This is a genomic window from Desulfatitalea tepidiphila (assembly GCF_001293685.1).
In the GTDB taxonomy this organism is placed as follows: Bacteria; Desulfobacterota; Desulfobacteria; order Desulfobacterales; family Desulfosarcinaceae; genus Desulfatitalea; species Desulfatitalea tepidiphila.
In genome coordinates, this window is sequence record NZ_BCAG01000005.1 from 230,687 (window position 1) to 288,357 (window position 57,671).

The following is a 57,671-nucleotide window of genomic DNA, read 5'->3' on the forward strand; positions in this document are numbered from 1 at the left end:
GGCACTGTGTGGCCGTGACCCACGCCCTGGCCAAACCCAAGCCGGGACTGGCCTTCAGCAGCGGTTTTGAACCGCGCTTCGACGCGGATCGCTGCGTGGCCTGCGAAACGTGTATCGGGCGCTGCCCGGCCGAGGCGCTCCAAATGGGACCCGACGATGTTCCGGTGGTGGACCTGGACCGCTGTTTCGGATGCGCCGTCTGTGCCACCGGATGCCCGTCGGAAGCCATCAGTATGCACAGTCGGGCCGACATTCCCGCGCCGCCCAGGGATGGCAAGGCCCTGAAGGAGGCCATCAAAACCAGTGCACGACTTTAATCGACTCCTGGCAGCATCTGCGGAAGCCCACGGCCATCTGTGCCCCGGCCAGGTGGTGGGGGTGCGCATGGCCCTGCTGGGCTGCCGGCTCATCGGGTTGGATGATCCCCGGTGCCGCGATCAGATCAAGAAGCTGATCGTCTATGTGGAAATGGACCGGTGCACGGCCGACGCCGTGGCCTTTGTCACCGGGGTGAAACTGGGCCGCCGCTCTCTCAAATTCATGGATTACGGCATCATGGCGGCCACCTTCATCAACCTCGATGGGCCCAGGGCCTTTCGGGTCATCTCTACCGAAGAGGCCCGCGACCTGGCGCCGCTCTATGCGCCCGGGGAAACCAACAAGATCCGCCAGCAGATCGAAGCCTACCGCAAGATGCCCGAATGCGTGCTGTTCAGGGTCCAGAAGGTGCATGTGCCGATCAGCCCCTATGATCTTCCCGGCCCCACGCGCAGCAAAGCCACCTGCGCGCGCTGTGGACAGGTGGTGCGCGATGGCAAGGAAATCATCCGGGATGGCGAACCACTTTGCAAACCGTGCGCCCTGGGTGCATACTTCCAAAACCCCCAGGCAACCGGTTGGCCGGAGATGCACCGATCGCCTGACGATGACGCTTAGGCGTTCTCCGAACGAGATACAAACGCGACGGGAACGATAAAAAGGTCCACACCATGCTGAAAAAGGTCCCGCTGGAACAATCCATTGGCACCAACCTGGCCCATGACATCACCGAAGTGCGGCCGGGCGAGTTCAAAGGCCCGGCCTTTCGCAAGGGGCATCGGGTCTGTGAAGAAGATATCTGCCACCTGCAGCGGCTGGGCAAAAACCATCTCTATGTCGTGGATCTGGAAGCCGACGAACTCCATGAGAACGAAGCCGCCGCCCTGCTGGCCGCGGCCATCGCCGGTCCGGGCGTGGTGTGGCGGGACGATCCCAGGGAAGGCAAAATCGAGATGTTTGCCGAAAACGACGGCCTGGTCCGTGTCGATACGGCCGCCCTGGGCGCGTTGAACATGATCGACGAGGTGATGTGCGCCACCGTGCACACCCACACCCGCATCCGCAAAGGAGAACTGGTGGCCGCCACCCGGGCCATTCCGCTGGTCGTGAAACGCGAACCTGTCGAAAGGGCCACGGCCATTGCGCGCAGCCACGGTGCCATCGTGGAAGTCCTTCCATTGCGGCCGGCGCGGGTCGGGTTGATCATCACCGGTGACGAGGTCTATCACGGCCGCATCCGGGACGGGTTCGAACCCATTTTGAGAGGCAAGCTCGCCGACTTGGGCGCAAGGGTCCAAGCCTTGGCCTTTCTGCCCGACGATGCCGAGCGCATCGCCGAAAAAATCGGGGAACACCTGCAGGCCGGCTGCGATCTTTTACTGCTCACCGGCGGCATGAGCGTGGACCCGGACGATGTCACCCGCCACGGCATCCGTCTGGCCGGCGCCGATGACATGCATTACGGCACCGCCGTGCTGCCCGGCGCCATGTTGCTGGTGGCTTATGTCGGCGCCGTTCCCATTATCGGCGTGCCGGCATGCGGCCTGCACCATCCGGCGACCGCCCTGGATCTGGTTCTACCGCGCATTCTGGCCGGGGAGCGCATCGGCAAGGCCCAGCTGGCTTTTCTGGGACACGGAAGCCTCTGCCGGCAGTGTCCGACCTGCAGTTTCCCCCGCTGTGCGTTCGGCATAACCACGTAGGTTATTTCTTCTGCATGAGGAGGCGAAAAATGCACACCGTCAAATGCACGGTCACATCGGTCAAGGGATTCTGTTCGGCCGGCTACAAGGTGGGAGATACTTTTTACGTGAAGGAAGCCTTCATCGTCGAGGCCGATACCCCCAAGGGCATTTGCCTGCATGCCCTCAGCGCGATGGCGCCCTATTTGTCCGCCTATGCCCGACATACCGCCCCGGACGACTGGATCAACCGTAAAAAGGAGTTCCAATGCCCGGACAGCACTAACTCGGTGGTGTTCAGCGTCGAACGCATCGCAAAGGATTAGAAGAAGGCATTCCTTCATGATGTATAGAATCGACAGAATACCTTCACTTTAAACTTTAAACTTAAAACTGCCCCGCGTAGCGGGCCTACACCGTCACCACGATCTTGCCGATCTGCTGGTTGGACTCCAGGTAGCGGTGCGCCTCGACTACCTCGTCCAAGGTGAACGTCCGATCGATGCGCGGCTTGAATTGACCGCTGGCCAGGCCGTCGTAGACGTATTGCCGGGCGCGGGCCATTTTTTCGGCGTCCGCGGTGATCTCGAACAGGGTGTAGCCGCGCACGGTGAGCCCCTTGCGCATGGCATCGAAGAGCGGAAACGGTGTCGGTGCCATGGCCAGGGCACCGTATTCGAAGATGATGGCGCCGGGGGCCGCGGCCTTGGCAAGCTTTTCCAGCAGCGGCCCGGAGACCGGATCGAAGATCAGCCGGGCGCCCTTGCCGCCGGTGATCTCCTTGCACCTCTTGTAAAGATCTTCCTCGTCGGTGACGATGACATGATCGGCGCCCGCATCACGAAGGGCCTGCCGTTTGGCCGCGCCCCGGGTGGTGGCGATGGCCGTGGCGCCGGCCGCCTTCACGATCTGGATCGCGGCCAGTCCCACGCTGCTGCTGGCGGCGGTGATCAGGACCGCATCCTCTTTCTCGAGGCCGCCGAACGCCACCAGCGCGCCATAAGCGGTCATATACTGCATCCAACTGGCCGCGCTTTCGACGGCCGAGAGCCGTTCCGGGTAGGTGGTCACGGCAGCGGCGGGCACCACGGTGCTCTCCCCATAGACGCCGTATTCACGCATGGAAAAGGCGGGAATCGTACTCACCCGGTCACCGACAGCCAGGCCGCTGACCCCCGGCCCCACCGCATCCACGATACCCGCGGCTTCGTAGCCGATGCGGGATGGGGTCTTGGGCCGCTGAAAATACATGCCCTGCCGGAACACGGCTTCGGCGCGGTTGAGACCGAAGGCCTCGACCCTGATGCGAACTTCTCCCGGTCCCGGCGCCTGCAACGGTTCATCGACGAGCTGCAGGACTTCGGGCCCTCCCAGTTGCGTGAATCTGACGATACGCGGCATGGCAACACCTCGCTTGCATGATGAAGATGAGTTTAACGGATTCGAATATCGAATAATTTAAGATAGCAGGCGGACATGTCAACCAACGGCGGGAGCCCCGTAGCGTTGCGCCTCCGGCTCGACGACCAGCTGATAAGCCTGGCGGGCGATCATGCGCTCTTCGTCGGTTGGGATGACCAGGACCTTGACCTTGCTGTTCGGGGCCGAAATGAAACCGGACCGGCCATCCACGGTTTGGTGGTTGGCGTCGGGGTCGAGGATCAGACCCAGGTCCTCCCACCCTTCGAGGACCAATTGGCGCACCTCGCGGGCGTTCTCCCCGATGCCCCCGGTGAAGACCAGGGCCTGGGCCCCGGAGAGGGCGAAGTGATAGGCGCCGATATATTTGCGCAGGGTGTGCACGTACATCTCCACGGCCAGGGCCGCGTCCGGGTTGCCCTCTGCGCGGGCGGCCATGATGGTACGCAGATCGCGGCCGCAACCGCCGATGGCCTTGAGCCCGCTTTCGTTATTGAGCAGTTCCACCAGTTGGGCCAGATCCAGATCCGTGCGGCGCTGCAGGTAGAGCAGTACAGCGGGGTCGAGATACCCGGCCCGGGTTCCCATGATCAGACCCTCCAGGGGAGTGAATCCCATGCTGGTGTCCAGCGCCCGTCCGCGGGAAAAGGCCGTGATGCTGGCCCCGTTGCCCAGGTGGGCGCTGATCAGTTTGAGCTCGCCGATGGGCATCTCGAGCAGATCGGCGGCCGTCTGGGTCACATAGTGGTGGGAAAGGCCGTGAAAACCGAAGCGACGGATGCCATAGCGGCTGTACCACTCCCGCGGCACGGCATAGAGATAGGATTTGGCCGGCATGCTGCAGTAAAACGTGGTGTCGAAACAGGCGACCTGGGGCCGGTCGGCCATGCGGTCCCGGCAGGCGCGCAACACGTCCAGGGCCGGCGGCAGATGCAGGGGGGCCAGCTCCTGGATCGACGCCAGCTGCGCCATGGCCTGGTCGTCGATCCGGGCGGGCCCGGCGAAGATATCGCGGCCGTGCACGATGCGGTGGCCCAAAAGGTCGATGGAAAGCCCTTTTGCCCCGGAAACCTCCCCGGCCCGGTCGATGGCCGCCAGGGCCAGGATCACGGCTTCGGCGTGGCCGGAACAGGCCTGCGTGTGCTCCTGGAGGGCTCCGGCGGGCCCGGCGCAAAAGACCCGGGCCCGGCCCCGGACCTCACCGACCCGCTCGACGATGCCGCGCAACAGCTCCCGCTCGCCGGGCATGCGGATCAGCTTGAATTTGAGTGACGAGCTGCCTGCGTTGAAGACGAGAACATTCATGGCGTCGCTCAGGCGTTGAGGTGCTTGTACTTGTCCAGATACCGCACCGGCATCTTGAGCGCATCCCGCCGGAACGGCTCGGCCAGCACCTCCGCACCGCCCTGGATCATGGCATTGATCACGCAGGGCCGGCCAGAGGCGACGGCCTCCCGGACCACGTCGACCACCTCGCGGTAGTCGGTGACCCGGAACCCCTTGGCCCCCATGTCTTCGGCCAGTTGGGCGTAATCCGGGTTCTCGCGCAGATTGGCGCCCACGAAGCGGCTGCCGTAGTAGTCGATCTGGTTCTTCTTCTCGGCGCCCCACTCCAGGTTGTTGGCCACGATGGCGATGACGGGGATCTTCTCCCGCACAGCGGTCATCACCTCCTGAATGCCGCTGATGCCATAGGCGCCGTCGCCCTGGAAGGCAAAGACCGGTTTGTCCGGCGCCCCCATCTTGGCGCCCATGGCCGCACCATAGGCAAAGCCGCAGTTGCCCCAGCTCAGGGCCGAGATGTGCTGGCGCACGCCGGTGAATTTCAGGTAGGCGTTGCACATGGAAGAGTTGTTGCCGATGTCGGTGGCCACGATCGAACCGGACGGAATTGCGGCGGCCAGCTCGGCCAGGAAACGCCGGGGGTGCATCAAGGCGTTGGTGGATGAGGACCATTGGGCCAACTCGGCGTTCCAGATCCGGTTCTCTTCGGCGATCTCCGCCAGGCGGGCGGCATCCTGCGGTCGGTCGGGAGCGACGGATTTCAGCCGATTCAACAATTCGACACTAAAGGCCTTGACGTCGCCGCACGAGGCCACGTCCACTCGCTTGCTCAATCCGAGCACGGCCACATTCACGTCCACCTGGATGATGCGGGCCTTCTCGGGCCAGTAGGCCATGTCGTACTGGGGCAGGGTACCGAAGGGGCCCAGGCGGCTGCCCAGGGCCAGCACCACGTCGGCCTTGGCAATGGTGCGCATGGCCGCCTTGGAACCGCAGTAGCCGATGGGACCCACTGCCAACGGATGCGCGGCCGGGAAACTGTCGTTGTGCAGATAGGAGTTGACCACCGGCGCGGTGAGATACTCGGCCAGGGCCGTGACCTCTTCGAGGGCATCGGCCTGGGAAACACCGCCGCCGGAGAGAATCACGGGAAACCTGGCCGCGGCCAGCAGTTCGGCGGCCTTTGCCAGGCCGGCCGGATCGCCGGGACCGCGCAGGATCAATGGTGTGGGGTAGATCTCGTCCTGGCACTCGCCGTAGAAGTAATCACGGGGAATGTTGAGCTGGGTAGGGCCGTTGAAATTCTTGGCCATGTAGAAGGCCCTGCGGGAGAGTTCGGCCATGCGCTCGGGGCGATTGACGCGCACCTGGTAGACCGTCTGGCGTTCGAACATGGGCATCTGGTCCAGCTCCTGGAATCCGCCGGTGCCGATGCCCATGGTGCCGGTCTCCGGAGTGATGGCCACCACCGGCGAATGGGCCCAATATGCCGCCGTCATGGCGGAGACGAAGTTGGCGGCCCCCGGTCCGTTCTGGGCGATGCAGGCTTGGGGCCGGCCGGTGACGCGCGCCAGGCCGTCGGCGGCGTGGCAGGCGGCCTGCTCGTGGGCCACGGGCACGAAGCGGATCCCGGCGGCCGGGAAAAGATCCAGGGCGTCCATGTAAGCGCTGCCCACGATCCCGAAGACCGTGTCGACCTGTTCGGCCACCAGCGTCTCGACCAATGCTTCTGAAGGGGTCATTTTCGGCATGATGATTCTCCTGAACCCCGCTATGCGGGAAGTTTGAAGTGTAAAATGAAAAGTCTAAAGTGAAGGAATCCTTTCGATTCCATTTTTTGAGGTCCGCTACCTTTCCAGCTCCGACCGTACCGAGCGTGCCATCAAGAATTCGTACAGCCGCGGCGACAGCGTGTTGACCAGCCGGGTCAACCGGCCGACCGGGGTCAGCACCAGCCGCCGTTTGTTCTTCCGGGCGGCCTGGAAGACCTGTTCGGCCACCTCGTCGGGACGGGCCGGCCGGCCCACCGTGGATTGGGGATGGCGGGTGATCGATCCATCGCCGTCCAGGGCCGATGTGCCGATGTTGGTGGCCGTGAAGCCGGGGCACACGACCAGCACGCCAACGCCGGTGCCCCGCAGCTCGCTGCGCAGGGAATCGAACAGGCCGTGCAGGGCATGCTTGCTGGCCGCATAGGCCGTGCGGCCCAGCAGGGGTGAAAAACCGGCCAGGGAGCTGATGGTGACGATCAGCCCCTTGCGGCGCTTGAGGCTTCCCAGGGCCGCCTTGGTGGCATAGAGGGCGCCGAAGAAATTGATGCCCATCACCCGGTGGAAAACGGCCAGTCGGGTCTGCTCGAATGCGGCCCGGGCGCTGATGCCGGCATTGTTGATCAGCACGTCCACGCCGCCGAAGCGGTCCAGGACACGATCCATGGCCGCCACCACGCTGCCGGGATCGGAAACGTCGCAGGCCAGGGGCAGGACATCGATGCCTTCCAAGGCCAGCTGCCCGGCGGCCGCTTCCACGGCTGCTGCCTGAACATCCAGCATGGCCACCCGCGCCCCGGCCTGTCCAAAGCGCCGGGCGAAGGCCAATCCCATGCCGCCGGCCGCGCCGGTGACCACCACGCACTTGTCGGTAAAATTTCTACGGATCCGCATGGCCTCTGCTCTCAAGGTAGTGGTCGAACACCTGCCGTGTGGTTTTGCGGGGCGTGTAGCCGAACACCTCCTTCAGGCGCCGGTTGGCCAGCACCGGCCGGTAGCGCAAGAAACCCACCTGCTCGGGGCCGTACTGGGTCAGCCCCAGCCGTTTGCCCGCCCACAGGGCCGCCTTGACCAGCCCCACGGGCAGGGCAATGTAAGGTTTGCCGATCAGGCGGGCCATCTCGGACAGGGTCAGGATACCGTCGCCGGCCAGGTTGTAGATGCCGCTGCCGCCATCGAAGATGCCTTTCAGGATGGCCCCGACCACGTCCTGGTCCCAGATGATGACAAAAGGGCTGTCCGCGCCTTTGAGGCCGACGATCCGTTTTTGCTCGAAGAGATTGGTGATCTGGTTGCGCGTGGTGGCCCCCAGGATGAAACCAGGACGAAAAATAAGCTGCACCAGTTCGGGATGGCTTTCACGGTAGCGGGCCAGCATCTCTTCCACCAATCTTTTGTGACAGGCATAGGCGAACTCATCGTTGCCGCGCACCGGGTGATGTTCTTCCAGCCAGGCCGGATTGTCGGCATGGTAGCCGTAGGCCGCCCCGCTGGAGGTGTAGATGATCTTCTTCACGCCGGCGGCCACGCACGCCTTGAGCACGTTTTCGGTGCCCACCACGTCCACCTTGTACTCCAGTTCGCGGTTGGACTTGCGGCCCGGCGTCACCAAGGCGGCCAGGTGGACCACCACGTCGATCTTGTACTTCTTGAAGGCGGCGGCCAACTCTGACGAACAGATGTCCGCGGCCAGGTAGTCGATGCCGGACCGACGTTTTTCCGACGGCGGCGCCTGCAGGTCGCTGGCCACGATGGTGCTCAGATCGCGGCGGTCGGTGGCCAGGGCCGCCACCAACTGGCGGCCGATGTAGCCGCCCGCGCCGGTGATCAGGACCGAACGGTAGGGGGTCGTCTGGGCGTTCATCGGATCGCTTCCTCCTGCACGACCGCCAACGGCCGGCGCGACCAGAAAAAGGCCATGGTCAAACCGGAGATGATGTGCCAGATGCCCCACCATCCGGCGATGATGGCCATGCCGCCCAGACCGGCGAAAAACTGGAAGATCAACACCAGGGCCAGGGCCGAATTCTGAATACCCACTTCGATGGCCACGGCGCGGCGGTCACGCTCGGGCAGACCGAAGAGCCGGGCCGACGTGTATCCCAGGGTCAGTGCCAGGGCATTGTGCAGGAAGACCCCCACGGCCACCAGGCCGATGGCGCGCAAAAAGTTCTGCCAGTTGGCGCCTAATGCCGCCGCGACAAAGAGGCAGAAAATCACCACCGACACCGTTTTGAATGGTTTTCGGATGCGATCGGCCAGGTGCGGATAGAACCGCTAGGTGCCGATGCCCAGCACCAGGGGAATGCCGAGAATCAGGACGATGGTCTGGAAGACATCCATGGGATCGAGAGACACCTTGCGCAGGATGGCCTCGGTGGCCGGGTTGAGGCTGCCCCAGATCGACAGATTGAGGGGCGTCATCACCACGGCCGCGGCAGTGGAGACCGCGGTCATGCTCACAGAAAGGGCCGCGTTGCCGCCGGCCAGGTAGGTCATCAGGTTGGAGAGGTTGCCGCCCGGGCAGGCCGCCACCATCATCATGCCCAGAGCCATGGAGGGGGTGACCGGCAGCACCAGGGTCAACAGGAAGGTGAAGGCGGGCAACAGGACGAACTGGGCGCCCAGCCCGATGGCCGGTCCCTTGGGTGAACGCACCACCCGTTTGAAGTCCTCGAGTTTCATGTCCAGGGCCATGCCGTACATCATCAGGCCAATGACGGCGTTGAGGCCCAACAAACCGCTCTTGCTGAAATTGAGGCTGATCTGGTCCACCATGGCTGCATCCATTCATCATCCTCCCTTGATATGACGGGTCATGATCAACTCTCTATTCTCCTGCCGGTTCCTGATGCATGGCCTTGAAGTGAAGCAGTCCGGGCGCCATCATGTGAGCGTCGGCATTCACCAGGCAGTGAATCACCGCGCAGGTGCCGGCCGCCCGGGCCTGGTCCAGAGCGTCCCGCAACTCGTCGGCACTGGCGGCACGGGCGCCGAAGGCTCCCATGGCTCGGGCCAGCTCGTCCCAGGCGATCTCGCCGAGATCGGTGTTGATCGTACCCTTCTTGTCAGGTCCCAGGGCGGTCTTGAACATCTCCTTGACCGCATCCAGGGCAAACATCTGGTTGATCTTCACCATGCCCCAGGCCTTGTCCACGAAGACGAGAAAGATCACCTTGAAGCCATGGCGCACGGCGGTCTCCACCTCCTGCATGTTGAACCCCATGGCGCCGTCGCCGATCAGACAGTAGACCGGCTGGTTCGGACGGGCCGCGGCCGCACCCAACGCCTGGCCTACACCGGCGCCCAGGTGGCCCATGTGGTGGGTGCCCAACTGACTGTTCGGGCTGCGCAGCTCGGTGTAGAAATTGCCCCAGACGGCCGTATTGCCGCCATCGAAAACCACCACGGCATCATCTTCGAACGCCTCTCGGCAAATCCTGGGCACCTGGCAGGAGATCATGGGTTCGCCCGGCAGGGCCAGCATCTCGTCGAGCTTTTTGCGTTCTTCGTCTTTCAGCGCCGCCAGCTCGGCAACTCTGGCTTTTCGCGCTGCCAGGTCCATATCCGAAGAGCGCCGGTCGAGTGCCGCGGCGAGCATCTCCAGAAAAAGCCCGACATCCCCGACGACGGCCAGATCGTTTGCCCGGTTGCGCGCCAACCGCTCTTCGTCGATATCGACCTGGATGAACTGCTGGTCCGCGGTTTTGGCCCAGTAGGGCGCCTTGCCCCACCAATCGGTTTCACCCATGTCCGACCCCAGACATAGGCAGATGTCGGCGGCGTTGCGCAGAGCGTTGTTGGCCTCGATGTAGACCATGGGCCAGGCCAATGGATGGCGCTCGTCCAGCACCCCGCGACCGGCCCAGGAGGTGGTCACCGGCGCGTTCAATTGTTCCGCCGCACGGCGCAGGGCCTCGAAGGCCCGGGCATGGATGATACCGCTGCCGGCATGGATCATGGGCAATCGGGCCGCGATCAGCCGCTCGGCCGCCTGCTCGACCTGTTCGGCCAGCGGTGCGATGGGTGCGGTGCGGCGATATCGCTCGGGCGCCAGGATGGGGGCGGCGGGACACGGCCCGTTGATCAGATTTTCGGGCACATCCAGGTGTACCACGCCCGGACGCCCCTGGTAGCACTTGCGCAGGGCCGCCCGCAAGAGTTCGGGGATGCGCTCGGCATAGGCACAGGTGGCCGACCACTTGGCCATGTTCTTGATCACGCCCACCTGGTCGAAGCACTGGTAAGCCCCGCCCCTGTCCGGGTAGGCGATGCCGGTGCGGCGGGAACTGGTGATCAACAACACGCGGTTGCCCTCCACGTTCTCCACGGCCACACCAGCCAGCATGTTGGCCACACCGGGGCCGTTGCTGGCGATGCAGACCCCCAGCTTGCCGGACAGCCGCGCGTAGGCGCCGGCCATGTGGGCGGCTACCGCTTCGTGCCGGGGCGTGATCATCTGGATCCCCTCTTCGACGCAGTGGGCGCAAAGCTGCAGATAGGTGCCGTCGACGATGCCGAAGAACTTTTCGACGCCTTCGGATTTCAACATTTTAGCGATGATCTGGCCGCCGGTGGGAGTAGACATGGGCAAGCTCCTTGGGTCCTACGTCGTAGGGTAGTTTAAAGTGTAGAGGAAAAAGTTTAAAGTGAATGAATTCTGTCTATTTATAGGTTTTATCGGCCTTAACTTTCCTACTTTCATACTTTTCTACTGTTTCATCTACACCGGTTTCAACAGATTGTTGATCATGTCCGTGGTGCCCTGAATCAGGGGTTCCAATGTAGCCTCGCTGAAATCGCCGTCGATCTCCAGGTATTCCTGCAGACGGATCTTGAAATGGCTGGAGACGAGCGATGTGATGAAGATGATATAGAGGCTGTTGACCATGAAGGCCGCGAAATTGACATCCACGTCATCGCGCACCAGCCCCCGCTGCATGTCCCTTCTGATCAGGCGTTTGAGGTGATCGGCCGTATACTTTTCAACCTCCAGGGACATCTGTTCGGAGAAGCGCTTCATGCCGGCCGAAGAGATGTTGGCGTACAGGATCAGGTATTCCGGATGGCCCTGGATAAACCGAGCCCCTTGCCTGAAAATATGTTCGATCTGGCGGTAAATGTCCCATTCGGGATCCATATCGCCGTAAATCGCCTCGCGGGAGCGCTGCATGCCGTCCCGGCACACATAGAGATAGAGATCCTCCTTGCTCTCGAAATAGTTGTAGATCGACCCCTTGGCGACCCCCGCGCGGCTGGCCAACTGGGCCACATCGGCCTGGTTGTAGCCCCGCTCGGCGAACAGGCGGGCCGCCTCACGCAAAAGCCGTTCGCGTTTGTGCTCGGCGATTTTGAAGAAAGTTTCTTTTGGCATGGACGTCTCCGATGATGATTGACTGACCGGACAGTCATAGTCATCGCCGTTCATGCCTACGTTTGTCAAGAAAAAAAATCCACTGGATTATTCGTATCCGGGGTGGAGACTGAATTTACACCTATTAATTATTAAAGTTTTGGAAATAACGCCCGATAATAAAATAAAAATGATTCAGTTTGCAGCTCGGCGCCGATACCGGACAATCGAACCTTTATGGATAGGCACGAATTAGATCCACATGGTGACCAAATCATATTCAAAACAGGGGGTACAACCATGTCACTGCTCAAGAAAATCACACTGCCGTCCCTTGCCAGCCTGCTGTTACTGGGTCTCGCCTCCCTCTGGATCTCGTTGGGCGCACTGAAACAGGCGGGTCATGGCGAAGCCGAATCCCTGCGTGCCACGATGATGGCCGAGAAAACCGTCAAACTGAAAAACCTTGTGGAGCTGGCCCACCACGCCATCGTTACCGTGGCCAAGGATCCCGCCATCCCCGAGGCCGAGCGCAAGGAGCGGGCCAAAACGCTGATCAGGTCCCTGCGCTACAATTCCGACGACTATCTCTGGATCAACGACATGACCCCGGTGATGGTCATGCATCCGTTCAAGCCGGCCCTGGAGGGAAAACCTCTCGACGATTTCAAAGATCCCCAGGGCAAACGTCTGTTCGTCGAGTTCGTCGACGTCTGCAAACGTCAGGGGGAAGGCACCGTCGACTATCTCTGGCCGAAACCGGGACTTAAGGAACCCATCCCCAAGCTGTCTTATGTAAAACTCTACCAGCCTTGGGGTTGGGTCATCGGGACCGGTATTTATATCGAGGATGTGGATGCGGCTCTGGCCGCCAAAAAGGAGCAGATTGGAGCGGCCATATCCAGACAGGGCCGACAGCTGGCACTCGCGGTTGTCCTGGTGCTGGGATGTTCGGCCTTGTTGATGATCCTGCTGGTCCGCAGGGTGGTGGGGCATGTGCGCAAAGTCGCCCTGGCCCTCAAGGATATCGCCCAGGGAGAAGGCGACCTGACCGTGCGGCTGCAGGTCAACAGCAGGGACGAAATCGGCGACCTGGCCCGATGGTTCAATGTCTTTATCGAAAAACTCCAGAAGATCGTCAGAGATATCGCCCATGGGGTGGAGACGCTCTCCTCCTCCTCAACGGAGCTGTCGGCCATATCCGAGCAAATGAGCCAGGGCATCCAGGGTGCGTCAGAGAAATCCAATACGGTTTCGGCCGCCGCCGAGGAGATGAGCACCAACATGAACAATGTGGCAGCCGCCATGGAACAGTCAGCCACCAACACCAACCTGGTGGCCAGTGCCTCGGAGGAGATGTCCTCGACCATCGCTGAAATTGCCCAAAACGCCGAAAAAGCCAAGACGGTTTCCGATGAAGCGGCGCAGAAAGCTTCCGGCGCATCGAAAAACATGGACCAGTTGGGCGTGGCCGCCGGCGCCATCGGCCAAGTGGTCGAAACCATCACGGAGATTTCCGAGCAGGTGAACCTGCTGGCTTTGAATGCCACTATCGAGGCGGCCCGCGCCGGCGAAGCAGGCAAGGGTTTTGCCGTGGTCGCCAATGAAATCAAGGAGCTGGCCAAACAGACGGCAGCGGCGACCCAGGACATCAAAGAGAAGGTCGAAAGCATCCAGGGCACGACCCAACTGACGATCGGTCAAATCAGCGAGATCACCGGGGTGATTGCCAACGTCAACGAAGTGGTCGCCAATATCGCGTCGGCCGTGGAGCAGCAGTCGGCCACCACCCGCGAGATCGCCGCCAACGTGGCCCAGGCGTCCCAGGGGATCCAGGAAGTGAACGAGAATGTGAACCAGAGTTCTTCGGTCTCTGTTGAAATTTCCCGGGACATCGCCGGGGTGAGCGGCACCATGAACGACATATCCACCAGCAGTTCCCAGGTCGACATGAGCGCCAGGGAACTGTCGCAACTGGCCGAGCAGCTCAAGCACATGGTGGATCAGTTTAAAATTTGACGGCGCCGTAAGAAGCCCAATATCTGCGTTGCGCTCATCCCGTGGTCCTTGCGGCGTACGACCAGTACGCCTCAGGACACGGGATTTCGCGCGCCTTGATCTTGAGCTTCTTACGGCGCCGTCCGACAATGACTTTTTCCTAATCCATCTCATGAGTTAAGGCAGATCCAGCCCCAGGGTGCCGCCCGGATTCATGATGTGGCGCGGGTCGAAGTGACGTTTCAGGGCGCGCAACACGTCCACTTGTGCACGGCCCAGGTGACCATCCATCCACGGTCCCATGAGTTTGCCCACCCCGTGGTGGTGGCTGAGCGATCCCCCGCATGTCACGATCTGGGTGATGATGTCGGCCTGAAACCTGCGGAAGTCATCGACGCCGGTCATTGGGGTCATGAAGATGAAATAGAGATTGGTGCCCTGGGGGTAGAAATGAGACGCATGACACATGCAGAGTGTCTGCGGCCTTGCCTTGATCCATTCGCGCACACCCGCGTGCACGTGCATGAGGCGATCCCAGGTGACGGCCGTTTCCAGGGTATCGATGAGAACCCCCATGTCATGCAGATCGTCGCGCATGTATGGGTCGAGAAAGCGGCCGTGGGACCAGCGGTCGACAGGATAACCGCTGAGCCACAATGCGCCCAGGCGCCGACAGATGCGGCCGCTCTGCCGTGCGATGTTGCGGGCGAAATGCCGCTCGCCGTCGCTTTGACCGATGAGCAGACAGCGCTTCATCGGCAGTAGCCCCTTCAAACGCAATAACCGCTCCGCGTACTCCCCGACCCGGCCGCCTAGTCCGTAAAGCTGCAGGGCCGCTTCGGTCTCTTCGGGATCGGAGATGCGCAGCACCGAGGGCATGCCGAACTCTCCCTGGGAAATTTCCCTGGCCGCAGCGATTGCCTGCGGCCACCCTGGAAGCAAATAGGCAAAGCGCCGGCGGTTTTCGGGCATGAAGCGGAAGATCTTCAAGGTGGCGGCCGTCAGCACGCCGAAAGCCCCTTCGCTGCCTTTAAAGATGTCGTTGACCTTGGGGCCCGTGGCCGTTGCCGGATAGTCGGCGGTCGAGAAGGTGCCGATGGGCGTGACCACCTCCTGGCCGAGGACCAGGTCGTAGATGTCGCCATAATAGCTGGATTGCTGACCGGCCCCCAGGGTGGCCACCCACCCGCCTACCGTGGAGAATTCGAAGGATTGGGGAAAGTGGCCGCAGGTGTATCGATGTCTGGCTCTGAATCGGGCCGGTGCGTCGTTGAGCAGGGCCTCGTAGGCAGGCCCCATCATACCGGGCTCGGCGGTGGCGGTGCGATTGGCTTCGTTAAAGGCCAGCATTCGCCGCATGTGGGTCTGCATGACCACTGTCACCCCGCCCCGGGCCGGGGTGACGCCGAGGGTCACGGAAGAACCGCCGCCGTAAACGGTCAAGGGAATATGCTGCGCGTGACAGTAGGCCACGATCGCCTGCACGTCCTCCCGGTGGCGGGGGTGCACCACCATGCCCGCGGCGGCTGCGGGCCGCCCATGGCGCAGGGCCAGAATCTCCTCCACGGCCTGACCATGGGCATAGCGGATCCGCGCGTAATCATCGCACTGCACATTCTCTTTTCCGACGATGTCGGTCATTGCCGACACGTGGACAACATCCATTGTCGCCGGCAGATCGTTGCGGACGGCGGCCTCGCCCGTATTCCGGGGCGTCGAAAAGGATTGTGGGGAAAGTCCCATTCGCTCGCAGAGCAGGCGAACCAGTCCCGTTCTGGGATGATAGCTGCGTCCGGGCGCGCCCCATTTGAAAATCGAACGGTAACTGCCCTGGGGCGGCGGTGGCGTCAACCACCGGGGGTCGATGGATGTCTCGGGCATTTCGGCGCTCCTTGGTGCTTGAAAAGAGCGGAATCCGCTCTGTCTTCGGCCATCGTTCGGAATTATTCCGGCCGCTATCGCGCAACCGCATTCGTTTATGCTATAAACCCCTTGTGTCCAACATGCACGAAAAAGCGCAATACAATCGCACGCGATTGACCTTTTTGTTCGATAGTGTCCATCCACAAAGGGCCAATTTGACCGATATCGGCGTTGCGCGAAGAATTTAATCCTCGGAATATCAACTATATGCCTACGGTTAAATTTTTCGTGCGCCTTGATCTCGACCCAATCTGCCTATTTGTGGACGGACACTCGATAACATTCGTTTTAGGGCAATTCAATTGCCTTCAGCTTCTGCAGCGGGCGGGCGTAAAGCCCGCCCCTATGAGATTGGGTCGTAAATCTATGCAGTCGTTTTGAAGGGGCAGCGTAGGGGCGGGGTTCATCCCCGCCCGGATGGATGCATGCCTCGAGTGAGCAGCAAGGCACGGAGACGCCACAATTCCGACGGGAGCGCCCATGACGCATTTGCCTGACAGTTGCGATCTGCTGATCATCGGTGGCGGCGTCACCGGCGCCGGCATATTCCATGAGGCCTGTCGCATCGGCCTTCGGGTGGTCCTGGTCGAACAGCACGATTTTGCATGGGGCACCTCCAGCCGATCGTCCAAGCTGATTCACGGCGGGTTGCGCTACCTGAAAGAGGGCCACTTCCTCCTGACCCGCGATGCGGTCAAAGAGCGCGAACGCCTGCTCGGCGAAGCGCCGGGTCTCGTCACCCCCATTTCCTTTCTGGTCCCCATCTACAAGAATCACGGACCGGGCCGCTGGACCTTGGAGGCGGGGCTGTCGATTTACGACCTGCTGGCCCAGAAGCGCCAGCACCGCTATCTGGACGCCGAAACGCTCCTGACGCAGTTGCCCTTCATCGATCGCCAGGCGCTGACCGGGGGTTACGAATTCTGGGATGCCCAGGTGGATGACGCCCGTCTGGTGCTTCGTCTGATCGCGGAGGGGCGACGGGTGGGCGGATTGGCCGCCAACTACACCACGGCCGTCTCCATTCGCCGTGATGGCCAGGGCATGGCCACGGGGGCCGTCGTGCAGGAGACCGAAGGCGGCGCGACACACACCATCGGCGCACGAACGGTGATCAACGCCACCGGCTGCTGGGCCGAGGCGTTGCACCCCGAGCCGTCGGCCAAAAAGCATCTGCGCCCCCTGCGCGGCAGCCACCTCATCTTTCCCCATCACGCCCTGCCGGTGCGGCAGGCGGTCTCTTTCGTGCACCCTGAAGACCAGCGCGCCATTTTCGTCATCCCCTGGGAAGGCGTGGTCCTGGTGGGCACCACGGATCTGGATCACGACCGGGATCTGAATCTGGAACCGGCCATCACCAGGGAGGAGGCCGACTACCTGATCCAAGGGGTCCGCACCCTCTTCCCTTCGCTGGGTCTCTCTTTGGATCAGTGCATCGCTTCCTTTTCCGGCTTGCGGCCGGTGATCAGCAGGGGCGGCAACCGGGCGCCGTCCGAAGAATCCCGGGAGCACGATGTGTGGGAAGACCGCGGCCTGATCACCATAGCCGGCGGCAAGCTGACCACCTACCGCAAGGTGGCCCTGGACGCGCTCAAGGCCGCCCAGCCCTTTTTGCCCGAACTCAAGGATGAGACCGTCGATCCGTCCGGATTCGATGTGTGCCGGGATCTGGTTGCAGAGAATATCGGCATCGGCCCGGAGGCCTGGCAACGCCTCTGCGGCCGCTATGGCGGAGACGCGCGCATCGTCGTTGCCGACGCCCGGCCCGAAGATCTGCTCCCCATTCCCGGCACCCAAACCCTGTGGGCCGAGCTGCCGTATTGCGCGGCCCATGAGTCGGTGCAGCACCTCGACGACCTGCTGCTGCGTCGCGTGCGCATCGGTTTACTGCTTCCCGAGGGCGGCAAAAACTATCTGCCGCGCATCGGCCGGCTCTGCCGGGAGCCCCTTGGATGGGGGCGGCGCCGCTGGCACGGTGAAACGTTCCGTTACCAGGAGTACTGGCACCAGACCCACGGCTTTCCCTGGCTGAAGTCGCCGGAAAGCATCTTGTCGAAACGCTTCCGGCAAGTGAAGCGTCGTTTCATCCGTCTCCTCTTGCGCTGAATTTGAACGAGGTGCCCACCCCATGCCCCAGCAAGATCTGATTCTGGCCATCGACAACGGCACTCAAAGCCTCAAGGCCATGGCGTTCGATCTCGACGGCAGAATGGCTGCCAAATCCCAGGTCACGTTCCAGCCCTATGTCTCCCCCCAGCCCGGTTGGGCCGAACAGTCTCCGGAACGCTTCTGGAACGCCCTGTGCGAAGCGTGCCAGAACCTCTGGAAGAGCGGCAAAGTCTCCAGGGAAGCGCTGATCGGCGTGGCCCTGACGACCCAGCGCGCCACGGTGGTCAACGTGGACCGGGAGGGCCGCCCGCTGCGTCCGGCCATCATCTGGCTCGATCAGCGCAAAGCGCGAGGCCTGCCCCCTTTGGGCGGCGCCTGGGGCTGGATCTTCCGCCTGGCCGGCCTGAGCGGAACGATCGACTATATCCGCTCCGAAGCCGAAGCCAACTGGCTGGCCCTGCACGACGCGGAGATGTGGCGGCGCACCCACAAATATCTGCTGCTCTCCGGTTACCTCACCTACCGGCTCACCGGCGACTTCGTCGATTCGGTGGGGTGCCAGGTAGGGTACATCCCCTTTGACTACAAGCGGCTGCGCTGGGCCCGCAAATGGGACTGGCACTGGCGCTGCCTGCCGGTCGTGGAGACCATGCTGCCGAGGCTGATCGCGCCGGCCGACCCCCTGGGCCAGATCAGCGCCCGGGCAGCCAGGGAGACCGGCCTTCCGGCGGGACTGCCGGTCATTGCGGCGGCCGCAGACAAGGCCTGCGAGGTGATCGGATCCGGTGCCCTGGCCAGCCATATCGGCTGTCTGAGCTATGGCACCACGGCCACCGTCAATATGACCCATGCCCGCTATGTCGAGCCCATCCGCATCCTGCCCGCCTACCCTGCGGCCGTGCCGGGTCATTACAACGTGGAGGTCGAAGTCTATCGCGGCTACTGGATGGTCGAATGGTTCAAGCAGCAGTTCGGCCACCTGGAGCAGATAGAGGCCCAGCGCCAGGGGCTCACGGCCGAGGCCCTGTTCGAACGGCTGCTCGAACAGGTACCGCCCGGCGCCATGGGTTTGATGCTGCAGCCCTACTGGACCCCGGGTCTCAGATTTCCCGGCCCCGAGGCCAAGGGGGCGGTCATCGGTTTCGGCGACGTGCACACCCGCGCCCACCTGTACCGTGCGATGCTCGAAGGATTGGCCTATGCGCTGCGCGAAGGCAAGGAGCGGCTCGAGCGGCGGACCGACACCCGCATCACCACCTTGCGCGTCTCCGGCGGCGGCTCCCAGAGCGACCAGGCCCTGCAGCTCACGGCCGACATCTTCGGCCTGCCCGCCGCCCGGCCCCATCTATACGAAACCGCCGGCCTGGGCGCGGCCATCGATGCGGCCGTGGGCCTGGGCTGTTATCCCGATTTCACCTCGGCGGTGCAGGCCATGACGCACATCGAACGGCTGTTCGAACCCGATCCGGTGCACCAGGACCGCTACGACCGCCTCTACCGGGAGGTCTATCGGCAGATGTACAAACGACTCAAGCCGCTCTATGAAAGGATCCGGGACATTACCGGATATCCGGGCGAAGCGCAGGCATGGCCTGGGGATTGAATCGCACCATGGCGATGTTTAGAGTACGTAAACATTAAAAAAGGACCATGCTGCCATGAACGAACCGCTCGACAAATTTGATCTTTGCGTGATCGGGGCCGGACCGGGGGGATTCGCCGGCGCCATGCGGGCCATCGATGCCGGTCGCCAGGTGTGTCTGATCGAAGGCGATGAGATCGGCGGCACCGGGGTCAAATGGGGCGCTCTGGCCTCCAAGACCATGTGGGAGCTGGCCAAGGACTATGCCGTGGCCTCCAAGACCGATCGCGGGTATCGTTGTGCGGGTCTCAGTGTCGATTACGTGGCCGTGCGCGACACCGTCATCGAAGCGGTCAAAGAGAAGCAGTATCAACTGTTGTCCCAGATCGAAACGTTTGCCCGCGGCCATTGGCCGGGGCCCGGCAGCATCACCTATCTGCGCGGCTGGGGACGTTTCAGTGGCCCGGCGAGATTAACGGTGGACCTGGCTGCCGGTGGAGAGCAGGAAGTCAGCGCCGACCACTTTCTGCTCTGCACCGGATCGAAACCGAGGCATTTCGGCCACATCACGGTGGATCAGCAGCGCATCTTCGATTCGGACGGCATCCTGCAGTTGAAGCAATTTCCCAAACGCCTGATGATTGTCGGCGCCGGCGTCACGGGCTGCGAATACGCCACCATTTTCTCCAATTTCGGCCAGACCCGGGTCTTTCTGGTGGATCACCAGGAGCGGGTCATTCCCTACGAGGACGAAGATGTCAGCGACTTTGTCAGCGCCAACCTGGAACGCCATGGCGTCAAGATTTTTCATTCGACCCGGCTGCGGGACATCCTGGCCAAACCCGAACATCTCGAAGTGGTGCTCGACTTCGACGACGGCCACGCCACGGTGGTGGAGGTGGACGCCGTGCTCATCTCCATCGGCCGCACCCCCAACATCGAACGGCTCAACCTGGCGGCCGCGGGCGTGACGCCCGACAGGGCCGGCTACCTGGACACCGATCCGGACGGCCGTGTGACCGGCCATATTTATGCGGCCGGAGACGTCACCCATCGTCCGGCCCTGGTCAATATGGCGATCATGGAGAGCCGGCATGCGGTCAAGCACATGTTCGACCTGCCGACCCAGCCGCTGACCTTTCCCAACATGTCCACGGTGATGTTTTTCTATCCGGCGGTCGCCGCGGTGGGGCTGAACGAAAAGGCGTGTCGCAGGAAAAAGATGCCTTACCGTGTGGCCACCTATGCCAACGCCCTGCTGCCCAGGGCCATCGCCATGCGCGCTACCAGTGGATTCGTCAAAATCATCGTCAGCGACGACGATCATCAGAAAATCCTGGGGATGCGCGCGGCCGGACCCCAGGTGTCGAGCACGATCATGTCCATCGCGCTACTCATCGATCAGGACAAAAATGCCATGGAGGTGCTGGGCGCCATGTTTCCCCACCCCACCATGTCCGAGGTCATACAGGAGTGCCTGCGCCTGCTGGCCGGCAAATCGATCTACAAGCCCGAGGCGTTTCCCGAGTTGCTGAAGATCCGGCGCTGGCGGCCGGAGACAGGATATATTCCATAGAAGGTATCGGCAGATCGTGCCGGGAGGTGTTGATCCGCAAGGCCCGACCGGTAGGGGTTACCGATCGACACGCGCCTTCAAATCGGAGCCGGCTTTGAAAAAAGGCAGTCTTTTGGGCTTGACCTTGACCAGATCGCCGGATTTGGGATTGCGGCCGTCATAGCCATCGTAGGTCTTGACTTTGAAGGTGCACAACCCCCGGATCTCCACCCGTTCTCCCTTGCCGAGGGCATCGCAAATCTCGTTGAAAAAAAGATCGACAACTTTTTTTGGCTTCGCTTTTGGACAGGTTCTGCTGCTCTCCCAATGCCGTGATCAATTCAAGCTTGTTCATAAGTCTCCCCGGTATACGATCTTAAAGAATATGGCCTTGGTCTGATCGGTCATGGTTCAACCCGCAGGCAAACGATCCAGCGACCAAGGCGCTTGCTTACCGGCAGGTCAACGTGATTGTCGATGTCTTCTTAAGGGCAGCCGGGCTGGCGACAAGAAGAAACAGTCGCCATATTACCGACCTGAAACCGGCAGGTCAACGCCGTTTTTTGAATGTGCAAATTTTTCAGCTTTATGAACGAAGCCGTCGGCTTGGATCACACGTCGTTCGAACCGGTGGGGCCGATCTCCGACCCTCCGGCCCCACGCCATCGCAACATGTTGTATTGATAATCAACCCACAATAAACGCCGCCCGATCCGCAGATATCCGCTCAGAAGGCTTGACCCAGGTAATGCATTGGTTTAGTTTGTCATTCGACCGCTATGGTGGGTCGTCCGTTCCACCAACACGCCACACGTGGCAGCACATCACACGAGGTCCTGCATCACACGAGGATAGCCCATGAACATCGGATTCAATTTACGGAGATTCACGATGAGGCGCATTGCCCGTCTTTCCATCGGCATCGCCCTGCTCTGTTCCAGCGCGGGTCTCGCCTGGATTGCTGAGGTTTCTGCCGATGTCGGCACCGGCATCGATCTGATGTTCGTCATCGACAACTCGGGCAGCATGCGAAAAAACGACCCCGATTTCAACACGCCCCGGGTGGTCAGCACCTTTTTACGTCGCCTGCCGAAAGAAGCCCAGGTGGGCATGGTGTCGTTCGATCGATCGGCACGTCTGCTCGAGTCGCTCACGCCGCTGGACGACGATTCGGCGGAACAACGCTTTCTCAGAAGCCTCGAAAAAATCGACTATAAAGGACAGTGGACCAACAGCGCCGCCGGTTTCGAACGTGCCTTGTACGAATTGAAGGTCAAGGGACGCCCGGATGCCCGGAAGGGGATCATTTTTATCACCGACGGCATCACGGACACCGGCGATCCGCACAAGGACCAGGAATTGAATCAGTGGCTGCGCCAGGATTTCACGGCCGAAAGCCGGGCTCTGGGGGTTCGCATTTTCGGGATCGCCTTTACCGAGGAGGCCGATTTCGTCCTCATCCAAGCCCTGGCTTCACGAACGGAGGGGGAGTATTACCGCACCTATGATGCGTCCGAGATTCTGATCGTCCTCGACGACATCCTGACCCGCTTTCAGCCCCCGACCGCCGACACACTGCCGCCCAAGGCGCCCCAACCACTGGCCACCCTGCCCGAACCCCAGGTGCAGCCGGTTGCCCAACCCCTGTCCGCCGCTGCGGAAGCCAACGGCGACGCCAAATCGATTATCAGCCTATTCAACCTGGTGTTGGCGCTGCTCACCACGGTGGTGGCCGCCGGAATCGTCTTTCTCTTCGTGAAACAATACCGCTCCAAGCGGAAACCGGTTCGCCCAACGACCGACCCGCGCAAGCAACCCGAAGCCTATCTCGACGATGTGGATCGCGTCACCGGGAAAGAAGCGGGTCGGATCGCCATCACCAAGGCGCACACCACCATCGGCAGGGATCCACGCAACGATATCACCATCGCTAAAGCCACGGTCTCGAGCTTTCATGCGACCATCGAGTACAGAGGCCTCGCCTTCTATATCGAGGACCAGCGCAGCACCAACGGTACGCGGGTCAACGACCAGGTGTTGCGCGCCAACACGCCCATGCGGCTGAAGAGCGGCGATCGCATCTCTTTTGCCACCTTTCACTTCAAGTTCACGATACCCGAACAGATGCCCTTCGGAGAGACCGTGATGGTTTCGATGACCGCACTGGAAGGCCCGGAGTCGGGCTCGACCGTCATTATCGACCTCAACGATCAGGACAGCGCCCAGGGTTTGATCAGCTGCATGCAGAACCACCTGTTGCAGCTGTACTCCATGGGGCCCAAGTACAAGCAGTTTGCCACCAGCTATTTTCCTTACGATACCATCGATGCCATCGCCTGCAAGGCCCACGCAAACCTGAAGAAAACCCAGTCCGACGGCCGGCAATATTGCGACGCGATCATCGAGAAAGAGACCTTCTATTTAATCTGCACCCTGCCGGTGCCGATCAGCAGCGCCGCGGAATGGTACCACGCGAACCACCAGGGTTTTACCAAGTTCGTCATGCAGTGGATCCGGTCGCCCCAGTACGAAACGGTCAAGTGCCGCAGGCTGTGCGTCTTCACCTTCGGCCAGGATCCGGCCACCTGGGTCAGCCTGACCATCGTACCCACGCACCCGGAACCCGATCCCGTGGAGATCATATCCGTCGATTTCCTCACCGAATCGGAAAAGGCCATGCTGGCCCTGGACTTCGACCACCACGGCCGGGTGATGTAAAGCGCAGGTACAGTGACCTGTGCGCCAAACTTCGAGAGCCGCTTCATCGCAATGCGCCGGGCGCGGCCATTTTCCGCGGCCCACTAAAGAAAATAGTCCACCTGCCGATAATAAAAAAAATCCTCTGCTTTCCAGGAACGGGTTCGACGGCATATGAGCGATGTGGGCAAAATCGAAGGAGACAGGCTGGTTGAGCTGTTTCAGCACCTGATCGAAAAACGGGTCATCATATCCATGCATATGGTGGGCACGGACCTGGACCGCCTCACCTGCGTCACTGCCCTGAAAAAATCACCCGAAGGCGATGTCCTGGACATCGACCTGCCCAACGATTTCAAATCATCTGTGAAACCAAACGGCCCGCTGAAATTGAAATTCAACTTCAACGGGCCGGACCACCTGGAGTATCTTTTTATCACCACCGGCGGCCAGATCGGCCGCCGGGAAATCACCGTTCCCCTCCCCCCCTACGTGGAGCGCATCCAACGCCGAAAAAACTTCCGCATGGAGACGCCCCTGGGAACCAAGATGTTTCTCAAATCGGGCAGAGTTCAGGCCGTTTTCAGCCTGATCAACATCAGCCTGGGCGGTGCATACGGCACCCTGCTCAAGCACAATGCCAAGCACACGGACGGCATGATCTTGGAAATTGGCGAGGCCGTCGACAACCTCGGCATTTTCGTACCGGCCGGCAAGGACTGGGAAGAGCTGATCATCATCATCAAGCAGGCCGAGGTCCGCCGCATCGACCACGACCGCCAACATAGAAAATACAAATACGCCTTTGAATTCATGGACCTGGCGGCCAGTGAAAAGAGAAAACTGACCCAATCCATCTACCAGTTCCAACGGCAGTTCCTGCAGCGGCGATAATCCCACCCCGACAACGGCCTACTGAGTGCCCATCCACGAATAGAATAATTTGGTCCAGATCAAGGCGCATGAAAAATTTAACCGCAGCCATATGGTTTATATTCCGAGGATTAAATTTTCGCGCAACGCCGATATCGGGCAAATTGGCCATTCGTGGATGGGCACTACTGAGCGGCGACCTGCAGCACCAGCTTGCCGAAATGGCCCGAGGCCTCCATCTCCGCGTGGGCTCGGCCGGCCTCGGCCAAAGGCCTTACCGCGTGGATGAGGGGCGCGATGCGGCGGCTCTGGATGTGGGGCAGCACCTGCTGCACGAATGTTGCGGTGATGTCCGCCTTTTGCGCCACCGGCAGGGCACGCAGGACCGATCCGATGATCCGCTGCCGCTTGACCATCATCAGCCCCAGGTTTAGGGTGCCGGAGGCGCCGCCCATGAGCCCGATCACCACCAGGCGGCCGCCGATAGCCAGGGCGGCCTGGTTCTGGGCCAGGTAGGCCGCGCCGATGTGGTCCAGGATCACGTCCGCGCCGGCGCTCTCTGTGAAGCGGCGCACCTCGCCGGCGAAATCCTGCTGCCGGTAGTCGATGACCCGATCCGCCCCCAGCTCACGCACCCGATCCACCTTGCCGGAGGAGGCCGTGACGATGATCCGGCATCGGTCGAGCAACGCACGGCAAAGCTGGATGCCGGCCGTATTGACGCCCCCGCCGCCGCCGTGCAGCAGAACCGTCTCTCCCTCGCCGAGACCACCGATGAGAAAAAGGTTCAGAAAGGCAGTGATGTAGACCTCTGGAATCGCCGCAGCCTCCTCGAAGGTGATCGTCTCCGGAATGGCCATCAGGTGCCCGGCATAGGCCAGAGCATATTCGGCATAACCGCCGCCGGCCACCAGCCCCATGACCCGATCGCCCGGTTGCCAGTCGGTCACGCCGTCGCCCAAGGCATCGACCACCCCGGCCACCTCCAGGCCGAGCACGTCCGATTCGCCGGGCGGCGGTGGATAGTTCCCCTTGCGCTGGACCGTATCGGCCCGGTTGACCGATGTGGCCATGACCCGCACGCGCACTTGTCCGCTGCCCGGTTCCGGGATGGGCAGTTCGCCGATACCCATGACCTCGGGCCCGCCGAAGCCGTTCAGTATAATTGCCTTCATGTTCCGCCTCCTCAAACGCTTGAACCTCTGTTCGATGTTTTCGCCCAGCCGCCAGCAATTCTAATTGAATCTGATTCACCTTGAAGGGCGCACCTTCCAAAAGATTTTTGATAAAAAAATTCGCATCGCAACGGACATGGCAGGCGTGGGTGGGGCAGGCGGCCAGGGCCACGTGAGCCTGCGGTCATAGAGCCAGTTGAATGCAAACGGCGGACAAGCGGCCCACACTTTTGAACGCAGCGAGTTTCCGGGCCGCCCGCCGTGGATTTTACTGGCTCTTGACCGCTTGGCGTGTGGCATCAGCCGCCTGTTCCACACACGCCGGGTATAATGAATAGCGCATCGATGATTTCGACCCGCGGCTTCGAGTCTTTCTTATTGTTTGATAACAGGGTATTACTTGACGATTTGAAGGCCACGCATTACTCTGTCGCTCAAAGCCATCCGCTTCTTGCTCGTTAGATTCTAAAACCATACCATGTGATGAGCGATATGAACATCTCGGAAGTCAAAACCATCGGCAACGGCATTCTGCGGCCCGAAGGGGTCATGGCCCTGAACGACGGCTCCCTCTACACCGCCGATGCCCGCGGGCAGATCGCCCACGTTCAACCCGACGGCCGCGTGGATTTTTTCGGTGATCTGGGCGGGGTGCCCAACGGCATCTGCATCGACCCGCAAGAGCGCTGCATCGTGGCCAACATCGGCAACGGCGAAGTACAGGCGCTTTCAAGGGACGGCTCTCACGAGGTGCTGTTGACCCAGGCCGAGGGCCGCCGCATGCGGGCGCCAAACTTCCCTTATGTGGACAGCAGGGGCCGTCTGTGGGTCTCCAACTCCACGGAGAAGGAAGACATCGAATCAGCCCTCTGGCAGCCGTTGCCCGACGGTTGCGTCGTGGTCGTGGAGGCGGGCCGCGAGCCGCGCATCGTGGCCGACGGCCTCTACTTCGCCAACGGCCTGACCCTGGACCGGGACGAACGCTACCTCTACGTGGCCCAGACCATGCGGCGCAACATCGTTCGCTATGCTATCGAACCGGATGGGTCGTGCGGTCCGGCCGAGATCTTCGGACCCAGCCCGCTGAACCAGCTCGGTCTGCCCGACGGCATCGCCTTCGACGAGGCCGGCAATTTGTGGATCACCTTTCCCCAATGGAATGCCGTCGGCTACCTGACGCCCGACGGCGAGCTCGAGATGGTCCTGGAAGACCCGGAAAAGCGCATCCTCCGGCGCCCGGCCAACATCTGTTTCGGCGGCCAGGACCGCAGGACGGCCTTCATCGGCAGCCTGGACGGCACCGCGATCCCCTATTTCCCGGTGCCCCATCCGGGCATGCGCCTGGTGCACCAGTCATGAACTCTGGGGCGTTTAGGCCGTGATTTGCACAATTCGGGAGGTATTGTCAGGGAAACAAACGATCAATCGTCATCCTGGTCAAGGAAGCGCTTCACCGTACCGATGTGATATATGGCGAAAATCAGAATCAGGAGGCCGATGATGATGACCGCCCACGTCTCGACCTGTTCGACATCCACATAACGATTGACATAATCGAGCACGCCGTTTCCGATCAGGGAGTAGATCACAATGGAAGTCAAGGTGCCGCTGAAGACGATCAAAAAGTTGTTGATCGCCTTGTAGTTCAGCAGGTACCCGATGATCGAACCAATGACCGGGCCGGTCATGAAAAAGGGAAACATGACGAAGAGAAAGAGACCGACGGCACCATATCTCTTGATCCTGGTCTTCTGGCCCTGGGCGGTGAACTCCGCCTGGCGCACGGTGCTCTTGAGCAGCTTGGGCTCGATGACATTGCGCATGATCAAAACGACGATGCCATAGGCCACCAGGACGATGACGACCTCCAGATAAAAATTGTAGACGATGGTGAGAGGAACCGACAAGCCGGCCGAAAGACAGGTGGCGATACCCAATCCCCGACCGCCCATGAGGTGAATGATGGCCGTGGAAGAGAGAACCCCATAGTGTTTGACATCCGCAAAGAGCAGATAGAGCAGATACAGCCCCAGGATCAGTATCATCAACAGGCCGATGGAAAGGATTTTAACTTCGATCAAATCGAAGCGCTCTCGAATGAGAAAAGAGATTTTGCGGACGGCTCGATAGGCCAACCAGAACAATTTTCGGACGTATTTCATGGATGCTCCGCTTAAAGCGTCAATCGCTTATACTGGCACGGGAGCGACTCTGTCAATCGGTTGCTGAACCTGCCATGCATTCGATCGCTGCCGCGTCTTTCGGCGACCCAAACCCGGGATAGGCCACATGCATTTTCACCCCCAGGCCATTGTGCCGTTTCTTTCCTGGTTGCGTGGCTATCGACGCCCCTTTTTCAAGCCCGATCTCTTCGCCGGACTGACCGTGGCCGTGGTGGCCGTCCCCCAATCCATGGCCTATGCCCTGATCGCCGGGCTGCCCGTATCGTTCGGACTCTATGCCTCCATCGTGCCTACGATTATCGGCTGTCTGTGGGGAAGCTCGTCCCATTTGATCACCGGACCCACCACGGCCGTCTCCCTCGTGGTGTTCAGCACCCTGTCATCCCTGGCCGAGCCCAACAGCGCCGGTTACATCGAGATGGCCCTGTTTCTGGCCCTTATGGTGGGCGCCCTTCAACTCATCATGGGTGTGGCCCGCCTGGGCACGCTGCTCAATTTCGTCTCCCATGCCGTGCTGATCGGGTTCACCACCGGGGCGGCCGCTCTCATCGCGTTCAAGCAATTACCGGCCCTGCTCGGATTGAAAATCGAAAAAACATCGGTTTTTTTTGAACATCTATTTAACATTATCACCAATCTGCATGAGATCGAAATCATCAGTCTGGGCCTGGGCACGCTCACCATCGTGATCATTTTAGGATTCAAAAAATTCCGACCCAACTGGCCCGGGACGCTCCTGGCCATGGTAGCTGTGGGCAGCCTTGTGGCGATCTTCGACCTGGATCGGCAGGGTGTTGCGGTCGTGGGGGCGGTATCCGGGGATATTCCCCTGCCCGGCCTGCCGGACATGCATCTGCTCGCCCAAGCCGGCAAACTGGCTCCCGGGGCCCTGGCCATCGCCATTCTCGGATTGGTCGAAGCGGTCTCGATCGCCAAATCCATTGCCGACCAGACCCGCCAGCGCATCAATGTCAACCAGGAGTTTATCGGCCAGGGCCTGGCCAATGTCTCCGCGGCCCTTTTCAGCGGCTACGCCGGCAGTGGGTCGTTCACCCGGTCAGCGGTCAATTTCAGGGCCGGCGCCAGGACCCCCCTGAGCGGCATCATCTCGGGCATCGCGGTAGCCCTGACCGTGTTGATCGCCGCCCCCCTGGCCGCCAAGCTGCCCATATCGGCCCTGGCCGGCGTCCTGGTGGTGGTCGCCTATGACATGATCCGCGTCAGGGACATCGTCCGGACCCTGAAAACCACGCGCGGCGATGCGGCGGTGCTGGTCATCACCTTTGCCTCGACCCTCCTGCTCAATATCGAGTTCGCCATCTATGTGGGCGTGTTGCTCTCCATCGGCCTGCACCTAGCCGCCACTTCCCATCCGCGAATCCAGTCGGTCGTGCCGGATCCGGCCACCGGCAAAATGCGGGCGTCGTCCTACGGCGAAACGTGCTGCCAGATGGAGATCGTCGCCATCGAGGGTTCGCTGTTCTTTGGCTCCGCCGCATTTGTGCTGGACGATCTGCAGCGGCGGTTGCGCAGCCGGCCCCAGACGGCGAATTTGCTGATCCGCATGCACAAGGTCAACACCATGGATGCCAGCGGGGTCCACGTCCTGGAAATCCTGCTCGACGAGGTGCGGCGGCGCGGCGGCGGCATCTATTTCTCCGGCGTGAACCACGGCGTGTTCCTCGTGTTAAAAAACTCCGGTTTTCTGAACGAGATCGGCGCCGGAAAAGTGCACGCCACCACCCGTGCCGCCATCCGCCAGGCCATGCGGGAATCGTTTTTTCCGGCCATCTGCGCCACATGCCCGGAGATCGTCTTCGAGGAGTGCCCGGCACTCAAACGCGGCCATTGGGAAATTTTCGGGCCGGACATCCACCCCCGGGACAGCCAAGCCGGCCTGGCCGAATCTGGACAACCGGCCATTGATCAAAGGGAAGAAAGCCATCCGGGAGCGCCTTCTTCATAATTCGGGACATATTTATCATGCTGAAAATACTGGTATATACTAACGGACAACCGATCGCCGAGAAGGCGCTGCACTTCGCCGCCGAATTGTCGCGACGACTGGCCGCCGAACTGGCTGTGATCACCGTGCGCAGCGGCACCCACGCCGCCGAAGAGCCGCCGCCGGTAGGCATCGCGTTTTCCCTGGCCGACCGTAAAGGTCTGCCCCACGGGCTTCAGATCCTGATCACGGCCCTGGATTTCCTGGCCGGCCGGGCGATCCTTCCGATGCCCAAGGCCATCACGATTCAGGATTTTCCCCGCGGTTACCGATTCGTATGCAATGCGGCCGACGGACGGCGGGTCGCGTTTTATGAATCCTTCGGCCACCTGGTGGAAACCCTAAACCACGAGGTGGACGAGCATGGATACGATCTGCTCGTCGTGGCGCCGCCGCGGCGCAACCGCCTGGGGCGCTGGATGAGCGGCAATGCCATCCGGAAACTGGCCCTCGATCTGCAAACCTCTCTGCTGGTGGTTCGCGGCGGCGGACCGGACAGTCCGTATCTGGTATGCGCGGATGGGTCTCTGTCCGCCCGCTCGCAGTTTTCCCTGTTGCGGCGCCTGCTGCCCGCCATCGGTCCGCCGGTGAATCTGATATGGATTCAAAAAAGCGTCGATGACCAAAAGACGCGCCAAACCGCCCAGGCTTGTCTGTCGCAAGCCGGCCAATGGCTGAGCCAATCTCATCGAGAATGCGGAATCATCGTAAAGGAAAGCGACCGGCCCGCAGAAGAGATCATCGCAACGGCCGGAACGGATGCCGTTGTCATGATGGGGGCCAGCCTGCGCCACGACGTCTATCGGCGCATGCGGGGCAGCCAGGCCATGCAGGTTCTGGACAGTTCACCGGCCAGCGTGCTGCTGGTCAAATTGCCGCCCGAGGAGGATGTCGAGTTTATGAAGACGCCTCAGCAGGGTTGAATTCCAGCGCTGCAGCCAGTAATATAGCCGGCATGGGGATAAAAAAAACCGCCTGGATCCACCGCACCGCTTCCGTGCTCTTCGGCCTCATATGCGCCGCCCTGATGATGCTCAGCTGTGCATCGCCGCAACAGCCGATGCCGGCCCGTGCGCCCGCGCCGCCGCCTCCGGCCCCGGCGCCCATCGTCGAGCCGGAGGCGCCCCGGCTGCCGACCATTCAATTCACGATTCAAGCCGGGGCTTTTTCCACCAGTGATCGCGCGGCGCTCTATGCCGAACGACTCGAAGCAGCCGGCCTCGACGCCTACTATTTCATCGACACCGACGGCCTATACAAGGTCCGCTTCGAACGCTTCGAGACCCGGGAAGCGGCCCTGGCGCGCGCGCTGACCCTTCAGTCCCGGGGATTGATCGAAGCGTTCTATATCATCCACCCGGTGCCCGGCGCCCATCAGGCCGATGTGCGACGCAACCTGCAGGAGAGCATCGTCGAGACGGCCCGTCGTTTCCTAGGCGTGCCCTACCGCTGGGGTGGCGCCTCGGTCAGGGACGGATTCGACTGCAGCGGCCTGACCATGACGGTTTACCGCCTCAACGGATTGGAACTGCCGCGCAATGCCTACAGTCAGTACCATGCCGGCATGTCGGTGTCCGGCCATGCCCTTGAACCGGGCGACCTGGTCTTCTTCGCCACCGGGAAAAGCCACAGGATCTCGCATGTGGGGATCTACACAGGCGACGGCCGTTTCATCCATGCACCCGGCCGGGGCAAACACATCCGCACGGCCAGCCTGTCCAACGGTTATTTCAAGCCACGCTACAAAGGGGCCCGCCGCTACCATTGATCAATTTGCCTAAGATCATTTCATCAATTTTAACTAAATCCCATCCATTAAATCCGGCCCGGGTGAAACAGGTGGCCGATGCTACACGCCAAGCGGTCAAGAGCCAGTGACATGCACGGCGGGCGGCCCAGAAACTCGCTGCGCTCAAACAGTCTGGGCCGCTTGTCCGCCGTCTGCATTTAACTGGCTCTATGGCCGCAGGCTCACGTGGCCCTGGCCACCTGCCCCACCCGGGCCTGCCACAACCGTTGCCATTCGAATTTTTTAATCAAACAACGCTTGATAAAACCGTAAAAAGTCGCAGAGGCGTCATGCCGGTGAACGCCGGGATCACGGAAATATACAAGTTCCGGGCGCATTACATAGCTGTCAACGCTTGGAAAGTGCGCCCTTCAGGTTGAATCACATTCAATTAGAACGGGTGAGGTTGGTTTCAGACCGCGTCGTCATCTATGCCTCTCCGATGTGGAGCCAGGCAAACCGGTACCCGTCGAGGGCAATATCCTTTCCGGCCGGAAACCGTTCGGAGGTGACCAGGTCCACGCCGCCATTTCCGCCCACGTGCCCGCTGGCATAGTCCCAGGGCATGACCTGAGGATGTTCGGAAAAATTATTGACCACCAGAACCCTCCGACCGCCGCCTTGGCGCAAGTACGCAAACAGGTGCGGGTTGCCCGAGTCGACCACCGTCATGCCGCCGTTACTGAAGGCTGGCAGCTGTTTGCGAATCCCGATCAGCCGCACCATTTCGTTGAAAAACCGCCATTGCAACGTATCGGCATCGGTCAAATCGTCACGGGCCTCCCATTTGCGTTTCGATCGATGCACCCAACGGCTGTCGGCGGCTTTGGCCGGATCGGAGAGAAAGGTGTAATCGTTGAGCATGCCCCACTCGTCGCCCAGGTAGATGAGTGGAATCCCCCCGGCGCTGAGCATGATGCTGCGCATTAAATTGATGCGCCGCACGGCCCACTCGATCAACTGGGGGTCCTCCTGCTCCAGGGCCTGCTCCAGGCCTGCCAGACTGGCCAGGGTACCCGATACCCGCAGGTCGCCGTTGGCCGGATTGAATTGAAACGGCAACCCCTTGGCAAACGAGCCTGGAAAGCGACCGGTATAAAAATCATTGAGAAAACGGCGGTGTCCCACCGGATCGATGCCCATCCGACGGGCGTCGTCATCATCGAAGGTCCATCCGATATCGTCATGGCAGCGCAGGTAATTGACCCAGGCGCATCCCTCGGGAAGACGGCTGCGGTGACGCATGGCGTGCGCGAGCAGATTGACCTCCCGAGTGGCCAACGATTCCCACAGCAGTGCCATCAAGGTGGGATTGTAGGAGAGCTGACACTCGTCCGGCCGCACGTAGGAGATCACGTGGTCCGGGTGCACGATGGCCTCGGATTTGAAGAGCAGGCAGGGTGCGGCGATACGGGCCAGGGTATTGAAGGCCTGTACGATCAGGTGCGCCTCGGGTTGGTTCTCGCAGTCGGTACCCAAGCGCTTCCAGATAAAGGCCACCGCGTCCAGCCGGAGCACCGTCACGCCTTGATTGGCCAGAAACAGCATCTCTTCGGCCATGGCGCGGAACACCTCGGGATTGGCATAGTTCAGGTCCCACTGGTAGCTGTTGAACGTGGTCCAGACCCATTTCCCCATACCGTCATGCCAGGTGAAGCTGCCGCGCCGCACGGTGGGGAAAATATCGCGCAGGTGGCGCTGGTACTGGTCGGGCAGGCCGCGGTCGTCAAACAGATGATAGAAAGCCTGGTAGTGGCGGTCCCCCGCCTGGGCGCGTTGGGCCCAGTGATGCTCGTCGGAGGTGTGGTTGAACACGAAATCGAGTACCAGGTCGATGCCCTCGTTGCGCAGGGCTCCGGCCAACTGGTTCAATTCCACCATGTTGCCGATGTCCGGATTGATGGCCCGGTAGTCGCTGACCGCATAGCCGCCGTCATTGTCGCCGTGAGGCACGGCAAACAGGGGCATGAGGTGCAGATAGGTCAGCCCCAGCTGCTTGAAATAGACGATATGCTCGTGCAGCTTGGCCAGCTTGTCGCTGAACAGGTCCACGTAGAGCACGCCGCCCACCGTGGCCTCGGATTGGAACCAGTCCGCCTGCCATTCCCGGTAGCCATCCAGGGACTTGAGATCGTCCGGCCGCGCCAACCAGCTCTTGGCGGCGGTCCGCACGATCTGCTCGAGGTGATAGAAAAAGTCGTACTGCCATCCATAGAGCTGGTGAAGCAAAACGAACAGGCGTTCCCAATGATGGGTCAGCCGCCTCTCGAAAAGATCCCAGATAGCGGTGTTCGCGTCGATATCGACGCTCAACTCCTTTTTCAATCGATCTAAAATGCGCTCCAGCGCGACAGGTGCGTGGATAACGATCCATTGTGGGTCGGCCATGTCAGATGATGGGTCTCCTTTCCTCAAGACATTGCTTACAACTTAATATACCGTGCCGAAAATGCAACCGCGGATCCCTGCCTGGGTGCCGGCCTGCATCTCGGTCGCTTTACAAGAGAGCGGTTTGGGGCTATCATCGGCATCATTCATTGACATCTAAAAAGGCTTCGCATGGCGGAGCGACACATCGCAACCGAGGTATCCCCATGACCCGGCATTCGAAACGACGCAGGAAAGAGGTCGGCAGCTCTCCGGGGACCCTGCTGTTCGTCGGCGAACAAAAAACAGATCGACCGCGAATATCGGTGATGGCTTACAGCGCCGAATCCTTGGACGAACAGGACATACAGGAGGTGGATCGGCTGAAATCCCTTCGTCAAAGCCCCTCGAAAAAATGGATCAACCTGATCGGCATCCACGACACGACGATGCTTGAAAAATTCGGTGTTCTATTCGACATCCACCCCCTGACGCTGGAAGATATCGGCAATACCGGGCATCGGCCGAAGATCGAAGAGTTCGAAAACTATCTCTACCTGGTCCTTAAAATGCTTCAATTCGATCCGGCGGGATTAAAAATCGAAGCCGAGCAGGTCAGTCTCTTACTTGGCCCTGATTTCTTGATCTCTTTTCAAGAGGCCTCTGGGGATGTCTTCGAACCGGTGCGTCAGAGGATTCGAAAGGCGAAGGGGCGCATCCGCAAATCAGGCTGCGATTATCTGGCCTACGCGCTGATCGACGCCATCGTCGACCATTACTACTTGATTCTGGAACGACTGGGAGAACGCATAGAAGCGCTGGAAGAAAGCATCGTTTCCCAAGAGATCCAGCAGCAGACAGTGAGAGAGATTCACTTCCTGAGGAGCGAAATAATCTTCATGCGCAAACAGATCTGGCCGTTGCGCGAGATGGTCTCCCAGCTGAGCAAGGGAGAATTCGACCTCGTTCAACCGGCCACCCATCCGTTTTTAAGCGATGTTTACGATCACGTGATCCAAATCCTGGACACCGTCGAAACCTACCGGGAAATGTTGGGCGGTTTGCTGGAACTCTACATGTCCAGCGTCAGCAACCGCATGAACGAAGTGATGAAGGTGTTGACCATCATCGCCACGATCTTTATCCCCATCACCTTCGTGGCAGGTATTTACGGCATGAATTTCGACCACATGCCCGAACTGCGCTGGCGCTGGGGATACTTGGGCGTCTGGGGAATTATCGCCGCCATCGTCGGGGCCATGTTGCTTTACTTCAGAAGGAAAAAATGGCTGTGAGCGGGTCGCATCCCCGCCGGTTTCAGAGTCGAAACGTTGACGAAAAGCCGCAACTTGATAAACGGTCCTCTATGGTTTGAAATTTTAAATTCCGTTGCCGCCCCAAGGCAATAAATCGTTGATTGCAACGCCCACCTCGCATATGAATAGGCTCCAAAATGGGATTTGTATCCGCACTCGATTCAGAGGCATCGCATGCAAGCGTTACTGGTCATTTCAAGCATTGAAGACGACATCGAAAAGATCCGCCGGGCATTTGATACCGACGTCAAGATCGACGGCATCCGCGATTTTGCCCAGGCCGCGCCCATGCTGTCCCGGGCGCGTTACGACTGGCTCTTCGTCGACCTGGACATCATGGCCGACCACATGCACGGCGGGGATTTCAGCGAAACCTTGAATCCGCTGCAAAAACAGTCGCCTTCAATTGAAATCGTCATCATGGCCGCACCCGAACATATCCGCAAGGCCGTCGGGTTGGTCAAGCAGGGCGCCAGCGACTACATCACCTATCCAGTCTCCACGGATGAGGTCCGTCTGGTGGTCGATACCATCAAAAAGACCGCCATACGCCAATCGGAACTCGATTACCTGAGGGATAAATTCTGGAAAGCCGATGCCCTGGAGGTGATCCAGACCAAAAGTCCGGCCATGGTCGAGGTATTTAAAAAAATCCGATCCGTCGCCGCCACCAAGACCACGGTCATCCTGACCGGCGAAACCGGGACCGGCAAGAGCGTGCTGGCCAAACTCATCCACCAGCACAGCAATCGGCAAAAGGCGCAGTTCATCAGCGTGCACTGCGGCGCCATACCCGACACGCTGTTGGAAAGCGAGCTCTTCGGCCATGAAAAAGGGGCCTTTACCGGCGCCCTGCGCAAAAAGCTCGGCAAGTTCGAAATCGCCAACGGCGGGACCATCTTCCTCGATGAAATCGGTACGTTGACCCCCCAGGCCCAGATCAAACTCTTACAGGTCCTGCAGGACGGCACCTTCAGCCGTGTGGGCGGAGAAGAGACGATCTGCACCAATGCCCGGGTGATCGCCGCCACCAATACCGATTTGAAAGCGGCCAGTGAAGAGGGCTCTTTTCGCAAGGATTTGTACTACCGGCTCAATGTCTTTCCTATCCACATCCCTCCCTTGCGGGATCGGATCGAGGACCTGCCACAGTTGATTCATTTCTTTTTGACCCGCCTGAACCGCGAGTTCCAGAAGTCGATCCAATCGGTGCATCCCCATGTATTGCAAAACCTGTCCAAATATCAATGGCCCGGCAATGTGCGCGAGCTGGAAAACCTGATGGAGCGGGCCTATATTCTGGAAGATGCCACGGTGTTGACACCCACCGGATTTCCTCAGGAGTTGTTCGAACAACTCTGCGAGGCGGCCGTCATGCCGGTACACACCAACATGCCCCTTTCCGAAGCCCGCCGCATGGCCCTAGACGATTTCGAACGGCGCTACATCAAGGACCTGCTGGGCCGCAACCGGGGCAAAATCAACGCATCGGCCGCAGAGGCGGGCATCACCACGCGCCAGCTGCATAAGCTGATGAGCCACCACGGCATTCACAAGGAAGAATTCAAGGCTAAGACAGTCATGGAATAGAGACCATTGGTGGCGATCTGCAATCGTCATGGAACTGAAAAAAAATGCCATTCGGCACACTGACATCTGAGAACCGGCTTATTCTGGAAACTATCCAGGGCATCCTGGTGCGTCTTTCAATGGACGGCCGTATCCAAACGTTTTGCTGCATGACGGAAGAGGGCGGCCACCTCGCCCATCTCAATCCCCAAGGCGCTTTTTGGCACGATCTTTTCGAACCCCTCGATGGCCAACTTGAATGGCGCGATTTTTTCCATGATGTGCTTCTGATCGACGGCCGCGGCCGACATCTCAACTGGATCGCCGATGCCGTCGGCGAGCCAATCCGCTTGGAATGGCAATTTAAAAGGGTCGGAACATCTGCAGATCCCAGCAGTTTTCTACTCGGCATCGGTCGCGTAATAACACGGCGCATGGCCAATGAAGAACGAATGGCTGCGGAACATCATCGCTTGGTCGAAGATAATAAAGAGATGACCTGCCTCTACGGCATATCACAGATCATCGTCGAAATGGGCGGTACTTTTGACGACAAGCTGACCGCCATTGCCCAATTGATGATTCCGGCCCTGCATTGTCCTGAAAGAGCTACAGTGCATATTCGACTCAACAATGTTTCGTACAAAACCCCGGGCTTCGACCAAGCCGACGAGCGCATCTCCGAAAAGGTCGTCGTCCTGGGAGAGGAGCGGGGCCAAGTAGAGATCGGCTACCGGCTTCGGTATCAGCCTGCCGATCCCCAGAAGGTTGACTTCAACAATAAGGAGCGACGTCTTCTCAAGAATGTCGCCAGACAGCTTGCCTTCAAGCTGGAGAAACGAGAACTTCAGGAGCAACTCAAGCATGCTGATCGTCTGGTCACCATCGGGCAATTGGCCGCCGGCATCGCCCACGAGCTCAACAACCCCCTGGCCGACATCCTCGGATTTGCCCAGCTCGCATCCCGACGTCCCGACCTGCCCGAAGAGACCTATCAGGACCTGGTCCGAATCGTTAAATCCGCTCTATATGCCCGTGAGGTGATCAAAAGGATCCTCCTCTTCAGCCGGCAAAGCCGTCCCCACAAAACCGAAGCGGACCTCAATGCAATCGTCGATGAATGGCTCGATTTTATTCGATTCCGCTGCGCCAAGAGCAACATCGAAGTGGATCTCGAACTCGATCCTGGACTGCCGCCCATCGTTGGGGACCCTGCCCAGCTCAACCAAGTGCTCGTCAACCTGGTCATCAACGCGATCCACGCCATGAACGAAGGCGGACGACTGACCATTGCGACCGGCAGGGATGGCGACAAGGTCTATCTGCTTGTTCGGGACACAGGATCGGGCATCAATACAGAGATCATGGACAAAATTTTCCTGCCTTTCTTTACCACCAAGGATGTGGACCAGGGGACGGGATTGGGTTTGTCGGTAGTCTACGGGATCGTTCAAGAACACGGCGGCCAAGTGACGGTGCGCAGCAAAGAGGGGGCTGGTTCGACCTTTCAGATCGTCTTTCCCCTGACAAAGCCGGCCCCATGTGCAGTGGAAACGGAGTCGCAACCCAAATGAACCCCAAAGCGGTCAGATTGCTAGCGGTCGATGACAGCCCCAGCACCCTGGAAGTCATCCAGCGCATCTTGAAATCCGCCGGCTATGACACCAGAACCTGTCATAGCGTCGTGGAGGCGGTGAGCGCTCTGAGCCGGACCCCGTTCGACCTGGTCATCACCGATTACAAGATGCCCAAACACAGCGGCATGGACCTGATCCAGTATGTCCATGAGAACCACCAGGACACGGCGGTCATCATGGTGACCGGATATGCTACCATCGACGGCGCCGTGGAAGCTGTAAAAAAAGGGGCCGAAACCTATCTGGCCAAACCGTTCACGGACCAGGAACTGCTCACGGCCGTAGAAGAAGCCCTCGAAAAACTCGCACGGCGGCGCAACGTCCAGACTGAGGCTCAACCGTCGATGTTTCATGACATCATCGGCACCTCGCCCGGTATGCAGCACGTATTCAAGCTCATTGACAAGGCAGCGGCCATGAACGTCAACGTAATGATCTCCGGAGAAAGTGGCACGGGAAAGGAACTGGTGGCACGGGCCATTCACTACGGCGGTCCTCGTTCAGCGGCACCCTTTGTACCGGTCAACTGCACGGCCATACCCGACAGCCTGCTCGAGAGCGAGTTGTTCGGTCATGTGAAAGGCGCCTTCACGGGGGCCAACACCTCCAGGGCGGGCTTTTTCCAGATAGCGGAGAACGGTACGATATTTCTGGATGAAATCGGCGATGCCAGCCTCAATCTGCAAGGCAAGCTGTTGAGGGCCATACAGAGCAAAGAGATTTTTATGGTTGGTTCCAGCACGGTTCAGAAGGTCGATACCCGCATCATTGCCGCCACACACAAAGACTTGCCAACACTGGTCCAAAAAGGACTTTTCAGGGAAGATCTTTACTATCGGCTGAATATTATCGACATTTCAATCCCGCCGCTAAGAGATCGAAAAGAGGACGTCCCGGCTTTAGTCAATTATTTCGTAACCCAATTCTGCCAAGATATTGGCCGAAAGCCGCCGACCTTTACCGATAGAGCCCTCGATGCCCTGATCAATCACAGTTGGCCGGGCAACATCCGAGAACTGGAAAATCTATTGCAGCGTCTTTTGGTCATCGTGGACGGTGACCTCATCGATTCCGGCGATTTTCCCGACAGCATGCGGTTAAACATCGATACCGCCCAATCGGGCAGCCGGTCGCTCGCAGAAGTCGAAGCGGAACACATTTTGAAAGTACTGGCAGTAGTCGGTGGCAACAAAACCCAGGCCGCCGAAATTTTGGGTATCGACCGTAAAACCCTCCGAGAAAAACTCAAAAAGATCCGACCATAGCTCTTCGCAAGGCAGCGGAGAATATCGCCCCACCCGGGGAAAAACACCCCAATCAACACCCTTTCGGCTTTCATCTTCATATCGCTCCTCCCACCTAAAATCATCCATATCCACCAGATTTAATTGAATTCTCATGCAGAAATAAAATCGCGACCGTCTACCGGAAAATGGCACGCCAGGTGCATTAATGACCATACTGGATCCAACTCATAGCTATCAAAGGATGTGTCAGAATGGAAAACCACGAAAATCTTCAACAGCGATATTATCGCACCTTTTTTCGCAACATAATTTTTACCATTCTCGCCGCATCGGTAACCCCCATGATCATCGTCGGCATTTTTATCTTCGACAACTTCAGGACATCATACAAGCAAAAAGTGCACGACCATTTGGAACTGGTAGCCTGGCATCACAAGAAAAACATCAATTTTTTCCTTCAGGAAAAACTGGCCAACATCCGCGCCATCGCCGATCACTACAGCTATGATTCCTTCAACAATCCTTATTTTATAAAACAAAAGCTCACGGAGCTTCAACAAGCATACAATCGTGTGTTTGTGGATCTGGGCTTGATCAATCATGAGGGTATCCAAGTCTCCTATGCCGGCCCACACGCACTCCTGAATGCAGACTATTCCAAAGCGGAATGGTTCAAAAAGGCAATCAATGCCTCGCATTTCACCAGCGACGTGTTTTCCGGACTGAGAGCCGAACCGCACTTTATTATCTCGTCCAGACAATATTATAGAGGAGAGCCCTGGATCTTAAGAGCGACCATCGATTTTCGATCCTTCAACGATCTGGTAGAAAATCTTCGTATCGGCAAAACCGGCTTTGCCTTCATATTGAACAAATCAGGCGAGTTCCAAACCAGGCCCAGTGCAACAACGGAAAATCCCAAAGATCTTCTCACGTTGATCACCACAAATGGCATGAGTTCATCCCCCATGGTGATCATCAAAAAGAACCAAAACGGAAAAAAGCTCATTTACGCGACAGTCCACCTCAAGCAAGGCGACTGGTGGATGATACTTCAACAGGATCTGACGGATGCTTACTCAGACCTTTATCGAACTCAGCAAATCGCCATCATCATCATGCTGGTCGGCGGTCTGGGCATCGTCGGCACAAGCCTGCTGCTCAGCCGAGGCCTGATTAAACGCATTTCCCAGGCGGACAGGGAGAAGACGCTGGCGGACAAAGAACGCGAAATGATGTCCCAGCAGGTGATCGAAACCGGCAAACTGGCCTCTATCGGCGAACTGGCCGCCGGAATCGCCCATGAGATCAACAACCCCGTCGCCATCATGGTGGAAGAAGCCGGCTGGATTCAGGACCTGATTGAGGAAGAGAGGCCTGCGATGGCGAACAGCGATAACCTGAGCGAAATCGAAAGAGCCCTGCGCCAGATCCACACCCAGGGTAAGCGCTGCAAGGATATCACCCACAAACTTCTCAGTTTTGCACGCAAGACCGATTCTCGCGTGAACGCTGTTTCAATCAACGAGGCCTTGGACGAGGTGGTCTACCTTTCCGAACAGCGAGCTAAATATAGCAGCATCAAAATCAACAAACATTTTCAGCAAAACCTGCCTCACATCCAAGCCAGTGAAACCGAATTGCAGCAAGTACTGCTGAATATTGTCAACAACGCATTGGATGCCATGGAAAAAACCGGCGGAGAAATCAACATCCGATCAGGGATGGAAGACAATTTCATCGTCGTCGAGCTGGCAGACAGCGGGCCGGGCATCGCCCAGGCAAATCTCGGACGAATTTTCGATCCATTTTTCACGACAAAGCCGGTAGGAAAAGGAACGGGATTGGGATTGTCGATCTGCTACGGCATCATTAACAAGATGGGGGGCCAGATCGATGCAAAAAGCGAGGTGAACAAAGGAACCGTTTTTACCATTCGGATGCCGATCAACGGAAGCTCAACCGAAAAAGGCCAACAACAGAAACAAAGCGCTTAGCAGGACAATGCAAGGATTAACTGGACGTCCCTGATAATTAACGTGGGCAATTAGAGGAGATAACACATGACAATCGCCAAAGTGATGCTAGTCGACGATGAGAAACCGTTCGTGGACACCATGATCAAACGCCTGAACAAACGTGAAGTGGATATCGTACCAGCTTATAACGGACAGGAGGCATTGGACAAGCTGGCCGAAGACAGCACCATCGAAGTGGTCATCCTGGACATTAAAATGCCGGTCATGGATGGGATGGAGGCCCTAAATAAAATTAAAAGCAAACACCCATTGGTCGAAGTCATCATGCTCACCGGTCACGCTACGGTTGAAACTGGTATCGAGGGAATGAAAATGGGCGCCTTTGACTATCTCATGAAACCGTGCAACGCCGATGAACTTGTCGAAAAGGTACAACAGGCTGCTGCAAAAAAGCGTCAGCATGAAGAAAAAATTATGGAAGCGAGAATCAAGGCAATTACCCTGCGTAAACCATAGCCGATAGCTCTGAGTTGGAGATGAACTCGGGCGGTCAGGATGTATTCGAATTTTCAAACAGAGAGTGTAGCGGCCACTGAGAGGGGCAATTCGGCCTGTAAAGAGAAGATGCATAAGGACAAACGATGACGGTAAAACTTGACGACAAGAGCGCTCCCATCAACGTGTTGTTGGTCGACGATGAGATTTGCTATGTCAATGTTTTAGCGAATCGGCTTTCGAAACGTAAAATTGCGGCCAGCAAAGCATACAGTGGTACGGAAGCAATCCGGAAATTGCGGGAACAGGATTTTGATGTCGTTGTCCTGGATCTCAAGCTCGAAGACATGGACGGCATCGAAGTATTAAAAATATTGAAAAAAATGATACCCGACCTCAATGTGATCATGCTCACCGGCCATGGCTCGGAACAAGCCGCCAAAGACGGAATTAAAGAGGGGGCTTTTGATTATCTCACCAAGCCCTGCGAACTGCACGAGTTGATCGCAAAGATTCGGGAAGCGCACCAACAACACCAAGGAGGCTGACCACTGCATCCGATGACGGGGCTTACAAGCGCCGACAGCCATACAAACGGGCCATCGGATGTGTTGAAACGAACATCAAATAAAAAAATCCATCCCAGGTAGTGATAGGTTTATTGCTCGTGGGCTCCAAGGAGAATTAGATGTCATTCCTGCTCAAATCCAAACATGTTCAAATTCTTTTCGCTTTTATCCTGGGCGCTCTAATTTTGATGCTGCCCAGGCCGGAAGGCACCCAATTCAGGATTTCCGGCGACAGCAGTTATGGATTTTACGAAACCATTCGCGAACACTTCAACCGCGTGACACCTCCCGACACGGCTGCCGAAAACTACATCGTCGAGGTTCAGAAATCGAGCGATATCGGCTCCTACGAAAAATATCTCAAAACAAAGATCGCCGAAGGTCAGAACGGCGATATCCAATTTGAAACGGTGAACGGCCTTACCCCCAAAGCCATGCGATTCCTGGCGGTGTTGGTCGTGTTGATTTTTCTCTTCCTGGTGGAGCCCATCCCTCTCGAAATCACCGCCATCCTCATCGGCGTCTCCCTGGTGGTCATGCAGATCGTGGATGTCAAAACGGCATGGGCACCCTATATGCATCCGGTGGTGGTCTTCATCATGTGCTGCCTCATCTTCGCCATTTCACTGGAAAAGGCCGGACTGACCAAACGATTGGGGCACTTCATCGTCAAAAAGGCGGGCACCAACGTAGTCCGCTTTACCTTTTTAATCAGTATCGGCCTGGGACTCTCCTCGTCCTTTATGCACGATGCCGCCGCTGTCTCCATCGGCATCGTCACCATGTTGCCGCTCATGCGTGCCGCTGGCATTCAGCCCCATTCCAACACGGCCAAGTTCATGTTGATTTCCCTGGCCTTCGCCTGTTCATGCGGCGGTATGGGCACCCTGATCGGTGGCGGCCGCTGCATGGTATCTGCGGCATTCCTGAAGGAGTTCACCGGCATCGAAATCAATTTCTTCGACTGGATCAAGTATGCCATGCCCATGGCCCTGGTGACCGTTCCCGCCTCGGTCATGGTCTGCTATCTGGTATTTCGGCCGGACAAGACTCTGGAACTGCCCAAATATGATGAAGCCCTGCCCCCCTGGTCGGCCAAGGAAAAAATCACTTTGATCATCATCGGTGCGGCCTTCGTGCTCTGGTTGACCAAAGGGATGCATGGCCTGGACTATTCGGTGACCGGCATGCTGGCCGTGGCCGCATTGGTGCTGGCTGGCATTTTGAAGTGGGACGACGTGCATGAGAACCTGGAGTGGGGCACGGCCCTGTTCATCTTCGGCGGTGGCATCTCCCTGGGGCTGGCAATGGGATACTCGGGTGCGGCAGACTACTTCGCCCATCTGTTCTTCCCACTGATCAAGGGCGGCGGCTGGCTTTTGCTGTTCGCCGGTGTGGCCGTCTTCGGCGCCCTGGTGACCAACGCCATGGCCAATGTGGCCGCGGCTGCATTGATTCTGCCCATCGTCATTCCCATGGCGCAGCTGGAGGGAGTCGATCCGCGTGTGCTGGCCTTGTGCCTCGGCACCGCCACCTCCTTTGCCATGCTGCTGGTCATCGGCTGCCCGCCCAATGCCATTGCTTACAGTTTCCGCCAGTTCAAGGCCTCGGACATTACCAAGGTCGGCCTGGTGGCCACGCCGGTGCTGCTCATCATGCTGATCGCGGTGGCGGCGGTGTGGTGGAAAATTCTGGGCCTGGTATAGCGCTGTCAAAAAAATGCTTCTATTCTAAGCAGGAGTCAACAGATGGCAGTGGAATACCTCAATCATATCCGCCTGCTTCTCATCGATGATGAAGACCATTTTCGCCAGACCCTGTTCAAACGGCTGGAAAGAAGAGGCCTGCGGGTGCGCCAGGCGGACAGCGGCGAAACGGGCCTCGCCCTCTTGAAGGCTGAACCGGTGGATGTGGTCGTACTGGATGTGAAAATGCCCGGTTTGGACGGCATTGAAGCCCTCAAATGGATCAAGGCCCAATGGCCCCAAACCGAAGTCATCTTTCTCACCGGTCACTCCACCACCCAGGATGGGGTCGAAGGCATCAAGTCCGGCGCCTTCGACTACCTGAGCAAACCCATCGAATTCGAGCATCTGCTGGAAAAGATCAAACACGCCTACCAAAAAAAGACCAGAGATGAGGAGCGCCGCCAGGAGGCGGCTTACAAGGCCAGAATCGAGCAGCAGATGATCGCCACCGAACGTCTCGCTTCCATGGGGACCCTGGCGGCCGGGGTGGCCCATGAAATCAACAACCCTCTGGCAATCATCAATGAAGCCGCTGGATTTCTCAGCCTGCTGCTGAAGAAGGAAGAGTTGGCCGCCATGCCACGCCGGCAGGACTTTGAAAAGGCCATTCAAAAGATCAGCAACGCGGTCAAACGCGCCCGGGTCATTACCCACCAGCTGCTGGGCAGCGTCCGCAAGCAGGAACCGGTTTTCGCCGAAGTGGATTTGTATGAGTTGGCCACGGAAACCCTTCAATTGGTGCATAAGGAAGCGGCCAACAAGGAAATCCGGATAATCCAGTCCCAAGGCGGAAATCCCGGTCCGATCTGGATCGACCCCAACCAGGTCCGGCAGATTCTGATCAATCTGTTGACCAATGCCATCCATGCCACTGGTAAAGATGGCAAAATCGAAGTGCGCATCGAGGCGGACCCGGAAACCTCAACCCTGATCGTCAGCGACACCGGCAAAGGCATCCCCAGGGAGAACATGGAGAAAATATTCGAACCGTTCTTCAGTGACAAACCGCCGGGTGAAGGTACCGGTCTCGGCCTTTTCGTCACCCGCCAGATCGTGGAAAAACTGGGCGGCAAAATAGAAGTCCAGAGTCGGGTCGGTGTGGGAACCAGCATGAAAATCATTCTCCCCAACCGAAACCCGCTGAAGTCGACTTAGCGCGCCTCGTGGGCGCCAGACAGATCAATCAAGACTGAAAATCGTGCAAAGGAGAAAACGAACATGGTTAAAATTCCGACCAGAATATTGCTGGTTGATGATGAAAAAGATTTCGTCGAAATGCTCTCCATGCGCCTCACCGAATCAGGAGAACAGGTGACGGTGGCCTACAGCGGGCAGGAGTGCCTTGAGAAACTGGCCCGCACGGCGGTGGACGTGGTCATTCTGGACATCAAGATGCCGGGCATGGACGGCATTCAAACCCTCAGGGAAATCAAAGGCATGTTCCCGCTGGTGGAGGTCATCCTGCTGACGGGACACGGCACCACCGAAACGGCCGTTAAGGGAATGAAGCTGGGGGCCTTCGACTACCTGCTGAAACCGGCGGACTTCGAAGATTTGAGCGCCAAACTCGAAGGTGCCAAGAAGAAGAAAGATGAACAGGATGAACGCATCCGGCAGGCCGAAGCCAGACTTTTATTGCGCAAGGGTGGCAATATCTGATCCAGATTGACCCGATCGGGTCTGGCCTGGCCAGCCCGGATACAGAGACACTTTTTAGCTCAAGGGCCGCTAAACCCCAAGGAGGTGCACCGACCGCTCCGCAGGCAGCAATGATGCGAACGGTGATATAGACGACAAATGACCCTCCCCGCCGGGCGATGGACGGGATTGCTGAAATCAGTTCCTTTTTGTAGTGCAAAAACACTTTCCCCGGTACGCGGCGCAATGCCACGCGCTGGTGGCATCAAGGAGAACGATCGATGCTAGCGGTCGCAAAATCTAAAAAGGTCCAAATTTGTTTCGCATTTTTGCTCGGTGCCATTGTCTTACTGTTGCCCAGACCGGAAGGAACCCGTTTCAGGGTTACGGGCGACAACAACCAACGCTTTTTCCAAACCATCCAGGAAACATTCGAACTGGTCCAACCGGCGGATAAGACCGGCGATGGCTATGTGGTGGCAGTGCGCCATGCGCAACCGGGAGCGGATGGTGTACTGAACCAAAAGGCCAAGGCCTTCGCTGACGGGACCATCCAGATCGACTACCTCGATGGTCTCTCGCCGAAGGCGATGCGCTTTCTGGCGGTTCTGGTGGTGCTGATCTTCCTGTTCCTGGTCGAACCCATTCCCCTGGAAGTAACGGCCGTGTTGATCGGCGCTTCGCTCGTTCTCATGGGGATCGTGGATGTCAAAACCGCCTGGGCGCCCTACATGCATCCGGTGGTGGTCTTCATCATGTGCTGTCTCATTTTTGCCATCTCCCTGGACAAAGCGGGCTTGACCAAACGAATGGGACATTTCATAGTCCAGAAGGCAGGCACTAATGTGGTCCGGTTCACATTTGTCATCAGCACGGGTTTGGGCATGGCCTCCATGTTCATGCACGATGCCGCGGCCGTCTCCATCGGCATCGTCACCATGCTGCCGTTAATGCGCGCCGCCGACATCAAACCTCACTCTAGTACCGCCAAATTCATGTTGATCTCCCTGGCATTCGCATGCTCGTGCGGGGGAATGGGGACACTCATCGGCGGCGGCCGCTGCATGGTATCGGCCGCGTTTCTAAAAGAGTTCACGGGGATTGAACTCGACTTCTTCGACTGGATCAAATACGCCATGCCCATGGCCATTGTCACGGTCCCTGCTGCCGTACTCATCTGCTACCTCGTATTTCGCCCGGACAAAACTTTAGAGCTGCCCAAGTTCGATGAGAAGCTGCCGCCGTGGTCGTTTCAGGAGATCATCACCCTGGTCATCATCGGTATCGCCTTTGTACTCTGGTTAACCAAGGGGCTTCACGGTCTCGACTACTCGGTCACCGGCATGATCGCGGTGGCTGCCCTGGTACTGGTGGGCATATTGAAATGGGACGACATCCACGAAAACCTGGAGTGGGGCACGGCCCTGTTCATCTTCGGTGGGGGCATCTCGTTGGGGTTGGCCATGGGTTACTCGGGAGCGGCCGACTATTTTGCCAACATTTTTTTCCCGCTCGTCAAGGGCGGCGGCTGGCTGCTGCTCTTCATCGGTGTTGCGATTTTCGGCGCACTGGTGACCAACGCCATGGCCAATGTGGCAGCCGCTGCACTGATCTTGCCGATCGTGATTCCCATGGCGCAACTGGAGGGAGTTGACCCGCGGGTGCTGGCCTTATGCCTCGGCACCGCTACTTCTTTTGCCATGCTGCTGGTCATTGGCTGCCCACCCAATGCCATTGCCTACAGCTTTCGACAATTCAAGGCATCGGATATCACCAAGGCCGGCCTGGTGGCCACACCGGTCCTGATCGCCATCCTCGTTGGCATCGCCTTTGTCTGGTGGAAATTTCTGGGGTTGGTATAATATTTATTCAAAACAGGCGGCAATGAACCGAAGTACACCGAGGAGGCCAAAAATATGATTAAAGTTCCGACCCGGATATTGATAGTCGACGATGAACACGATTTCGTTGAAATGCTCAGCATGCGTCTCAAAGAAGCCGGTGAAGTGGTGGATGCAGCCTATGATGGTGAAGGATGCATTCGAAAGCTCCGACAGGACGGATTCGATGTGGTCATTTTAGACATTAAAATGCCCGGCATGGACGGCATCCAGACGTTGCGAAAAATTAAAATCATGTTCCCACTGGTGGAAGTCATTCTGTTGACCGGACACGGCACGACGGAAACGGCAGTAGAGGGAATGAAGCTGGGCGCTTTCGATTACCTGTTGAAACCAGCAGACTTTGAGGACCTCGAGACCAAACTGGAAGGCGCCCGGCGCAAAAAAAGCGAACAGGAAGAGCGCATACGGCAGGCCGAAGCGCGCTTACTGCTGAGAAAAGGCGGCAACATCTAAATGTTGCTCACAACCATGGCACCCCGACCCTTTCAAAAGGGCCGGGGTGTGGTCTTTTCCGATGTTCGATCCCAAGAAAGCTTCCCCGCACGAGTGTGGCTGCGGCATGGGCAGGTCAAAGCTGGCGGTCAACCTTATTCGGACTGATCGATCTCTCTGAGCTTGCTCAGAATCTCACGGGCCGAATGCCCCATGGATATTCGCAGCATGGCATCCATTTTTTTCTCTTCGATCTGCTTCTTGTTCATCACCCGCTGCCTGAATGCCTGAGCCAGGGTATCCAACAGGCGATCGAATTCACAGGGCTTCTGCAAATAGGAGAATGCACCGGCACGTGAACACTCAGCGGCGGAATCGATGGTGCCGTGACCCGTGAGAATTACGATTTCCATCCAGGGATGCTGCTTTTTCAACGCCTCAAGCGTCTCTTTTCCGTCCATGCCGGGCATTTTCAAATCTACCAAAGCGATATCAATGGGCTGGTTCCTGGCGACTTCAAGTGCCTTGTCTCCCCTGTTGACGGCTGTGACATTGAAGTCGCGCATTTCCAGGCTGCGGCTGATGGAATGCAGAAACTGTTCCTCGTCATCAACAATCAACAAATTAATCTTATTGGTTATCATAATGTTTTCTCCGTTCTGATGGGTGAATAACTTTAAATTTCAAGTTGTCACAGCTGCTGTGCCAGACTAAAAGCCAAACCATTTCCAATAACCCCAGAATACCCAGATCCAAAGCACCGCCATGCTCAGAATAAAGACCATGGTACCATGGATTAAAAAGTCCTTCATCGTGATCAACTGTTCGCCGGTTTCAGGATCCTTTGCGATACTGAAGACTATGGCGTTGTTGGGCGTACCGATAATCAGGATGTGGGCAAAGGATGAAGCAAAAGCCGTTGCCAGCCCCACCAGCAGCGGTGACGTGCCAGACAAGGTGGCCATGGGTACCGTGATCGGGCCGATGGCGGCCACCGTGGCGCCGTCGCTCATGAAGTTGGTCATGATGCCGGTGATCAGGCTGGTGGAAATGCATAAACCCGTTCCGGCCATGAGAAAATCGGGCAGCAGATTCACGAAACCCGAGGCCAGCCACAAGGCCGCACCGGAGGCCGCCAAACCGTAACCCATGGCGCTCGCGGCTGCATAGAGCGCCACCACGTCCCAGTGGATGCCGTTGATGTCCTTCCAGCGCAGAATGCCCAGAATGTTCAACAGCACCAGGGCCAGCAGGGCCGGACCGCCCATGCCCAGTTTGTCGGACAGGGTCGACCACATCAGTATCAGCAGTACAAGCACGAAAGCCGCTTTGTACTCATCCCGAGTCATTTTTCCGATCTTTTCCGACTCCCGCCGCACCTCGGCCGCCACATTGACGTTGGGCGACAAAATCTTCTTTCTGAAGACGATCAGAAAGTAGGCCGCAATGACGATGGACATCACCGGCACGAACGGCAAGCCGCGCGCCACCCACTGCCCGAAGGAGAGCTGGACCCCGTAGTCGGCGAAGATGCCCAGCATCACGGCGTTGCGGCCGCCAGCGGCCGGTGATCCGGGTCCTCCCACATTGCCGCAGAAGGTGAGCATCAGCAGCAGCATGACCACCAGGGCCTTGTCCTGATTCAGGTTGGCCGATCGGATGGCGCCCAGGTATACCATCATGAGAATCGGCGCGATAAAAGCCACCAGGGCGTGCTCGGATAAGAATGAGGCCGTGACCGAAAGCAACGGAGCGAAGATAAAACAGAACTTGACCAGATTGGTGCTGGTACCCAGCAGCAGTATGCCGATGCGCCGGTCCAGGCCGGTTTTGGTGATCGCCGCGGCCAATGCCAGAACGCTGAAAATGAACACCACCGAATCCTTGGCATAGGCCTGGGCCACGTCTCCTGGTGTGAAAACGCCGAAGAAGTACATCAAAACGCCGACCAACAGGGCCGTTACACCGATGGGAATCGCCCCCGTGGCCCAGAAGAGCGCGGCCACGACCAGAACCCCCACCATCACCTTGGCCCGCAGGGCCACCTGCGTGTCGGTGGCCGGTCCTTTGGTGACCTTGCCATCGGCGTTCAGGGTATTGCTGCTGATCTTGGCCTTGGCGCCATAATATTCGACAATGGTCTGACCGGGTTTCATCTTCTTGTAGTCCGAGTAGCCCGTTATGGACTCGGCGGGCTTGCCTTGTTTGGGAGTGGTCAACAGAGTATAGAGGGACTTTGGTGTGGGCATCAACGCGATGAAAAGAAACAGCACTGCACCCAGGATGATAATGCCGGGCCGCGCATTGTGAGCGCCGATGAGCCACTGTTTTAGACTGGTCCGTTGAATATCCGGGATCTCGTGGCGGGCCAGCGCCTTGACTCTTTCCGAAGCCGCGGCCTGAATGGCGTCGATCAGGTCTTCGATGGGGCAAGGTTTTTCGATGTATCGAAATACGTCGTGCTTGCCCGTGATACGGGCCGATTCGGTGGTGCCGTGTCCGGTATGCATGATCACCTGGACCTCCGGACGGATTTTTTTGATCTCCTTTAAGGTCTGAATTCCGTCCATCCCCGGCATTTTCTGATCCAGAATGACCACTTCCGGATTTTCGTGGCGCACCAACTTGATGGCGTCTTCGCCGTTGTCAACATCGAGGACCTTGTAATTTCGCACCACCAGCTGCTGGGCCAGGCCCTTGCGAAAATCTGGTTCGTCGTCAATCAGCAGAACTTTCGGCAACCCGTTGCCGTCGCTAATCGGCATTGCTTTTTCCATTGATGGCTCCTTTGCTTTTGTTTTTGGGCAGCACCACGGTGAACGCACTGCCAGCTCCCGGCAAGCTTTGGACCTCGATGGTTCCGCCCATAGATTCAATGATTCCGATGGAAACACTCAGCCCCAATCCGGTTCCTTTGCCAACTTCCTTCGTGGTGTAGAACGGATCGAAAATCCTTTTGAGTTGTTCGCTGTCCATACCCTTGCCTGTATCGGTAATGGTGACACGAACCGTTTCTTCATCCTGGTTCGTGGAAATGGTAATCTTTCCGGGCCCCTGAATGGCGTCCCCCGCATTGTTGATCAGGTTTAAAAATACCTGGCGAAGCTGATCCTGATCGACCATCACCATCGCCAGGTCTGCATCAAATTGCCTTTCTACGGAGATATCGTCCAATCCCAAAGAACGCTCCTTGAATCCCAGCAAGACATCATCAATGATGGCGTTGATATTGGAACGCGCCAGGTGGGGCTCACTTTTACGCCCATAATTCAGCAGCTGTTGGGTTATTTTCCTCGCCCGGAAAACGGCTTCTTCGACAACCTTGATCTCCTGTATGATCTGAGCCGGAGATGCATCCATGTTAAATTCAGGATTGAGCATGTCCTTGATCACACCGCTTGTGGCCAATATGATGGCGAGTGGGTTGTTGATTTCGTGCGCCACCCCGGTGGCCAACGCCCCCAGTGACGCCAGTTTGGAGGCGTGCAGCAGCTGCGCTGTCAACGCGTCCTGCTTCTCGGCGTTTTCCCTGGCTTTTGCCACCAGTGCGTGGGTCGCCATCCAAATTGTCATGCCCACGATCACCAGGATAACTGTCGAGCCGATCAGCATGAACTTGCGGGCCTTGTAGAGCTGGGCGTAGGCAATACTCAACGGTTCGCTCACCAGAAGAGACCAGGGCACCTCTTTCAACCAGGCGTGAGCCATAAGGACAGCATCACCATTGGTCACAATCGTCTGGGCGCCGGAAGGCACGTCCACGGGTGGGATATAACTGCTTACCGACAGCGCCTCATCGACTCCTTGATCGGCCAATTGGATACGCCCTTCGCGGTTGACCAGAGCGGAGGCCACGCCTTGTCCGCGGTTGATCGTTTTGAGAAAGAGATAGAATTTGTCGGGATCCAAAGTGGCCCGCAATATGACAGGATGGTCATTCACGGTCTGCTTTGCGGCAATGGTAAAATGAAGTTTATTCCGAAACCCAAGATAGATATCACTGATGGCATAACCGTTTTCAGAGGACTCCAATGTAGAGAACCAATCCTGAGCGCTGTAATCTTTGTTTTGAAGAAAAGGAAAGGGGCCAGCATAGCCAATTTGCATTCCATGCTGGGTCAAATAACCAATATCGATAAAGGCATCGCTGGTTTGTCTCAACTGCCGGAGAAGACTGTCCATTTGCTGTTGGGATGGCACCAGACTGAAAGCGGGGTTATGAAAGAGAGCGAAAATATTCACCAACCGTTCCTGGAGAAAAAGATCGACAGTGTTGCGTTGACTTTCGGCTATGGCGGCCAGATTCAGCTTTCCGGTCTCTTTCAATGTCATATGAAATTGATAATGAAAATAAGCTGAAAGCAATATCAGGGGAACGAGAAAAGCAGCCATCAACCCCAATAAAAATTTACGTTCCAGCTTTATGAAGTAAGCCTTAAGATCCACTTGCTTGTCTGGGTCTGTAGAGACGTGTTGGCCAAGTGATGGTGGCAGTGAAGACATGTGAACCTTTTACCTGTTTAGGGGCACGCGGTCCCAATCTTGAAATTGATCGATTCAATAAAGTTTGTTTTCAACATCTGTAGAAGAAATTGAGCAAACCACATGCCACATCACACATGGTTGTTTATTCTTTTATTTCAGTATGTTTGGTAAAAATCGGCCTTGGCCGAAGAAGCGACAGTGGCAGTTCGTTTTGCATGGTGTAAAAGAACCGAACACAAGAGAAGATGTCGAGGCTTATTTGCTGCGGGTCTGGGTGGGATCTTTTTTACTGTTTTGTTCCGACAGGATCACACGGATTTTTTGCTTCAGCAGATCCACGCTTTGGCCGCTCTTTTCGACAAACGCCACGGCCCTGCCGGGTGTGCGGATGGAAAAGCAATCGGAGGCCAGACAATGAAAAATGACGGTCAGGGTTGGCCGCTCCGCCAACATCCGGCCAAAAGCGGCCGGATCCTCCAGGCCCGGCATATCGGGATCGATAACCAGGGCATCCAGCTTGCCGGGCCGGTGAATCCAATTCTTGAGCTGATCGGCGTTATCGGCCGAATAGACGCGATGGCCTTCGCTTTTCAACTCCCGCTGCACGAAATCCCTTATCCGCGGGTTCCGATCGGCGATGAGGATGACATATTCTCTGTCCATATCATTCAAACGCCTTGGAAAGTTCATATTCACGGCTGCCGCTGATGTGTCTGATACTGAACCCGAGTCTCCGCCCCAGGGCCAACATCTGTCGGTTTTCAGCCAGCACGATGCCATAGATGCGCTCGTAGCCGCGTTTTTGGGCAATGGACAAACAGTTCTGCAACAAGCATGCGCCGATGCCCTTCCCCTGTAAGGCATCGGCCACCAGGACGGAAAATTCGGCTGTACCGGGAAGATTGGTCTCGACCACACGGGCATCGCCCACCATTCTCTCTTCGCCGGCCTCCCTCGAAATCGCAACCAAGGCGATCTCACGACTGTAGTCGATCCGCGTAAACCGTTCCAGCATGGCGGGCGGCAATTGACGAAAATAAGTAAAAAACCGAAGGTAGACCGAGTGCGGGGTAAGCGTATCAAAAAGCGCCTCGAGCAAAGGAGCATCGCTCTCCTGAATGGGACGAATCTTCAGGCGCCCCACTTCCGGCAATTTGACAAAAAATTCATAATGATCCGCATATAAAAGTCCAGACGGTACGCTTGGCAATGTCAGCTCATCAGATACGCCGGCCTCATCATCTCTGGTGGCCTTGAAACCCACCCGGCTGTCCATGGCAGGGATCCTTTCCAAACCTCAACGCAACGGTTCAAGCGATTAATTGACGATCCATACATTATGCTTTCTGCCAACATGCAGAATCTTGTGACTGACCCGACCGATGAGAAAGTCATCGAGGTTGGTCACGCCCTTACGGCCGACGACGATGGTGTTGTAATTGTCGGCCTCGGCGAACTCAACCAGCGCGCCGGCGCGACTGGGCTTGTTCCTGATGATACGGCTGTCGATCTTTTCCCCATCATAGCCATAGGGGGCCAAACACTTTCTCGCCTTTTCAAATGCTTCTTCCAGGGCATTTTCGTAGGCTTTGACGTCCGTCTCGGCGCCCTCCCCCACCACGGAGGCGCCGTTCCGACGCACCACCACGGCCAGGGCAATCGTGTAGCCGCGGCCCTGGGTCATCCGGCCGACAAAATCCACCGCCCGCATGGCATTATCCGACAAATCCATACCGATCAATATCTTCTTGTTGTCCGGTTTGCGGCCTGCGAACACCAGCGGTGCCATGTGGAGGCCGTCGAGCACCTTAAACGCCACGCTGCCGATGACGACCCCGGCCAGGCGTCCCATGCCGCGGCGCCTGATAACAACCGCATCGTAAGGCTTGCGGGCATTGGCCACCGCTGCGATGAGGTCCCGCGCCACTCCGTGCTGGCGATCGTGGATAACCGTTTTTACCCGCTCGGGATCGAAATTGGCGGTGATCAAAATCCTCCGGCATCTCTCCATGTGCTTTTCGATGAGTTGCCGCTGGTGCTGCTCCCATCCCAGCAGTTGCCCGGAAATGTGTATGGCCGCCGGTTCCCTGGCCAGATCGTAGTGACTTTCGGGGACTTTTCTGAAGACATGGAACAGACGGACCTCGGCATTGACCAAGGCCGTCAAGCCTGCCAGGTATTTTACGGTTCGCACGCTACGATCCGACCCGTCCAGGGCCACGAGGATCCTTTCTATGGGTTTGTCAGGCATACCGAATTCTCCTTATCGGTCGATGACGTTTCGTTCACGGGCCATTAAACAGACTGGACATGAAGAAACGATTGCAGGATAGGACGACATGATCGGGGATGCCATCCCCAGGCTTACGGCTTCACTGCACAGGTCTCTTCAGACTATCCAACCGCTCCCGGCGGCAGGGTAACCAGGGGGATCGGGCTGCTGTGAACCATTTTGCGCGCAACCGACCCGACGATGGTATCGGCCAGATTGGATCGTCCCTTGGTTCCCATCACCAGCATATCGGCTTTTTCCTCTTTGATCGCGGTGAGCAGTTCCTGATGCGGAACGCCGATGCGCACCAATTTGCGTTTGACGAGATCCTGGGCCCCGGCCTGTTCCACGAGATTATCCAATTGATTGCGCCTGAAGGTCTTGTTCTCTTCCACCACTTTGTCGAAAAAGCCGGGATCGTAATAGGCATCCGTGGCCGTTCTGATGGCACTGATATCACGCTGGTTATAAACGTTCACCAGAATGATCTCGGCGCCCAGGGCCTGGGCCAGCTGCATGGCGTACTGTACCGATGGAAGTGAATAGTCCGACAGATCGACCGCCACCATAATTCTTTCAATTTTTCGCATGGCCATCTCCTCGTATAAAGGGTTACTTGCGCAGTCGCTAAGACAATTGATGTTAAACGTGAGTAGAGCAACCGCCGTGCCACTTCGAAGATATTGCGATCGTAATTATCTTATTGGATTTTTTTAATAATTTATCAGTATTAAACGGGGCCGATCCAAAGCCTCGATGATCGGGGCGATCGAATTTTTCATCTTGTAAAAAAAACTGACAAGTGCCGTTTGATGCTGCAATGGCGATCGTTGGGGGCCGTCCGAATCAATCGGGCTGTTCAACCGAGGTTTTAAATGAGAGATGGTACTTTTCAATTTTGGCGTGCAAGGTCGGCCGGGTGATTCCCAACAATTTGGCCGCGCGTGACCGGTTGCCGTCCGTAAAAGTCAGCGCTTCGCGAATCAGCAGGGCAGCGAAGCGATCGGTGGCCGACTCGAAAAGATGTTCATCTTCCTGATCTTGCAGCGCCTCGCGAATCCACTGGCGCAGGCACTCTTCATAGCTCTCCAGGCCGGTCGATCTATCCCGGCCATGATCCTCCCGTACCGCGTTGAGAATATCCTCTTCGCGCAGGGGGGCTCCCCGGTTGAAGATCAGGGCCTTTTGCAAGGTGTTGGAAAGTTCACGTACATTACCCGGCCAGGGCAACTGCTTCAGTACAGCCAGGGCCTCTTTGGTAATCGGCGGGGCATCGAGCCCCAGTTCGGCGGCATGTTTGGATAGATGATAGTTGGCCAAGGCCTCGATGTCTTCGATCCGCTGACTCAGGGTCGGCAGCCAAATGGTGATGACCTTCAAACGGTAATAAAGATCTTCTCTGAACTGACCGGCCGTGATCATCTGCTCCAAATGGCGGTTCGTGGCGGCGATGATGCGCACATCCACGGTGATCGTTTCGCGTCCGCCCAACCGCTCGATGCATCGCTCCTGAAGCAACCGCAAAATCTTGGCTTGCAAATTGATGGGCATATCGCCGATTTCATCCAGAAAGATCGTACCGCCGTTGGCCTGTTCGATTTTTCCGATGCGGCGATGGGTAGCGCCGGTAAAAGCGCCTTTCTCATATCCGAAAAGTTCGCTTTCGAGCAGCGTATCGGGTATGGCCACGCAGTTGATCACCAGAAACGGACGATTGGCTCGTTGGCTGTGCTGGTAGATCGCCCGGGCGGCCAGTTCCTTCCCCGTACCCGAATCGCCCCGAATCAGCACGGTGGCATCGGTGGCAGCCACCCGGCCGATGGCTTTGTAGACTTCCTGCATGGCCGGGCTCTTTCCGATCATGGCATCGCGGTCGGCCTTATCGGGCAAGCTGTTCAGGTGCACCGGAGAACGCATGAACCGTCCGGCATTGAGCGCCTGTCGGATGATGTTGAGCATGTCGGGAATGTCGAACGGTTTGAGAATATAGTCGAAGGCACCCATCTTGGTCGCCTGGATGGCGGTTTCGGTCGTGCCGTAGGCGGTCATGATGATAACCGGCAATTTGGGCTCCATGGCATGCAGGTGTTCGAACGCGGCCAAGCCATTCATGCCTGGCAATCGAACGTCCAGTATCGCCAGATCGGGGCAAGCCTCCTGGACGGCTTGAATGCCGGCCTCGCCCGAGGCGGCGCTTCGCACGCGATACCCCTCCTGGGTGAGAAGCTTTTCAAAACTCTTGCGCAATTGATCGTCATCGTCGATGACCAGAATGGTGTTCATCTCAAACCCCCTTTAA

Annotated in this window: 49 protein-coding genes (2 of these 49 running past the window's edge); 26 read left to right on the top strand and 23 right to left on the bottom strand. The window is 58.1% G+C overall.

The genetic code is table 11. From position 1 onward, the window contains the following. The 4 genes in view from DFT_RS18805 to DFT_RS18820 are tightly spaced (at most 53 nt apart) and all read left to right on the top strand, a layout consistent with a single transcriptional unit that may run on beyond the window. Positions 1-317, top strand: the end of a protein-coding gene (locus tag DFT_RS18805; protein ID WP_054032812.1) for a 4Fe-4S binding protein. The gene continues 766 nt to the left of window position 1, outside the view; the window shows 317 of its 1,083 coding nt (coding positions 767-1,083); the start codon falls outside the window, past its left edge; its stop codon occupies positions 315-317. Beyond that, positions 304-936 (top strand): FmdE family protein, encoded by a 633-nt coding sequence (locus DFT_RS18810; protein ID WP_054032813.1) that lies wholly within the window; start codon positions 304-306, stop codon positions 934-936. Before DFT_RS18805 ends, DFT_RS18810 begins: the two co-directional genes overlap by 14 nt. A gap of 53 nt (positions 937-989) precedes the next feature. Beyond that, entirely contained in the window at positions 990-2,021 is a 1,032-nt protein-coding gene (locus tag DFT_RS18815) for a molybdopterin-binding protein (protein ID WP_054032814.1), read from the top strand. A 29-nt stretch (positions 2,022-2,050) separates the two neighbouring features. After that, on the top strand, positions 2,051-2,326 hold the full coding sequence (locus DFT_RS18820; protein ID WP_054032815.1) for a TIGR04076 family protein: 276 nt from the start codon (positions 2,051-2,053) through the stop codon (positions 2,324-2,326). 85 nt (positions 2,327-2,411) lie between these two features. Here DFT_RS18820 and DFT_RS18825 read toward each other — a convergent pair whose 3' ends face one another. The 9 genes from DFT_RS18825 to DFT_RS18860 form a co-directional block, all read right to left on the bottom strand. Beyond that, positions 2,412-3,401, bottom strand: coding sequence for a zinc-dependent alcohol dehydrogenase family protein (locus DFT_RS18825; RefSeq protein ID WP_054032816.1), 990 nt, complete (start codon positions 3,399-3,401; stop codon positions 2,412-2,414). Between the two features lie 78 nt (positions 3,402-3,479). After that, on the bottom strand, positions 3,480-4,724 hold the full coding sequence (locus DFT_RS18830; RefSeq protein ID WP_054032817.1) for an acetate/propionate family kinase: 1,245 nt from the start codon (positions 4,722-4,724) through the stop codon (positions 3,480-3,482). Positions 4,725-4,732: 8 nt separating this feature from the next. Then, complete coding sequence (gene xsc / locus DFT_RS18835) at positions 4,733-6,454, bottom strand: sulfoacetaldehyde acetyltransferase (RefSeq protein ID WP_054032818.1); 1,722 nt, start codon at positions 6,452-6,454, stop codon at positions 4,733-4,735. A 96-nt stretch (positions 6,455-6,550) separates the two neighbouring features. Further along, complete coding sequence (locus DFT_RS18840; RefSeq protein WP_054032819.1) at positions 6,551-7,366, bottom strand: SDR family oxidoreductase; 816 nt, start codon at positions 7,364-7,366, stop codon at positions 6,551-6,553. Further along, positions 7,353-8,336, bottom strand: coding sequence for an SDR family oxidoreductase (locus tag DFT_RS18845; protein ID WP_054032820.1), 984 nt, complete (start codon positions 8,334-8,336; stop codon positions 7,353-7,355). Before DFT_RS18845 ends, DFT_RS18840 begins: the two co-directional genes overlap by 14 nt. After that, on the bottom strand, positions 8,333-8,692 hold the full coding sequence (locus DFT_RS26580) for a bile acid:sodium symporter family protein (RefSeq protein ID WP_200907096.1): 360 nt from the start codon (positions 8,690-8,692) through the stop codon (positions 8,333-8,335). The genes DFT_RS18845 and DFT_RS26580 overlap by 4 nt, the downstream gene beginning before the upstream one ends. A gap of 57 nt (positions 8,693-8,749) precedes the next feature. Further along, the gene (locus DFT_RS26585; protein WP_200907097.1) at positions 8,750-9,262 is read right to left on the bottom strand and encodes a bile acid:sodium symporter family protein; all 513 of its coding nucleotides are present in this window, start codon (positions 9,260-9,262) and stop codon (positions 8,750-8,752) included. A 40-nt stretch (positions 9,263-9,302) separates the two neighbouring features. After that, on the bottom strand, positions 9,303-11,060 hold the full coding sequence (locus DFT_RS18855) for a thiamine pyrophosphate-binding protein (protein ID WP_054032821.1): 1,758 nt from the start codon (positions 11,058-11,060) through the stop codon (positions 9,303-9,305). A gap of 135 nt (positions 11,061-11,195) precedes the next feature. Next, positions 11,196-11,846, bottom strand: coding sequence for a TetR/AcrR family transcriptional regulator (locus DFT_RS18860; RefSeq protein WP_054032822.1), 651 nt, complete (start codon positions 11,844-11,846; stop codon positions 11,196-11,198). A 279-nt stretch (positions 11,847-12,125) separates the two neighbouring features. Here DFT_RS18860 and DFT_RS18865 point away from each other — a divergent pair, with 279 nt between their 5' ends. Then, a complete protein-coding gene (locus tag DFT_RS18865; protein WP_054032823.1) occupies positions 12,126-13,844 on the top strand; it encodes a methyl-accepting chemotaxis protein in 1,719 nt (572 codons plus the stop codon). A gap of 156 nt (positions 13,845-14,000) precedes the next feature. On the opposite strand, the gene DFT_RS18870 is transcribed toward DFT_RS18865, so the two are convergent. Continuing rightward, complete coding sequence (locus DFT_RS18870) at positions 14,001-15,704, bottom strand: FAD-binding oxidoreductase (protein WP_054032824.1); 1,704 nt, start codon at positions 15,702-15,704, stop codon at positions 14,001-14,003. Positions 15,705-16,226: 522 nt separating this feature from the next. Here DFT_RS18870 and DFT_RS18875 point away from each other — a divergent pair. The 3 genes from DFT_RS18875 to DFT_RS18885 are packed head-to-tail and all read left to right on the top strand — an operon-like array spanning position 16,227 to position 21,013. Continuing rightward, positions 16,227-17,852, top strand: a complete 1,626-nt coding sequence (locus DFT_RS18875) for a glycerol-3-phosphate dehydrogenase/oxidase (RefSeq protein WP_083453640.1) — start codon at positions 16,227-16,229, stop codon at positions 17,850-17,852. A gap of 22 nt (positions 17,853-17,874) precedes the next feature. After that, a complete protein-coding gene (locus tag DFT_RS18880) occupies positions 17,875-19,458 on the top strand; it encodes an FGGY-family carbohydrate kinase (RefSeq protein WP_054032825.1) in 1,584 nt (527 codons plus the stop codon). Positions 19,459-19,513: 55 nt separating this feature from the next. Then, a complete protein-coding gene (locus DFT_RS18885; protein ID WP_054032826.1) occupies positions 19,514-21,013 on the top strand; it encodes a dihydrolipoyl dehydrogenase family protein in 1,500 nt (499 codons plus the stop codon). 57 nt (positions 21,014-21,070) lie between these two features. On the opposite strand, the gene DFT_RS18890 is transcribed toward DFT_RS18885, so the two are convergent. Continuing rightward, the gene (locus DFT_RS18890) at positions 21,071-21,253 is read right to left on the bottom strand and encodes an HU family DNA-binding protein (protein WP_369688338.1); all 183 of its coding nucleotides are present in this window, start codon (positions 21,251-21,253) and stop codon (positions 21,071-21,073) included. Between the two features lie 630 nt (positions 21,254-21,883). Here DFT_RS18890 and DFT_RS18895 point away from each other — a divergent pair. Together DFT_RS18895 and DFT_RS18900 are read left to right on the top strand one after the other, a co-directional pair. After that, positions 21,884-23,710: an FHA domain-containing protein gene (locus tag DFT_RS18895; RefSeq protein WP_161807204.1), complete on the top strand. Its 1,827-nt coding sequence runs from the start codon at positions 21,884-21,886 to the stop codon at positions 23,708-23,710. A gap of 153 nt (positions 23,711-23,863) precedes the next feature. Beyond that, positions 23,864-24,583, top strand: coding sequence for a PilZ domain-containing protein (locus tag DFT_RS18900; RefSeq protein ID WP_054032828.1), 720 nt, complete (start codon positions 23,864-23,866; stop codon positions 24,581-24,583). A gap of 164 nt (positions 24,584-24,747) precedes the next feature. On the opposite strand, the gene DFT_RS18905 is transcribed toward DFT_RS18900, so the two are convergent. Further along, positions 24,748-25,737: an NAD(P)H-quinone oxidoreductase gene (locus tag DFT_RS18905; protein ID WP_054032829.1), complete on the bottom strand. Its 990-nt coding sequence runs from the start codon at positions 25,735-25,737 to the stop codon at positions 24,748-24,750. Positions 25,738-26,229: 492 nt separating this feature from the next. On the opposite strand from DFT_RS18905, the gene DFT_RS18910 reads away from it, so the two are divergent. After that, positions 26,230-27,096, top strand: coding sequence for an SMP-30/gluconolactonase/LRE family protein (locus tag DFT_RS18910; RefSeq protein ID WP_054032830.1), 867 nt, complete (start codon positions 26,230-26,232; stop codon positions 27,094-27,096). 62 nt (positions 27,097-27,158) lie between these two features. On the opposite strand, the gene DFT_RS18915 is transcribed toward DFT_RS18910, so the two are convergent. Continuing rightward, positions 27,159-27,899, bottom strand: a complete 741-nt coding sequence (locus DFT_RS18915; protein WP_054032831.1) for a small multi-drug export protein — start codon at positions 27,897-27,899, stop codon at positions 27,159-27,161. 127 nt (positions 27,900-28,026) lie between these two features. Between DFT_RS18915 and DFT_RS18920 the strand changes: the two genes are divergently transcribed. From DFT_RS18920 to DFT_RS18930, 3 genes are read left to right on the top strand one after another with little or no spacing between them, the layout of a single operon-like run. Next, the gene (locus DFT_RS18920) at positions 28,027-29,886 is read left to right on the top strand and encodes a SulP family inorganic anion transporter (protein WP_054032832.1); all 1,860 of its coding nucleotides are present in this window, start codon (positions 28,027-28,029) and stop codon (positions 29,884-29,886) included. A gap of 17 nt (positions 29,887-29,903) precedes the next feature. Beyond that, positions 29,904-30,848 carry a universal stress protein gene (locus DFT_RS18925; protein WP_054032833.1) on the top strand — a complete coding sequence of 315 codons (945 nt, stop codon included), beginning with the start codon at positions 29,904-29,906 and terminating at the stop codon, positions 30,846-30,848. A 32-nt stretch (positions 30,849-30,880) separates the two neighbouring features. Beyond that, positions 30,881-31,693, top strand: coding sequence for a C40 family peptidase (locus DFT_RS18930; RefSeq protein WP_200907098.1), 813 nt, complete (start codon positions 30,881-30,883; stop codon positions 31,691-31,693). Between the two features lie 450 nt (positions 31,694-32,143). Here the strand turns inward: DFT_RS18930 and DFT_RS18935 are convergent, their stop codons facing one another. Beyond that, a complete protein-coding gene (locus DFT_RS18935; protein WP_054032834.1) occupies positions 32,144-34,102 on the bottom strand; it encodes an alpha-amylase family glycosyl hydrolase in 1,959 nt (652 codons plus the stop codon). A gap of 206 nt (positions 34,103-34,308) precedes the next feature. On the opposite strand from DFT_RS18935, the gene corA reads away from it, so the two are divergent. From corA to DFT_RS18995, 12 genes are all read left to right on the top strand, one after another. Next, positions 34,309-35,376 carry a magnesium/cobalt transporter CorA gene (gene corA, locus DFT_RS18940; protein ID WP_054032835.1) on the top strand — a complete coding sequence of 356 codons (1,068 nt, stop codon included), beginning with the start codon at positions 34,309-34,311 and terminating at the stop codon, positions 35,374-35,376. Between the two features lie 195 nt (positions 35,377-35,571). Next, positions 35,572-36,987 (top strand): sigma-54-dependent transcriptional regulator, encoded by a 1,416-nt coding sequence (locus DFT_RS18945; protein ID WP_054032836.1) that lies wholly within the window; start codon positions 35,572-35,574, stop codon positions 36,985-36,987. Between the two features lie 44 nt (positions 36,988-37,031). After that, the gene (locus DFT_RS18950; protein WP_054032837.1) at positions 37,032-38,540 is read left to right on the top strand and encodes a sensor histidine kinase; all 1,509 of its coding nucleotides are present in this window, start codon (positions 37,032-37,034) and stop codon (positions 38,538-38,540) included. Beyond that, on the top strand, positions 38,537-39,868 hold the full coding sequence (locus DFT_RS18955) for a sigma-54-dependent transcriptional regulator (RefSeq protein ID WP_054032838.1): 1,332 nt from the start codon (positions 38,537-38,539) through the stop codon (positions 39,866-39,868). The genes DFT_RS18950 and DFT_RS18955 overlap by 4 nt, the downstream gene beginning before the upstream one ends. Before the next feature lie 233 nt (positions 39,869-40,101). Continuing rightward, on the top strand, positions 40,102-41,847 hold the full coding sequence (locus tag DFT_RS18960) for a sensor histidine kinase (RefSeq protein WP_054032839.1): 1,746 nt from the start codon (positions 40,102-40,104) through the stop codon (positions 41,845-41,847). 66 nt (positions 41,848-41,913) lie between these two features. Then, positions 41,914-42,345 (top strand): response regulator, encoded by a 432-nt coding sequence (locus DFT_RS18965; protein WP_054032840.1) that lies wholly within the window; start codon positions 41,914-41,916, stop codon positions 42,343-42,345. 125 nt (positions 42,346-42,470) lie between these two features. Beyond that, positions 42,471-42,872: a response regulator gene (locus DFT_RS18970; RefSeq protein WP_054032841.1), complete on the top strand. Its 402-nt coding sequence runs from the start codon at positions 42,471-42,473 to the stop codon at positions 42,870-42,872. A 140-nt stretch (positions 42,873-43,012) separates the two neighbouring features. Continuing rightward, entirely contained in the window at positions 43,013-44,599 is a 1,587-nt protein-coding gene (locus DFT_RS18975) for an SLC13 family permease (RefSeq protein WP_054032842.1), read from the top strand. A 42-nt stretch (positions 44,600-44,641) separates the two neighbouring features. Continuing rightward, positions 44,642-45,796 carry a sensor histidine kinase gene (locus DFT_RS18980; RefSeq protein WP_054032843.1) on the top strand — a complete coding sequence of 385 codons (1,155 nt, stop codon included), beginning with the start codon at positions 44,642-44,644 and terminating at the stop codon, positions 45,794-45,796. 63 nt (positions 45,797-45,859) lie between these two features. Further along, positions 45,860-46,300 (top strand): response regulator, encoded by a 441-nt coding sequence (locus tag DFT_RS18985; RefSeq protein WP_054032844.1) that lies wholly within the window; start codon positions 45,860-45,862, stop codon positions 46,298-46,300. A gap of 260 nt (positions 46,301-46,560) precedes the next feature. Next, positions 46,561-48,141, top strand: a complete 1,581-nt coding sequence (locus tag DFT_RS18990) for an SLC13 family permease (RefSeq protein WP_054032845.1) — start codon at positions 46,561-46,563, stop codon at positions 48,139-48,141. A 54-nt stretch (positions 48,142-48,195) separates the two neighbouring features. Beyond that, complete coding sequence (locus DFT_RS18995; protein WP_054032846.1) at positions 48,196-48,636, top strand: response regulator; 441 nt, start codon at positions 48,196-48,198, stop codon at positions 48,634-48,636. Between the two features lie 134 nt (positions 48,637-48,770). On the opposite strand, the gene DFT_RS19000 is transcribed toward DFT_RS18995, so the two are convergent. From DFT_RS19000 to DFT_RS19040, 9 genes are all read right to left on the bottom strand, one after another. Beyond that, positions 48,771-49,259, bottom strand: a complete 489-nt coding sequence (locus DFT_RS19000) for a response regulator (RefSeq protein WP_054032847.1) — start codon at positions 49,257-49,259, stop codon at positions 48,771-48,773. 66 nt (positions 49,260-49,325) lie between these two features. Next, a complete protein-coding gene (locus DFT_RS19005; RefSeq protein ID WP_054032848.1) occupies positions 49,326-51,392 on the bottom strand; it encodes an SLC13 family permease in 2,067 nt (688 codons plus the stop codon). Continuing rightward, complete coding sequence (locus DFT_RS19010; RefSeq protein ID WP_083453642.1) at positions 51,370-53,118, bottom strand: sensor histidine kinase; 1,749 nt, start codon at positions 53,116-53,118, stop codon at positions 51,370-51,372. The genes DFT_RS19005 and DFT_RS19010 overlap by 23 nt, the downstream gene beginning before the upstream one ends. Before the next feature lie 237 nt (positions 53,119-53,355). Next, positions 53,356-53,763, bottom strand: a complete 408-nt coding sequence (locus DFT_RS19015; protein WP_054032850.1) for a response regulator — start codon at positions 53,761-53,763, stop codon at positions 53,356-53,358. A gap of 1 nt (position 53,764) precedes the next feature. Continuing rightward, positions 53,765-54,376 carry a GNAT family N-acetyltransferase gene (locus DFT_RS19020; protein ID WP_054032851.1) on the bottom strand — a complete coding sequence of 204 codons (612 nt, stop codon included), beginning with the start codon at positions 54,374-54,376 and terminating at the stop codon, positions 53,765-53,767. A 42-nt stretch (positions 54,377-54,418) separates the two neighbouring features. Continuing rightward, positions 54,419-55,351: a universal stress protein gene (locus DFT_RS19025; protein WP_054032852.1), complete on the bottom strand. Its 933-nt coding sequence runs from the start codon at positions 55,349-55,351 to the stop codon at positions 54,419-54,421. A 143-nt stretch (positions 55,352-55,494) separates the two neighbouring features. Then, the gene (locus tag DFT_RS19030; RefSeq protein ID WP_054032853.1) at positions 55,495-55,962 is read right to left on the bottom strand and encodes a universal stress protein; all 468 of its coding nucleotides are present in this window, start codon (positions 55,960-55,962) and stop codon (positions 55,495-55,497) included. 256 nt (positions 55,963-56,218) lie between these two features. After that, positions 56,219-57,655 carry a sigma-54-dependent transcriptional regulator gene (locus tag DFT_RS19035; protein WP_054032854.1) on the bottom strand — a complete coding sequence of 479 codons (1,437 nt, stop codon included), beginning with the start codon at positions 57,653-57,655 and terminating at the stop codon, positions 56,219-56,221. Position 57,656: 1 nt separating this feature from the next. Continuing rightward, positions 57,657-57,671 carry the 3' portion of an ATP-binding protein gene (locus DFT_RS19040; RefSeq protein WP_054032855.1) on the bottom strand. Its footprint extends 1,449 nt past the window's final position, so only the last 15 of its 1,464 coding nucleotides appear in the window; the start codon falls outside the window, past its right edge; the stop codon is at positions 57,657-57,659.

What these genes read in the sequence shown, in the direction of transcription:
- DFT_RS19020 (WP_054032851.1), bottom strand. Translation starts at nt 54,376, where the DNA reads ATGGACAGCCGGGTGGGTTTCAAGGCCACCAGAGATGATGAGGCCGGC.
- DFT_RS18870 (WP_054032824.1), bottom strand. Translation starts at nt 15,704, where the DNA reads ATGCCCGAGACATCCATCGACCCCCGGTGGTTGACGCCACCGCCGCCC.
- corA (WP_054032835.1), top strand. Translation starts at nt 34,309, where the DNA reads ATGACCCGGCATTCGAAACGACGCAGGAAAGAGGTCGGCAGCTCTCCG.
- DFT_RS18995 (WP_054032846.1), top strand. Translation starts at nt 48,196, where the DNA reads ATGATTAAAGTTCCGACCCGGATATTGATAGTCGACGATGAACACGAT.
- DFT_RS18915 (WP_054032831.1), bottom strand. Translation starts at nt 27,899, where the DNA reads ATGAAATACGTCCGAAAATTGTTCTGGTTGGCCTATCGAGCCGTCCGC.
- DFT_RS18960 (WP_054032839.1), top strand. Translation starts at nt 40,102, where the DNA reads ATGGAAAACCACGAAAATCTTCAACAGCGATATTATCGCACCTTTTTT.
- DFT_RS18955 (WP_054032838.1), top strand. Translation starts at nt 38,537, where the DNA reads ATGAACCCCAAAGCGGTCAGATTGCTAGCGGTCGATGACAGCCCCAGC.
- DFT_RS18925 (WP_054032833.1), top strand. Translation starts at nt 29,904, where the DNA reads ATGCTGAAAATACTGGTATATACTAACGGACAACCGATCGCCGAGAAG.
- DFT_RS18875 (WP_083453640.1), top strand. Translation starts at nt 16,227, where the DNA reads ATGACGCATTTGCCTGACAGTTGCGATCTGCTGATCATCGGTGGCGGC.
- DFT_RS18855 (WP_054032821.1), bottom strand. Translation starts at nt 11,060, where the DNA reads ATGTCTACTCCCACCGGCGGCCAGATCATCGCTAAAATGTTGAAATCC.
- DFT_RS18845 (WP_054032820.1), bottom strand. Translation starts at nt 8,336, where the DNA reads ATGAACGCCCAGACGACCCCCTACCGTTCGGTCCTGATCACCGGCGCG.
- DFT_RS18905 (WP_054032829.1), bottom strand. Translation starts at nt 25,737, where the DNA reads ATGAAGGCAATTATACTGAACGGCTTCGGCGGGCCCGAGGTCATGGGT.
- DFT_RS19035 (WP_054032854.1), bottom strand. Translation starts at nt 57,655, where the DNA reads ATGAACACCATTCTGGTCATCGACGATGACGATCAATTGCGCAAGAGT.
- DFT_RS19025 (WP_054032852.1), bottom strand. Translation starts at nt 55,351, where the DNA reads ATGCCTGACAAACCCATAGAAAGGATCCTCGTGGCCCTGGACGGGTCG.
- DFT_RS18820 (WP_054032815.1), top strand. Translation starts at nt 2,051, where the DNA reads ATGCACACCGTCAAATGCACGGTCACATCGGTCAAGGGATTCTGTTCG.
- DFT_RS18900 (WP_054032828.1), top strand. Translation starts at nt 23,864, where the DNA reads ATGAGCGATGTGGGCAAAATCGAAGGAGACAGGCTGGTTGAGCTGTTT.
- DFT_RS18840 (WP_054032819.1), bottom strand. Translation starts at nt 7,366, where the DNA reads ATGCGGATCCGTAGAAATTTTACCGACAAGTGCGTGGTGGTCACCGGC.
- DFT_RS19030 (WP_054032853.1), bottom strand. Translation starts at nt 55,962, where the DNA reads ATGCGAAAAATTGAAAGAATTATGGTGGCGGTCGATCTGTCGGACTAT.
- DFT_RS18935 (WP_054032834.1), bottom strand. Translation starts at nt 34,102, where the DNA reads ATGGCCGACCCACAATGGATCGTTATCCACGCACCTGTCGCGCTGGAG.
- DFT_RS26585 (WP_200907097.1), bottom strand. Translation starts at nt 9,262, where the DNA reads ATGGATGCAGCCATGGTGGACCAGATCAGCCTCAATTTCAGCAAGAGC.
- DFT_RS19005 (WP_054032848.1), bottom strand. Translation starts at nt 51,392, where the DNA reads ATGGAAAAAGCAATGCCGATTAGCGACGGCAACGGGTTGCCGAAAGTT.
- DFT_RS18825 (WP_054032816.1), bottom strand. Translation starts at nt 3,401, where the DNA reads ATGCCGCGTATCGTCAGATTCACGCAACTGGGAGGGCCCGAAGTCCTG.
- DFT_RS18950 (WP_054032837.1), top strand. Translation starts at nt 37,032, where the DNA reads ATGCCATTCGGCACACTGACATCTGAGAACCGGCTTATTCTGGAAACT.
- DFT_RS18895 (WP_161807204.1), top strand. Translation starts at nt 21,884, where the DNA reads ATGAGGCGCATTGCCCGTCTTTCCATCGGCATCGCCCTGCTCTGTTCC.
- xsc (WP_054032818.1), bottom strand. Translation starts at nt 6,454, where the DNA reads ATGCCGAAAATGACCCCTTCAGAAGCATTGGTCGAGACGCTGGTGGCC.
- DFT_RS18970 (WP_054032841.1), top strand. Translation starts at nt 42,471, where the DNA reads ATGACGGTAAAACTTGACGACAAGAGCGCTCCCATCAACGTGTTGTTG.
- DFT_RS19010 (WP_083453642.1), bottom strand. Translation starts at nt 53,118, where the DNA reads ATGTCTTCACTGCCACCATCACTTGGCCAACACGTCTCTACAGACCCA.
- DFT_RS18990 (WP_054032845.1), top strand. Translation starts at nt 46,561, where the DNA reads ATGCTAGCGGTCGCAAAATCTAAAAAGGTCCAAATTTGTTTCGCATTT.
- DFT_RS19015 (WP_054032850.1), bottom strand. Translation starts at nt 53,763, where the DNA reads ATGGACAGAGAATATGTCATCCTCATCGCCGATCGGAACCCGCGGATA.
- DFT_RS18815 (WP_054032814.1), top strand. Translation starts at nt 990, where the DNA reads ATGCTGAAAAAGGTCCCGCTGGAACAATCCATTGGCACCAACCTGGCC.
- DFT_RS18830 (WP_054032817.1), bottom strand. Translation starts at nt 4,724, where the DNA reads ATGAATGTTCTCGTCTTCAACGCAGGCAGCTCGTCACTCAAATTCAAG.
- DFT_RS19000 (WP_054032847.1), bottom strand. Translation starts at nt 49,259, where the DNA reads ATGATAACCAATAAGATTAATTTGTTGATTGTTGATGACGAGGAACAG.
- DFT_RS18920 (WP_054032832.1), top strand. Translation starts at nt 28,027, where the DNA reads ATGCATTTTCACCCCCAGGCCATTGTGCCGTTTCTTTCCTGGTTGCGT.
- DFT_RS18985 (WP_054032844.1), top strand. Translation starts at nt 45,860, where the DNA reads ATGGTTAAAATTCCGACCAGAATATTGCTGGTTGATGATGAAAAAGAT.
- DFT_RS18945 (WP_054032836.1), top strand. Translation starts at nt 35,572, where the DNA reads ATGCAAGCGTTACTGGTCATTTCAAGCATTGAAGACGACATCGAAAAG.
- DFT_RS18860 (WP_054032822.1), bottom strand. Translation starts at nt 11,846, where the DNA reads ATGCCAAAAGAAACTTTCTTCAAAATCGCCGAGCACAAACGCGAACGG.
- DFT_RS18910 (WP_054032830.1), top strand. Translation starts at nt 26,230, where the DNA reads ATGAACATCTCGGAAGTCAAAACCATCGGCAACGGCATTCTGCGGCCC.
- DFT_RS18965 (WP_054032840.1), top strand. Translation starts at nt 41,914, where the DNA reads ATGACAATCGCCAAAGTGATGCTAGTCGACGATGAGAAACCGTTCGTG.
- DFT_RS18930 (WP_200907098.1), top strand. Translation starts at nt 30,881, where the DNA reads ATGGGGATAAAAAAAACCGCCTGGATCCACCGCACCGCTTCCGTGCTC.
- DFT_RS18865 (WP_054032823.1), top strand. Translation starts at nt 12,126, where the DNA reads ATGTCACTGCTCAAGAAAATCACACTGCCGTCCCTTGCCAGCCTGCTG.
- DFT_RS18980 (WP_054032843.1), top strand. Translation starts at nt 44,642, where the DNA reads ATGGCAGTGGAATACCTCAATCATATCCGCCTGCTTCTCATCGATGAT.
- DFT_RS18885 (WP_054032826.1), top strand. Translation starts at nt 19,514, where the DNA reads ATGAACGAACCGCTCGACAAATTTGATCTTTGCGTGATCGGGGCCGGA.
- DFT_RS18880 (WP_054032825.1), top strand. Translation starts at nt 17,875, where the DNA reads ATGCCCCAGCAAGATCTGATTCTGGCCATCGACAACGGCACTCAAAGC.
- DFT_RS18975 (WP_054032842.1), top strand. Translation starts at nt 43,013, where the DNA reads ATGTCATTCCTGCTCAAATCCAAACATGTTCAAATTCTTTTCGCTTTT.